This is a genomic window from Sphingomonas faeni (genome assembly GCF_040407495.1).
Taxonomy (GTDB): Bacteria; Pseudomonadota; Alphaproteobacteria; order Sphingomonadales; family Sphingomonadaceae; genus Sphingomonas; species Sphingomonas faeni_D.
This window is the reverse complement of record NZ_JAPZPP010000006.1, coordinates 285,526-328,493: the sequence shown is the minus strand read 5'-3', so window position 1 is coordinate 328,493 and position 42,968 is coordinate 285,526. Positions and strand designations below refer to the sequence as shown.

General features: G+C 64.0%; 39 protein-coding genes and 2 tRNA genes (1 of these 41 running past the window's edge). 23 read left to right on the top strand and 18 right to left on the bottom strand.

Annotated features, from left to right (window positions below):
• A tRNA-Arg gene (locus O6W96_RS18165) sits at positions 1–77 on the bottom strand.
• 94 nt (positions 78–171) lie between these two features.
• On the opposite strand from O6W96_RS18165, the gene O6W96_RS18160 reads away from it, so the two are divergent.
• Positions 172–681 (top strand): hypothetical protein, encoded by a 510-nt coding sequence (locus O6W96_RS18160; protein WP_353470815.1) that lies wholly within the window; start codon positions 172–174, stop codon positions 679–681.
• Between the two features lie 41 nt (positions 682–722).
• On the opposite strand, the gene O6W96_RS18155 is transcribed toward O6W96_RS18160, so the two are convergent.
• Genes O6W96_RS18155 through hemB form a run of 3 tightly spaced genes read right to left on the bottom strand, consistent with a single transcriptional unit; the run spans position 723 to position 4,484 of the window.
• Positions 723–2,963 (bottom strand): fused MFS/spermidine synthase, encoded by a 2,241-nt coding sequence (locus O6W96_RS18155; RefSeq protein ID WP_353470814.1) that lies wholly within the window; start codon positions 2,961–2,963, stop codon positions 723–725.
• Positions 2,956–3,495 (bottom strand): GNAT family N-acetyltransferase, encoded by a 540-nt coding sequence (locus O6W96_RS18150; protein ID WP_353470813.1) that lies wholly within the window; start codon positions 3,493–3,495, stop codon positions 2,956–2,958. The genes O6W96_RS18155 and O6W96_RS18150 overlap by 8 nt, the downstream gene beginning before the upstream one ends.
• Positions 3,492–4,484 carry a porphobilinogen synthase gene (gene hemB, locus O6W96_RS18145; protein WP_353470812.1) on the bottom strand — a complete coding sequence of 331 codons (993 nt, stop codon included), beginning with the start codon at positions 4,482–4,484 and terminating at the stop codon, positions 3,492–3,494. The genes O6W96_RS18150 and hemB overlap by 4 nt, the downstream gene beginning before the upstream one ends.
• Positions 4,485–4,575: 91 nt before the next feature.
• Between hemB and O6W96_RS18140 the strand changes: the two genes are divergently transcribed.
• Entirely contained in the window at positions 4,576–5,460 is an 885-nt protein-coding gene (locus O6W96_RS18140) for a diacylglycerol/lipid kinase family protein (protein WP_192974499.1), read from the top strand.
• A gap of 226 nt (positions 5,461–5,686) precedes the next feature.
• On the opposite strand, the gene O6W96_RS18135 is transcribed toward O6W96_RS18140, so the two are convergent.
• Positions 5,687–6,307 (bottom strand): peptidylprolyl isomerase, encoded by a 621-nt coding sequence (locus O6W96_RS18135; protein WP_353470811.1) that lies wholly within the window; start codon positions 6,305–6,307, stop codon positions 5,687–5,689.
• 114 nt (positions 6,308–6,421) lie between these two features.
• Here O6W96_RS18135 and O6W96_RS18130 point away from each other — a divergent pair, with 114 nt between their 5' ends.
• The 6 genes from O6W96_RS18130 to O6W96_RS18105 are packed head-to-tail and all read left to right on the top strand — an operon-like array spanning position 6,422 to position 11,543.
• Entirely contained in the window at positions 6,422–7,327 is a 906-nt protein-coding gene (locus tag O6W96_RS18130; protein WP_353470810.1) for an ATP-grasp domain-containing protein, read from the top strand.
• On the top strand, positions 7,327–8,343 hold the full coding sequence (locus O6W96_RS18125) for an LLM class flavin-dependent oxidoreductase (RefSeq protein ID WP_353470809.1): 1,017 nt from the start codon (positions 7,327–7,329) through the stop codon (positions 8,341–8,343). The genes O6W96_RS18130 and O6W96_RS18125 overlap by 1 nt, the downstream gene beginning before the upstream one ends.
• Positions 8,340–9,074, top strand: coding sequence for a methionine ABC transporter ATP-binding protein (locus O6W96_RS18120; protein WP_353470808.1), 735 nt, complete (start codon positions 8,340–8,342; stop codon positions 9,072–9,074). Before O6W96_RS18125 ends, O6W96_RS18120 begins: the two co-directional genes overlap by 4 nt.
• Positions 9,071–9,733 carry a methionine ABC transporter permease gene (locus O6W96_RS18115; protein ID WP_353470807.1) on the top strand — a complete coding sequence of 221 codons (663 nt, stop codon included), beginning with the start codon at positions 9,071–9,073 and terminating at the stop codon, positions 9,731–9,733. Before O6W96_RS18120 ends, O6W96_RS18115 begins: the two co-directional genes overlap by 4 nt.
• A gap of 8 nt (positions 9,734–9,741) precedes the next feature.
• Positions 9,742–10,536, top strand: a complete 795-nt coding sequence (locus tag O6W96_RS18110; protein ID WP_353470806.1) for a MetQ/NlpA family ABC transporter substrate-binding protein — start codon at positions 9,742–9,744, stop codon at positions 10,534–10,536.
• 38 nt (positions 10,537–10,574) lie between these two features.
• Positions 10,575–11,543 (top strand): magnesium and cobalt transport protein CorA, encoded by a 969-nt coding sequence (locus O6W96_RS18105; protein WP_353470805.1) that lies wholly within the window; start codon positions 10,575–10,577, stop codon positions 11,541–11,543.
• 277 nt (positions 11,544–11,820) lie between these two features.
• Here the strand turns inward: O6W96_RS18105 and O6W96_RS18100 are convergent, their stop codons facing one another.
• Positions 11,821–12,810, bottom strand: a complete 990-nt coding sequence (locus O6W96_RS18100) for an NADP-dependent oxidoreductase (protein ID WP_353470804.1) — start codon at positions 12,808–12,810, stop codon at positions 11,821–11,823.
• Positions 12,811–12,951: 141 nt separating this feature from the next.
• Entirely contained in the window at positions 12,952–14,271 is a 1,320-nt protein-coding gene (locus tag O6W96_RS18095; protein ID WP_353470803.1) for a DUF2171 domain-containing protein, read from the bottom strand.
• Between the two features lie 237 nt (positions 14,272–14,508).
• Here O6W96_RS18095 and O6W96_RS18090 point away from each other — a divergent pair.
• Positions 14,509–14,584 (top strand) — tRNA-Ala (locus O6W96_RS18090).
• Positions 14,585–15,400: 816 nt separating this feature from the next.
• Here O6W96_RS18090 and O6W96_RS18085 read toward each other — a convergent pair.
• Positions 15,401–15,940 (bottom strand): NAD-dependent epimerase/dehydratase family protein, encoded by a 540-nt coding sequence (locus O6W96_RS18085; protein ID WP_353470802.1) that lies wholly within the window; start codon positions 15,938–15,940, stop codon positions 15,401–15,403.
• Between the two features lie 367 nt (positions 15,941–16,307).
• Here O6W96_RS18085 and O6W96_RS18080 point away from each other — a divergent pair, with 367 nt between their 5' ends.
• A complete protein-coding gene (locus tag O6W96_RS18080; RefSeq protein WP_353470801.1) occupies positions 16,308–17,324 on the top strand; it encodes a class I SAM-dependent methyltransferase in 1,017 nt (338 codons plus the stop codon).
• 1,357 nt (positions 17,325–18,681) lie between these two features.
• Here the strand turns inward: O6W96_RS18080 and O6W96_RS18075 are convergent.
• Complete coding sequence (locus O6W96_RS18075) at positions 18,682–18,945, bottom strand: hypothetical protein (protein WP_353470800.1); 264 nt, start codon at positions 18,943–18,945, stop codon at positions 18,682–18,684.
• A gap of 188 nt (positions 18,946–19,133) precedes the next feature.
• Here O6W96_RS18075 and O6W96_RS18070 point away from each other — a divergent pair, with 188 nt between their 5' ends.
• On the top strand, positions 19,134–19,685 hold the full coding sequence (locus O6W96_RS18070) for a glycine zipper 2TM domain-containing protein (RefSeq protein WP_353470799.1): 552 nt from the start codon (positions 19,134–19,136) through the stop codon (positions 19,683–19,685).
• 141 nt (positions 19,686–19,826) lie between these two features.
• Here O6W96_RS18070 and O6W96_RS18065 read toward each other — a convergent pair whose 3' ends face one another.
• Positions 19,827–21,956, bottom strand: coding sequence for a prolyl oligopeptidase family serine peptidase (locus O6W96_RS18065; RefSeq protein ID WP_353470798.1), 2,130 nt, complete (start codon positions 21,954–21,956; stop codon positions 19,827–19,829).
• A 58-nt stretch (positions 21,957–22,014) separates the two neighbouring features.
• On the opposite strand from O6W96_RS18065, the gene O6W96_RS18060 reads away from it, so the two are divergent.
• Positions 22,015–23,430 (top strand): MFS transporter, encoded by a 1,416-nt coding sequence (locus O6W96_RS18060; RefSeq protein ID WP_353470797.1) that lies wholly within the window; start codon positions 22,015–22,017, stop codon positions 23,428–23,430.
• Between the two features lie 345 nt (positions 23,431–23,775).
• On the opposite strand, the gene O6W96_RS18055 is transcribed toward O6W96_RS18060, so the two are convergent.
• Positions 23,776–25,515 carry a DUF885 domain-containing protein gene (locus tag O6W96_RS18055; protein ID WP_353470796.1) on the bottom strand — a complete coding sequence of 580 codons (1,740 nt, stop codon included), beginning with the start codon at positions 25,513–25,515 and terminating at the stop codon, positions 23,776–23,778.
• Positions 25,516–25,640: 125 nt separating this feature from the next.
• On the opposite strand from O6W96_RS18055, the gene O6W96_RS18050 reads away from it, so the two are divergent.
• Complete coding sequence (locus tag O6W96_RS18050) at positions 25,641–26,465, top strand: alpha/beta fold hydrolase (RefSeq protein WP_353470795.1); 825 nt, start codon at positions 25,641–25,643, stop codon at positions 26,463–26,465.
• Between the two features lie 143 nt (positions 26,466–26,608).
• Here the strand turns inward: O6W96_RS18050 and O6W96_RS18045 are convergent, their stop codons facing one another.
• Together O6W96_RS18045 and eno are read right to left on the bottom strand one after the other, a co-directional pair.
• Positions 26,609–26,935 (bottom strand): FtsB family cell division protein, encoded by a 327-nt coding sequence (locus O6W96_RS18045; RefSeq protein ID WP_055878455.1) that lies wholly within the window; start codon positions 26,933–26,935, stop codon positions 26,609–26,611.
• 155 nt (positions 26,936–27,090) lie between these two features.
• Positions 27,091–28,371 (bottom strand): phosphopyruvate hydratase, encoded by a 1,281-nt coding sequence (gene eno, locus O6W96_RS18040; RefSeq protein ID WP_121884554.1) that lies wholly within the window; start codon positions 28,369–28,371, stop codon positions 27,091–27,093.
• 142 nt (positions 28,372–28,513) lie between these two features.
• Between eno and O6W96_RS18035 the strand changes: the two genes are divergently transcribed.
• The 5 genes from O6W96_RS18035 to O6W96_RS18015 all read left to right on the top strand — a co-directional run bounded on the left by O6W96_RS18035 (position 28,514) and on the right by O6W96_RS18015 (position 30,505).
• The gene (locus tag O6W96_RS18035; RefSeq protein ID WP_353470794.1) at positions 28,514–29,002 is read left to right on the top strand and encodes a hypothetical protein; all 489 of its coding nucleotides are present in this window, start codon (positions 28,514–28,516) and stop codon (positions 29,000–29,002) included.
• Positions 29,003–29,006: 4 nt separating this feature from the next.
• Positions 29,007–29,360, top strand: a complete 354-nt coding sequence (locus tag O6W96_RS18030) for a phage holin family protein (RefSeq protein ID WP_353470793.1) — start codon at positions 29,007–29,009, stop codon at positions 29,358–29,360.
• The gene (locus O6W96_RS18025) at positions 29,357–29,629 is read left to right on the top strand and encodes a hypothetical protein (RefSeq protein ID WP_056486297.1); all 273 of its coding nucleotides are present in this window, start codon (positions 29,357–29,359) and stop codon (positions 29,627–29,629) included. Before O6W96_RS18030 ends, O6W96_RS18025 begins: the two co-directional genes overlap by 4 nt.
• A gap of 104 nt (positions 29,630–29,733) precedes the next feature.
• Positions 29,734–30,213 (top strand): hypothetical protein, encoded by a 480-nt coding sequence (locus O6W96_RS18020; RefSeq protein ID WP_060526862.1) that lies wholly within the window; start codon positions 29,734–29,736, stop codon positions 30,211–30,213.
• Positions 30,214–30,277: 64 nt separating this feature from the next.
• Positions 30,278–30,505 carry a DUF4170 domain-containing protein gene (locus O6W96_RS18015; protein ID WP_056051043.1) on the top strand — a complete coding sequence of 76 codons (228 nt, stop codon included), beginning with the start codon at positions 30,278–30,280 and terminating at the stop codon, positions 30,503–30,505.
• 625 nt (positions 30,506–31,130) lie between these two features.
• On the opposite strand, the gene O6W96_RS18010 is transcribed toward O6W96_RS18015, so the two are convergent.
• The 5 genes from O6W96_RS18010 to O6W96_RS17990 all read right to left on the bottom strand — a co-directional run bounded on the left by O6W96_RS18010 (position 31,131) and on the right by O6W96_RS17990 (position 37,556).
• Entirely contained in the window at positions 31,131–31,781 is a 651-nt protein-coding gene (locus O6W96_RS18010; protein WP_093399389.1) for a rhomboid family intramembrane serine protease, read from the bottom strand.
• A gap of 5 nt (positions 31,782–31,786) precedes the next feature.
• Complete coding sequence (gene greA / locus O6W96_RS18005) at positions 31,787–32,263, bottom strand: transcription elongation factor GreA (protein WP_056052861.1); 477 nt, start codon at positions 32,261–32,263, stop codon at positions 31,787–31,789.
• A gap of 75 nt (positions 32,264–32,338) precedes the next feature.
• Complete coding sequence (gene carB / locus O6W96_RS18000) at positions 32,339–35,671, bottom strand: carbamoyl-phosphate synthase large subunit (protein ID WP_353470792.1); 3,333 nt, start codon at positions 35,669–35,671, stop codon at positions 32,339–32,341.
• Complete coding sequence (locus tag O6W96_RS17995; protein ID WP_353470791.1) at positions 35,671–36,252, bottom strand: hypothetical protein; 582 nt, start codon at positions 36,250–36,252, stop codon at positions 35,671–35,673. The genes carB and O6W96_RS17995 overlap by 1 nt, the downstream gene beginning before the upstream one ends.
• Positions 36,252–37,556, bottom strand: coding sequence for a carbamoyl phosphate synthase small subunit (locus O6W96_RS17990; RefSeq protein ID WP_353470790.1), 1,305 nt, complete (start codon positions 37,554–37,556; stop codon positions 36,252–36,254). Before O6W96_RS17990 ends, O6W96_RS17995 begins: the two co-directional genes overlap by 1 nt.
• A 140-nt stretch (positions 37,557–37,696) precedes the next feature.
• Here O6W96_RS17990 and O6W96_RS17985 point away from each other — a divergent pair, with 140 nt between their 5' ends.
• The 5 genes from O6W96_RS17985 to O6W96_RS17965 all read left to right on the top strand — a co-directional run.
• Positions 37,697–38,149 carry a GatB/YqeY domain-containing protein gene (locus tag O6W96_RS17985; RefSeq protein ID WP_353470789.1) on the top strand — a complete coding sequence of 151 codons (453 nt, stop codon included), beginning with the start codon at positions 37,697–37,699 and terminating at the stop codon, positions 38,147–38,149.
• Positions 38,150–38,632 (top strand): endonuclease domain-containing protein, encoded by a 483-nt coding sequence (locus tag O6W96_RS17980; RefSeq protein WP_353470788.1) that lies wholly within the window; start codon positions 38,150–38,152, stop codon positions 38,630–38,632. It begins immediately after the preceding gene.
• The gene (gene dnaG, locus O6W96_RS17975) at positions 38,632–40,506 is read left to right on the top strand and encodes a DNA primase (protein ID WP_353470787.1); all 1,875 of its coding nucleotides are present in this window, start codon (positions 38,632–38,634) and stop codon (positions 40,504–40,506) included. Before O6W96_RS17980 ends, dnaG begins: the two co-directional genes overlap by 1 nt.
• The gene (gene rpoD, locus O6W96_RS17970) at positions 40,506–42,533 is read left to right on the top strand and encodes an RNA polymerase sigma factor RpoD (RefSeq protein ID WP_332754356.1); all 2,028 of its coding nucleotides are present in this window, start codon (positions 40,506–40,508) and stop codon (positions 42,531–42,533) included. Before dnaG ends, rpoD begins: the two co-directional genes overlap by 1 nt.
• A 128-nt stretch (positions 42,534–42,661) precedes the next feature.
• On the top strand, positions 42,662–42,968 hold the beginning of the coding sequence (locus tag O6W96_RS17965; RefSeq protein ID WP_353470786.1) for a DUF5677 domain-containing protein. 596 nt of this gene lie beyond the right edge of the window; 307 of the gene's 903 nt are visible here — the first part of the coding sequence; its start codon is at positions 42,662–42,664; the stop codon falls past the right edge of the window.

Below are 42,968 nucleotides of genomic sequence, written 5' to 3'. Positions count from 1 at the left end.
TGGTGCACCCAGAGCGATTCGAACGCCCGACCCTCAGATTCGTAGTCTGATGCTCTATCCAGCTGAGCTATGGGTGCACTGGAGGGGCGCTGATAGCAGGCATTTTCGGGGGCGCAAGGGCGTAGCGCGATAAAGTTGTGTCGCGCGACGCGGACGCATAGAGCGGCGGGCATGAAACTCGCCGCTCCGCTCCGCTCGCTGTCGCTACTCGCCCTGCTCGCGGCGTCCGCATGCAGCAAGGATACCACCGCCTATCCGTCGCTCGGACTGCGCCCGGTCGAGAAGCTCGGATTCGCCGAACCCGAGGTGAAGACCGCGGTGGCCGCGCCCGATCCCGCGCTCGATGCAGATATCCGGACGATCTCGGGCAAGCTCGATGCGATCGCCACTGGCTTCACCCGCGACGCAGCCAAGACCGAGGCCCTCGCCCGGACCGCACGCGGCGGCGCCGTCGGCAGCGACGCGTGGCTCGCCGCGCAGACCGCACTTGCCGGACTCGACGACTGGCGCGCGCAATCGTCCGCACTGGTAACGGACATCGAGCAACGCGCCACCGATCGCGCTGCCAAGCTGCAAGCCGACTATCCCGCGCTCGCCGCGATCCGCGACAAGGCACAGGCGGAAAACGATCGCCAGGGCGTCACGATCACGCGCATCCAGGCGAGCCTCCCCGCCGCTTGATCCGTTGCTGATCCTCGCCCGTCAGGGGGAGGATCAGACGGCTAGAACCCCTTCAGCAACGGCAGGATCGTCGAATAATCGTCGGTCCACGCGGTGAAGCCCTTGCGCGCCGCCAGCGGCGCCCACTCCGGATCACCCGACTGCAGCGCGGCAATCGCACGCGGATCGCGTGACAACGCCACCCAGTCCGACGCCGACGCGCGATCGACTAGCAAGCTCGACGGACGGTATTTCAGCTCGACCGCAGTCCACCCGCCCTCGCGCGCCGCCGCCGCGATCACCGGTTCCAGATCGATGAACCGGTTCGAGATATGCACCAGCAATAGGCCGCGCGGCGACAGCACCCGGCCATAGGTGGCGAACGCCTCGCGCGTCATCAGGTGCATCGGCACCGAGTCCGATGAAAACGCATCGAGCGCGAGCAGGTCGAGGCTGTCGGGCTCGTCATGCGCCAACGCGATCCGCGCATCGCCCATCCGGATCTCCGACTCGGGCAGGCACCGCGACAGATAGGTGAACTGCCCGGTATCGCGCGCGATCCGCACCACCGCCGGGTCGATCTCGTAGAACCGCCAGTGCTGACCGGGCTTTGCGTAACAAGACAGTGTCCCCGTCCCCAGCCCGACGACACCTATTCTCGTCTGCGGGCCGTACAAGGCGGGTGTGGCTTGCATCGCCTGCCCTACGCCCGATCCAGCCGCGTAATAGGTCGTCGGCGTCCGCTCGCGCTCAGGCGAACCGCGCAACTGGATGCCGTGCACCGTCGTCCCGTGATCGAGCTCGCGAACGCCGCCATTCGGGCCCGGCGTATTGCGCACGGTATAAACCCCGAAATAGCTCCGCACCCGCGCGCCGGGATCGAGCGAGAACTCGAGCGACCGATATCCGCCGAACAGCACCAGCGCACCCGCCAGCACGACCATGTACGGCCGCCGCGCACCGATCGCGACGAACCCGATTGCGGCTATCACGAGGAAATCGAGACCCTGCCGGCTCTCGCCGAACGCGCCGTCGGGATGGGTGATCCGCAAGCCGGTCAGGACAACCAACGCGACGACGATCGCGAGCAGCGCGACATGTTTCGCCGGCCCCTTGCCCATCCACAGCGCGCGGAATCGCCCGAACAGATACATCTGCGGCACCAGCGCACCCGCCGCAAGGATCAGCAGCGGATACTCATACGTCCAGTCGAACACCACTGGCGCCACCAGCGCAGCGAACACCCCGCCAAGCGCGCCACCCGCCGACATCGCAAGATAGAAGCCGGTCAGACGATCGGGCGCCGGCCGCTTGCGGTACAGTGCCGTGTGCAGCGCCACCGAGATCATGAACAACAGCACCAGCGCGATCCCCGCGCTGAAGAACGGCCGTTCGTTGACCCCGCCCATGATGACCCCGCCGAACAGCAATATCGTGATCGGCGCGATCCGCGTGAGCAGGTCGGCAAGCCAGCGATCGTTCGCAAACGCCACGCTGAAGCTGAGCAGATACAGCCCGAGCGGGATCACCCACAGCAGCGGCATCGCGACGATATCGGTCGTGATGTACGTCGATGTCGCCAGCATCATCCCCGACGGCACGAGCGCCAGCGCGATCCAGTGCGCGATCCGCCGCGCGCCCGGCGGCGCGCTGGTCGCGGCAACGTGATCGACTGCCGCGGTCTTGGGAAGCCGCGTGGCGCAGACGAGCACCAGCATGATCAGCAGCAGATACCCGCCGCTCCACAACAGGCTCTGGCCGTGCACCGCCATCAGCGGCTCGACCAGCAACGGGTACGCGATCAGCCCCGCGAAACTGCCGAGATTGGACGCGGCATACAGCGCATACGGATCGCCGCCCCCGCTCGCCGCACTGAACCATCGCTGAATCAGCGGCGCCTGCGCGGAGACCGCGAAGAACAACGGCCCGATCGACAGCCCGAGCAGCCACGGCACCCAGAGCGCCGGCAGCGCGTCCGCCGGAAGGTCCATCGCGATCAGCCCGATCGGCAACCACAACGCCGCGACGATCAACACGCCAAGGTGGATCGCCGCCTGCGCGCGTGGCCTCACCCGCCCGAGCCAATGCGCATACGCATAGCCCGCGAGCAGCAACGCCTGGTACACCAGCATCGCCGAGTTCCACACAGCCGGCGCGCCCCCCAGCCGCGGCAACGCCATCCGCGCCACCATCGGCTGGACGAGGAACAACAGGAACGAGCCCGTCAGGATCGTCGCCACGAACATCGTCCGGCACCAGCGTGCCATCAACGGCCGCACTTCCATCGCATCGGTGTCAGACATAGGCGGGACGGTCGATCCGGTAGAGGATGTGGCGGCGAAGGCGGTCATCGTCGGCGAGCTTCGGGTGATCGAAATCGCCGTCGACCACGCGGGTCATCCCGAGCCGCTCCATGAGCGCACGGCTGGCCGTGTTTGCAGGGACGGTGATCGCCCAGACCGTCGACAGGTCCATCTCACGCCAAGCCCAGGCGAGAGAAGCCTCCGCCGCCTCCCGTGCGTATCCCTGCCCCCATTCGCTTTGGACGAGACTCCAGCCGATCTCGGGTTTCCCCTCGATCGGCGTACCGACCGGGCCGGGCTTGATCCCGCACCAGCCGATGAACGCGCCGGTATCCCGTCGTTCGAGCGCCCAGAAGCAAGCGCCATAGTCGGCGAGAGTCGCGTTCTGGCGCACAACCACAGCGGCGGAATCGGCCAGCGTCGGCGCCGGCCCGAGATACGCCATCACCGCCGGATCGGCGCACATCGCATGATGCAAGGCGGCATCGTTATCACGCCAGCCGCGCAAGATCAGCCGTTCGGTCTCGATCATCCGCCGAGCAATTTCGCCGCATGCGCCGCGTGATAGGTCAGCACGCCCGAACAGCCGGCGCGCTTGAACGACATCAGCGTCTCCAGCACCATGACGTCGCGCTCCGCCGCACCCGCCGCAACGGCGTGCTCGATCATCGCGTATTCGCCCGACACCTGGTACGCGAACACCGGCACCTCGAACGCCTGGCGAACGCGGACGATGATGTCGAGATACGGCAGGCCGGGCTTGACCATCACCGTGTCGGCGCCCTCCGCCAGGTCCATCGCGACCTCGCGCAGCGCTTCCTCGGCGTTGGCATTGTCCATCTGGTACGTCTTCTTGTCGCCCTTCAGCAGCCCGCGCGAGCCGACCGCATCGCGGAACGGCCCGTAGAACGCGCTCGCGTACTTGGCGGCGTAGGACATGATCTGGACGTTGTGGTGCGACTCCCCTTCGAGCGCGCTGCGGATCATGCCGATCCGGCCGTCCATCATGTCCGACGGCGCGATGATGTCCGCGCCAGCGTTCGCCTGGTTGAGCGCCTGCGCGACGAGCATCTCGGCGGTCGTGTCGTTGACGACGTAGCCAGCCGCGTCGACCAGACCGTCATGGCCGTGGCTCGTATACGGATCGAGCGCGACGTCGGTCAGCACGCCGACCTCGGGCACCGCGTCCTTCAGCGCGCGGATCGCCTGACACATCAGATTGTCGGGGTTGAGCGCCTCGCGACCGTCCTCGGTCCGGCGCTCGACCTGCGTGTACGGGAACAGCGCGATGCACGGGATGCCGAGGTCGCGCGCCTCGCGCCCCCGCGCGACGATCCCGTCGACCGACCAGCGCGACACGCCCGGCAGGCTGGCGATCGGTTGCTCGACACCCTCACCTTCGGCGACGAACAACGGCCAGATCAGGTCGGCGGGAGTCAGCACGGTCTCGGCGTGGAGGCGGCGGCTCCAGGCGGAGGCGCGGGTGCGACGGAGGCGAAGCGCGGGATAGCTTGCGGTCATGGCGGGGCTTTGCGGGATGCGCGGCGACGGATCAAGTTTTACGGGAGAAGCGTTACGGGTGCGAAACCGCATGCCGTGCGTTGGGGGCCTTATGTCGAACGATACGATCACGTCCGCCGCGCTCGTCGTCAACGCCAAGTCGCGCAAGGGCCAGAAGCTGTTCAAGCGCGCGTGTGCGGCGATGTCGGGGCTGCCTTATGAGGTCGACGCGCATGCAGTCGAGGACCCGAAAGACCTCGAAGCGACGGTTTTGCGAGCGCTCGCGAAGAAGCCGGACCTGCTGATCCTCGGCGGCGGCGACGGCACCGTCAGCGGGCTGGTGGACCTGATGGTCGGCCACGACGTAATCCTCGGCGTCCTGCCGCTCGGCACCGCCAACAGTTTTGCGCGCACGCTCGGCATTCCGCTGAATATCGAGGGCGCGGTGGAGGTGATCCGGACCGGCAAGCCCCGCCGGATCGATCTCGGCATGATCGACGGCGACTATTTCGCGAACTGCGCGGCAATGGGCATCAGTCCTAAGATCGCCGAGACGGTCCCGCACGGGTTGAAGAAGATATTCGGCAAGGTCGGCTATCTGGCGTGGGCGACGTATCAATATATGCGCTTCCGTCCGTTTACGTTGATCGTCGGCGAGGGCCCGACCGCGGTGAAGATCCGCGTCGTCGAGGTGCGGATTTCCAACGGGCCCTATCACGGCGGCACCGAACTGGTCGACGCGGCGGCGGTCGATTCTGGCGAGATCGTGGTGCAGGCGGTGATGGGGCACGTGAAGCGGCGACTGGTGCAGAACTGGTATGCGAGCGTGTTCCGGCTCGAGTCTCGACATGAGAAGGTGCGGGACTTTCGGGGGAAGAGCCTGAAGATCAACACGATCCCGCCGTTGCCGATTTCGATCGATGGCGAAGTGTTGGCGAAGACCCCGGTGACGGCGAAGGTCGCGGCGGGGATCATCCGGGTGATGGCGCCGGCCTGAGGCGGGGGGCGTTCCCTCCTCCTTGTTCTCCCGCGAAGGCGGGAGCCCAGTCTGGGTCCCCGCCTTCGCGGGGAAACAATTTAGTGGAGGGGTGAGCTATCCGCGCACCACCCCGGCGAAGGCCGGGGCCCAATTGGAAAGGTCAGAGTAACTGATCGCAGTCCTACGTTAGCAACGTTCCCCAATTGGGCCCCGGCCTCCGCCGGGGTGGAATTGAGTGGTGGCGTTACTTGACCCGACGAACGGTCAAAATTTTAACCGGCGCAGCAATCATCTGCCCCTTCATCACCCCAACCCCGGCAGTCGGCGACGTCGGCGCAGCAAGAATCCGCTTCACCACATCCATCCCCTCCACCACATGCCCGAACGCCGCGAACCCAGCCGTGTCCCCGCTCCCCGCCGGATTAGCATCCAGCGACAACACCGGCCCAACCGTGATGAAGAAGTCCGCCGTAGCGCTCCCCGGCGCAAACCGCGCCATCGAAATCGTCGCGTCGACGTGCGACAACCCGGTCTGGCTGGTCGGTTCATGCTTCACCGGCGGCAGCAGCCGCTTCGCATCACCTCGCGGCCCGCCCTGGATCAACCCAGCATCCGCCCCGAGCTTCATCGCCCGGTAGAACGTCACCCCATCAAGCCGCTTCTGGTCGACATACCGCAGGAAGTTCGCGGTCGTCAGCGGCGCGCGCTCCTTCTCCAGCGCCAGCGTGATCGGCCCCTCGCTCGTCGTCATCACGATCGAGACGGTCGCCGGAGCAACAGGCGAAGGCGCCGGCGGAGCCTCCTGCGCCGAGACGGAAACGGCGCCGACAACGGCAAGAGCGAGCGTGACGAATCTGGAGATCATCCGCCACGCTACCGCGTCGCCCCGCTCCTGTCAGCGGCCCCGCGACACGATATTGCGCGCGGCAAAGTTTTGCTTGGGTTTGCACGCCCGCACGCAATGCGTATCCGGGTCGCGATGACCGATCTCGCCATTCTCTACGAGCACCCGCTCTGGTTCGAACCGCTGTTCGCCGCCCTCGACCGCCGCGGCGTCGACTTCACCCGCGCGACGCCCGACGGCTTCTGGGACCCCGCCGACCAGATCGCCCCCGCCCCCGTCGTCTTCAACCGCATCGCGATGTCGAGCTTCCTGCGCGACGACGAGCATCCGATCTTCGACACGATGGCGATGCTCGATCACTGGCGCCGCGCAGGCGCACGCGTGATCAACGGCACCGACGTCCTCGCGATCGACGCCTCGAAGGCGCGGCAATTGTCGCTGATCGCCTCGCTCGGCCTCGCAATCCCCGAGACACGCGTCGTCCACCGCGCCGCCGACGTCGTCCCCGCCGCGCAGACGCTCCGCTTCCCGCTGGTCGTGAAGGCGAACATCGGCGGATCGGGGGCTGGCATCATCCGCTTCGACAGCCTCGAAGAATTGCGCACCGCCGTCGCCGACGCCGGCCTCCCGAGCAGCGTCGACGGCGTGCTGCTGGTCCAGGAATACGTCCCCGTCCGCGACGGCGCGATCACCCGGATCGAGACGCTCGACCGCAAACTCCTCTACGCAATCGAAGTCGCAGGCGGCGGCGCGTTCGATCTCTGCCCCGCAGACGCCTGCGTCGTCCCCGGCTCGGGCATCAAGATGGCCGCGGTCGAGCCCTCGCAGACCTTGAAGGACGCGGCTGAAGCGATCGCCCGCGCGGTCGATCTCGACGTCGGCGGCGTGGAAGTCATGATCGACGACCGCGACGGCGTCGCGCGCTTCTACGACATCAACGCACTGTCGAACTTCGTCGCCAAGCCATTGGATGTGCTCGGCTGGGATCCCCACGACCGCCTCGTCGATTACCTCGTCGAACAGATCGAGAAGGCCCGCTGATGCGCTATGGTTACTGGACTCCCGTTTTCGGCGGCTGGCTCCGCAATGTCCCCGACGAAGGGATGGAGGCGAGCTGGGCGTACACCAAGGCGCTGACGCAGAACGCCGAGCGCTGGGGCTACGACCTGACGCTGATCGCCGAGCTGAACCTCAACGATATCAAGGGCATCGAACAGCCCGCGCTCGACGCCTGGTCGACCGCGGCGGCGCTGGCGGCGGTGACCGACAGCATCGAGCTGATGGTCGCGGTCCGCCCGAACTTCCACCACCCCGCACTGTTCGCCAAGGCGGCGGCGAACATCGACCGCATCTCCGGCGGACGGCTCGCGCTCAACGTCGTGTCGTCCTGGTGGGCGGACGAGGCGAAGCAATACGGCCTCCAGTTCGACCAGCACGACGATCGCTACGCGCGCACCGCCGAGTGGCTGACCGTCGTCGACGGGCTGTGGACCAAGGAACGGTTCGACTTCGCCGGGCAGTTCTACACCACCGAACAGGCGATCTGCTCACCCAAGCCCGCCAAGCGCCCGACCGTCTATGCCGGCGGCGAAAGCGAGAAGGCGAAGGCGATGATCGCCGCGCAGTGCGACGCCTACGTCATGCACGGCGACCCCGCCGACGCGATCGCGCCGAAGATCGCCGATATGGCCGCGCGGCGGGAGGCGGCCGGCGGCGCGCCGATGCAATACGGCATGGCCGCCTATGCGATCGTCCGCGACAGCGAGGCGGAGGCCAAGCGCGAGCTGGAGCGCATCACCAGCGTCACCGAACTCCCCGCGGGCTATGCGAACTTCGACCAGTGGCTGTCCGGCACGCAGCTCGAACGCGAATTGAAGATCCAGGAATACTCCGTCTCCAACCGCGGCCTGCGCCCCAATCTGGTCGGCACGCCCGAGCAGTTGAAGGAGCGTGTCGCGGAATACGAGGCGGCCGGTCTCGACCTGCTGCTGCTCCAGATGAGTCCGCAGGCCGAAGAGATGGAGCGGTTCGCGGTGCAGGTGATGGGCTCCGCATGATCCGCCTGATCGACGTCGTTAAAACCTACCCGGCAAGCGAGGCGGCCGCTCTGGACGGCGTATCGCTCGAAATCCCCGCACGCGGCGTGTTCGGGGTCATCGGCCAGTCCGGCGCGGGTAAGTCGACGCTGATCCGCCTGATCAACGCACTCGAACGCCCGACTTCGGGCCGGGTCGAAGTCGATGGCGTCGACGTGGCGGCGTTGTCGGCGGCGGACCTGCGCGCGCTACGCCGCCGCATCGGCATGATCTTCCAGAACTTCGGCCTGCTGTCGTCGCGCACGGTCGCAGCGAACGTCGCGTTCCCGCTGGTGCTCGCGGGCGTATCCAAAGCCGAGCGCGAGACGAAAGTCGCCGCACTGCTCGACCGCGTAGGCCTCGCCGATCATGCCACCAAATACCCGGCCCAACTCTCCGGCGGGCAGAAACAACGCGTCGGCATCGCCCGCGCGCTCGCCACCGACCCCGACATCCTTCTCTGCGACGAAGCGACCAGCGCGCTCGACCCCGAAACTACCCGCTCGGTCCTGACCCTCCTCCGCGACCTCAACCGAGACCTTGGCCTGACGATCGTCCTCATCACCCACGAAATGGATGTCGTCCGCTACGTCTGCGATCGCGTCGCCGTGCTCGAACGCGGCCGCATCGTCGAGACCGGCGACGTCACCGATATATTCGCCAACGCCACTCACCCCGCGACGCAGCGCATGCTGGCGGCACTGGCGGCATGAGCTTCTTCGCCAACATCGACTTGTCGGACATCGGCCAGGCCTGCCTCGACACGCTGATCATGCTCGGCGGATCGCTGATCCTGACGATCGCGTTCGGCCTCCCGCTCGGCGTCCTGCTCTACCTCACCGACCGGGGTCGGCTGTCGCAGAACCGCGTAGCCAACGCCGTGCTCGGGATCATCGTCAACATCCTCCGCTCGGTGCCGTTCATCATCCTGCTGATCGTGATGATCCCGCTCACCGTGATGCTCGTCGGCACCTCGCTAGGCGTCGCCGGCGCCATCCCCCCGCTCGTCGTCGGCGCCGCGCCCTTCTACGCACGGCTCGTCGAAGGATCGCTCAAGGAAGTCGACCGCACCACGATCGAGGCGGTGCAGGCGATGGGCGCCACCACGCGCCAGATCGTCACCGGCGCGCTGATCCCCGAGGCGCTGCCCGGACTGATCGCCGGCGCCACCGTGACCGCGGTCGCGCTCGTCTCGTTTACCGCGATGGCGGGCGTGGTCGGCGCAGGGGGCCTCGGCGATCTCGCGATCCGCTTCGGCTATCAGCGCTTCCAGACCGACGTCATGGTCGTCACCGTCGTGCTGCTGGTCGTGCTCGTCCAGATCCTCCAATATGCCGGCGACGCGCTCGCCCGCCACTTCACCCGCCGCTAGGAATCGCCATGAACCGCCGCACCTTGCTCGCCTCGTTCTCGCTGCTCGCGCTCGCCGCCTGCGGTGGTGCAAAGACCAACGACGGCAAGACGCTGACCGTCGCCGCGACCGCAGTACCCCACGCGGAAATCCTAGAATCGATCAAACCGACGCTCGCCAAGGAAGGCGTCGACCTCCAGATCCGCGTCTTCAACGATTACGTCCAGCCCAACCTCCAGGTCGAGCAGAAGCAGATCGACGTCAGCTATTTCGAGACCAAGCCGTATCTCGACGAGTTCAACGCTTCGCGCGGCACGCATCTCGTGCCCTATGCCGGCGTCCACGTCGAACCGCTCGGCGCCTATTCGCGCAAGTGGAAGGCGATCGCGCAGATCCCGAACGGTGCGACCGTCGCGATCCCGAACGAGCCGAGCAACGGCGGCCGCGCGCTGCTGCTGCTGCAGAAGGCCGGGCTGATCACGCTCAAGAACCCGACCAATCCGCTGTCGAGCCTCAACGACATCGCCACCAACCCCAAAAACCTGCAGTTCAAGGAACTGGAGGGCGCCACCCTGCCGCGCACGCTCGGCGAGGTCGATCTCGCGCTGATCAACACCAATTACGCGCTCGACGCGAAGCTCAACCCGGTCCGCGATGCGCTCGCGATCGAGGACAAGAACAGCCCCTACGTCAATTTCGTCGTCGGCCTGCCCGGCGGCGAGAAGGACCCGCGGGTCGTGAAGCTGATCGCGGCATTGCGCAGCCCGGCCACCAAGACCTTCATCGAGCAGCATTATCGGGGTGCGGTCCTCCCGGCGTTCTGATACCGGCGCGGGCCTCGTTAGTGTAATTCTGAGGCTCCATGACGGTCGTCGCCGCGTATCTCTATCGCCATGGCAAGCGCGTCCGCGCGGTCTCGATCGATGAAAAGGTCGACTGTCCCGCGGACCGTTCGGAGTTCGTCTGGATCGGCATCTGCGACCCGACCGACGCCGAGATGCGGACGCTGAAGGACCAGTATAACCTCCACCCACTGGCGGTGGAGGACGCGATCAAGGCTGATCAGCTCCCCAAGATCGACGTCTATGGCGACCAGTTGTTCGCGGTCGCCCGCACCGCGCAACTCGAGGGCGACAAGATCGCGTACGGCGAAACCGCGATCTTCGTCGGCCACAGTCACATCATCAGCGTCCGCCACGGCTCGGCACGCTCGCACAAGGCACTCCGCGAACAACTCGAAGCCGCACCGACATTGCTTATCAACGGCGTCGACTACGTCCTCCACGCGATCCTGGATTACGTGGTCGACGGCTATCTGCCGATCGTCGAGAGCATCGAGGACGAAGTGCTGGCGATGGAACAACGCACGATCGACGCATTCCTGGGCCGAGACGAGATAGTCCGCATCTTCGGGCTCCGACGCGAAATGATCCGCTTCCAGCGTATCCTCGGGCCGATGGGCGAGGTCGCAGGCAAGATCGTCCGCCTCGACCTGCCCTGCATCGACACCGAGGCGAAACCGTATTTCAGCGACGTGCTCGACCATGTCCGCCGGGTGCAGACGATGGTCGAGGGGTTGCGCGAAGTGCTGACGTCGGTGTTCGAATTCAGCAACCTGCTCGAACAACAACGTACCGGCGCGATCACCCGCCAGCTCGCCGCCTGGGCTGCGATCCTCGCCGTCCCCACCGCGATCGCCGGGATCTACGGCATGAACTTTGAGAACATGCCCGAGCTGAAAACGGAATACGGGTATTTCGTCGTACTGGGCGTGATCGGTGTCGTCTGCGCCGCGCTATACGTGAAGTTCAAGCAGGCGAAGTGGTTGTAGCGGAACCGATCACCCACTCCGTCATGCCGGGCTCGTTCCGGCATCCACCGATCCGCATACTCGCCAGCCGTCGATACGCGGCACCGTGCCCCCCGGAACTAGTCCGGGGTGACGCGGGGATGCAGCCGTCCCTCTACTGCATCCTCCCCCGCCAGGGGGAGGTGGCTGGCCCTTGCCAGACGGAGGGGGAGGTAAGGGATAACTGTGGTTGCGCGTTCCTCCCCCTCCGTCACCTTCGGTGCCACCTCCCCCTGGCGGGGGAGGATCGAAGAGCAGCTCAAACCTTGACGAGCATCTTCCCCGTGTTCCCACCCGAGAACAGCCCCAGGAACGCATCCGGCATCGTCTCCAGCCCTTCGTGAACAGTCTCCTGCCGTTTCAGCGTCCCCGCCGTCAGCATCCCGCCCATGTCCTTGTAGAACTCCTCGGCGCGATTCATGTAGTCGCTGACGATAAACCCGCGGATCTGAACCCGGTTGCCGATCAGCCGCGCGAGGTACTTCAGCTGCGTCGCAGCCCCGCTGTTGTACACGTCGATCATCCCGCAAACCGCGAACCTGGCGTGCATCCGCGCATGCGCCAGCGCCGCGTCGAGATGCTCGCCGCCGACGTTATCGAAATACACGTCGATACCTTTCGGAGCGGCCTCGCCGAGCGCCTTCACCACCGGCACATCGCTCTTGTAGTCGATCACCGCATCCGCGCCGAGCGACTTCACCCACGCGCATTTCTCCGCACCGCCGGCCGAGCCGATCACCGTCATGCCCTTGGCCTTGGCGACCTGCACGACCGTCGATCCGACCGCCCCCGCCGCCGCCGACACGAACACCGTATCGCCCGCCTTCGCCTCGGCAACCTGAAGCAAGCCGAAATACCCCGTCATCCCCGGCATGCCGAGCTGACCGAGAAACGCCTGCGGTGGTACGTCGAGCGCGGGCAGCTTCTGCACCTGCGCCGCCGGCACCACCGCTTCGTCGCGCCACCCCGCCATGTGCAGCACCATGTCGCCGACCTTGATGCCGTCGTCGTTGCTCTCGACCACTTCGCCGACCGCGCCACCCTGCATCGCCTCGCCCAGCGCGAACGGCGGGACATAGCTCTTCACGTCGTTCATCCGCCCGCGCATGTACGGGTCGACCGACAGCCAACGATTGGCGATCCGCACCTCGCCGGCGCCAAGCGTCGACTGGTCGAGATCGATCATGGCGAAGTCGGTATGCTTCGGCATGCCTTGCGGACGTGCCTTCAGGCTCCATGCACGGGCCATAAACTTGCTCCTGTCTTGATTATTCGTGTTGCGGGTATGGCGAAACGCACACTCAACGCAACCTGCAAAAAGGCCCGGACGTTTCCGCCCGGGCCCCTTTCCGGCTGGCATCACGCCACGCCAGCCAACGCTTTCAACCAGTTAGTACGTGGTCGAACCCGACTTGCCGAGCGTGTCCGACGTCGTGCCAGTGGCGGTGCCGCCGGTCGTCGTGCCGGTGGTCGTGTCGGTGCCCGATGCCGTACCGGTCCCAGTGCTGCCCCTCTGCGTGCTGCCCGTCTGCGAGCTCGAAGCATAACCGCTGGTGCCGGCATCCTTCTTGTCGCCGCCCGTGCGATCGCCGTACTCGAACATCGCCGAGTTGCGCTCTTCTTCCTTCCACGCCGACTTGGCTTCGTCGGCCGACTTCGACAGCGTGACCTTGCCATCGACGGTCTTGATCCAGCGCGACGGGATCGAGTGATGCACGCCGCCCGCATCGCGGTCGTTCTTGGTCAGCAGGATCCGGTCGCCCTTCACCTTGTCGACCGTGCCGACATGGCTGCCGTCGGAGCCGACGACTTCCATATGCTCGGTAACCTGCGACAGCGAGCTACGCTGGCCCTGACGCTCATTGCGCCACGACGAGAACTCGTTCTCGAACTTAGAGCGGTTCTCGTTGCGATATTCGTCATAGTCGCGGTCGAGCGCCGCGATCTGCGTGCTGCGCCAGCTATGGTAGTGGTCGTCGTGCGTGTTCGACGCGCGATTGCCGAACGCACGATTGTCCGAGTTGCCATAGGACCGCTCGTCATAGCGTGCATCGGCTTCGCGGCGACGCTCGGCCTCGTCGTCACCGAACCACGAGCGAACTTCGTCGCCTGCGCGCGCAATGAACCCGCGATCGTCATAGTCATAGCCCTGTGGCTGGCGACCATAGTCACGCCCCTCGTTACGGCTGCCGCCGCGCGAAGAGTTGCGGTTGTCGTCATCGGCATCGCGGTTGCGACCTACGTCCTCGAAGCGACGGCCATCCGATGCGTAGCTACCGTGATATTCGGTATCGCCCGAACCCTGGCTGCGCTGGCCGTAGGACTGCTGACCATAGCCCTGGCCGGAGCGCTGCTGGCCATAGCCCTGCTGCCCGTAACCCTGGCCCGATCCCTGGCCGTAGCGCGACTGGCCATACCGGTCGCCGCCCGATGGCTGCGAGCGATCATTGTGGCCGCCATAATAATCACGACCGCCCTGCTCGCGACCATATTGATCGCCGCGTCCCTGGTCGTCACGCCCCTGATATCCCTGGCCGCGGCCGCCGCGGTTGTCGTCGCGGTCATATTCGCCGGCGGCTTCATATTCACGCGCGCTGGTACGACCATAGCCGCCACCGTCTGCGCGGAAATCGCGACCATAATCGTTCGAGTTCGGCCGACCGTAATAGTCGCCCGACTGGCGATCTCGGGTGTTGCGTTCGTAGACCATAGGAACCTCCTAATTGCTGTCCTGCGGCTGCCGGCCCCGTCGATCGCGGGGTCGTACATTCCGAGGACTACAAGCGCCAAACTGGCGTAATGTTCCTGCGATCGCGGTAACTCGACGGCGACCCGACGCTCCGTTGCGACGACGCGCCGAAGGTCAGTTGACGCGGTCGCACCAACCCGGTTGCAACGCCCAAATCGAGCCGCTAGATCATCGATCCTGGCCTATGGCCAACCGCGCGGGGCCGTAGCTCAGATGGGAGAGCGCCGCAATCGCACTGCGGAGGTCAAGGGTTCGATTCCCTTCGGCTCCACCACGCGCAAAGCCTCTTCTAACTCAGTATTATGCAACGCAGCGTACCTGCGATTCGGTCAGCGAAACCACCATGTTGGTATCGCAAGTGAGTTTCGGCGAACTCGTGCACAGCTTTCCATAACGCTACGGTCGAGGCGGTGAACTTGCGCAGGTACTCGCCACGTAGGTGGGAGTAGCTTGCGCCAGTGCCCTGCTCGCTATGTGGGCCAGCTTCATCGATCTGCGCTTCAGGGACGCCCCGGCACTTGTGAACGCGGTCTACTGGCAGCGCGATATGCCGCGACGACAGCGGAGTAACTCGCCGCGCTGAAGCAGGCCGAGGCCGCTTCGAGGTCTACCGGAGCTACGACGGCGTCGATCGCCGCGGTCAGGACGGCTCAGCCACTACCAGAATAGCGCGATGCGGGTCTTATGCAGTGCCATGACGATCGAGTAGCCTCGCTCGTCAGCTTGCTGCTGGCAAAGCCTGATTCTGCAAACGTGCCCATGCGACTATGTCGTCAAGCGTGTCTTCCCACCGTAAACGGGTCGGAACCCAACCTCTTCGATAAGCCTCGTGGCGTCAGCGCCGATATTTGACGGCTCTGCCGTGCCACGAGGTCTGCCACCGATATTTATCAGGTCACCGCCCCCGAGACGCTGCGTGAGTCCGTCCATCACTTCACGTTGTGGTCCCGCTTTTCCACCGCCAATGTTCACAAGTCCCTGCACGTCGCTGCGGAGCAGGCTCAGGCAGCGACGTCGGATACGTGCATGAAATCCTAAAACTGGGTGCCGTCCGTCAGGTCCATAGGACAGCGGTCGAGTAGCGATGCCATCATTTTGGCAGCATTCGTCCTCGCTTTTCCCCAAGGCCGACAGGAAAAAAGATGCGGCCCCAAGCGAATGGCAGGTTCATTTGCGGGGTGAAGCGATCCAGGAGTTCGAACAAGGACGCCTTGGCCTGACCATGGGGCGTTGCGGGTTCTATCAGGCTCACCCGCTCCTTCATGGTATGGTATCGCCAGCTATATTCGGCGCAGGTTCCCGCAAGGACGGCTCGCTCGCCCCCGTATTCGGCGAAGAGCCGAACCAGGTGAAGGGAGCCCGCAACCCAATCCAGATTAGTTGCGGAATTCCAGTATTTGCTGGGCGTCGTATCCCACGCGAAATGACGAAGATATGTTGCTTCAGCGCGTTGAATTACCCCTTGAACACCCACCTGAGCGGAAATGTCTACATGATAAAAGTTAGCGCCTTCAATTGATGGGTTATTTTGGGCCACAACATGGGCACCCCAACCGTCATGTATCAGACGGAAAACAGCACGCCTGCCAATGAATCCAGAACCTTCGGCAACGAGAACACGCATAGTCATTATTGACGCATGCGTCAGCGCTCGGTCGACCGTAGTTTACGTTCAAACAAACACGTTGGCGGCATTGAATGTTTTATAACAGAACCTCCATAATGTTGATGCCCTGACCTTAACAACGGGTTGCGGACCCATCCTATGCTCGTTACTCGATCACATATAAATCTCAGATGGGCGGTAAGCTTGTCGCGGGAGCATTCCAAGCAGTGAAAGCGCAACTATGCAGAGCCTATCATGTCTTATCTGCTCGGCTCCGGACCCGCTCATTCTCGACGAGCGATCACGGGTGCCGATTGCGCAGAACTTGATGTACCGTTCCGCTACCGCCGCGCAGAATTGCCCAACGGGCGCTCTTAAGATCGTCCGGTGCATGTCATGCGGCTTTGCATGGAACGCCGCTTTTGATCTTGCGTTACTCACTTACGACGAAGACTATGAAAACAACCAATCTTTTTCACCAGCGTTCGAGCGCCATCTTGAGCAGGTCGCGACTGTTATCAAGGATCGTGTAGGTCATGCCTCTGATCTAAACGTTGTGGAAATAGGCTGTGGTCAAGGCTATTTCCTACACAGGTTACAAGACCTCTTGGGTGACCGTATCGGGCAGCTTATCGGTTTCGATCCGGCCTATCGCTCAGATAGCGTGATCCCTTCCGGCGCGCGGGTCGAGCAGGCCTACTTCAATCTCGAGTCCAGCCATCGGGTAGATGCTAACGCTGACGTTCTCGTCACCCGGCACACGATCGAGCACATTGACGATCCCATGGCGTTTCTTCGTTCGATCAGGGCCGTCGCCAAGGAAGGCTGCCCCATTTTTGTCGAAACGCCGACGATCCAGTGGATACTCGACGGGGCGGTAGCGCACGATCTCTACTACGAGCATTGCAGCATCTTCGACGCGGAATGCTTGCGGCTTGCATTGGAGACGGCAGGCTTCGTCGTTCAGGACGTTCAACACGTACTCGACGGCCAGTATCTTTTAGCGACCGCCTACGCTGGAAATCCCACGCCGCAGCACCGTGCGACGCCCGTTCAAAACAGCGGGTATCCAGAGCGCCGCGCCGAGTATGTAGCGCATTGGGCAGATCGGATTGAAAAGGACGGGAAGGACGGTGAGCGCGTGGCGCTATGGGGCGGGGCATCGAAGGGTGTCACCTTGGCGCTGCTGCTCGGCGAGCACGCCAAAGCGATCGATGCGGCTATCGACATCAATCCGGCGCGTTCGGAGTCGTTCATGGCAATGAGTGGCATTCCGGTAATCCTGCCGGACAAGGCGCGGCAATCGGGCATCACAAAAGCCTATGTGATGAATCCTGCGTATTTCGCCGAGATCCAAGATAGCTGCACGGATGCTGAGTGGCCGTTGAAGCTTGTGCCGGTCAAATGACTGACCCGTTACTCGACCGAATAAATCGAGATAGATCGGAACGTGATCCGCTAGCAGGTGCGTTTACCTCGATTAGTGCGCCTCCGTCCTCGAAGAGACAGAATATAGACTCCAGGATGAAAGCATGTAGCCAGATTCTGGAGGCTAGAAATATTCCCACTGATCAGAGCGCACTGCTCATTTCGATTAGTATGCGGTTGACGGTCTTGTCCAATGTGCTTTCGCAGCGTCACGACCTGATCGAACCGGCGGTCAGACGAGTTATCGGTGCCTTTACCTAAGCGATACACTTCTGGAGCTGACAGCTGAGCAGCCCATCATCCTCACAAATGGCGTGCCGGCGTTCGATATCGAGACGTTAGCGGCGAGCATACTCTCAAGAACTGAGGTCCAGGGCCGAGGTTAGGGGGCATGCCAGAAGCTCACCTTCCTGCCTTAAGGCGGGCCATGGTTGCGTTGAGATCGATGTCCTGCTTCACCGCAATATCATGGCATATCCTATGTAGTTGAGTGCCCGCCCGCGCAATCGGCGTTGATATCAAACGACTTTAAGGCTCTACGGTTAAACGGACGCTCATCAGGTTAGCGCCGTCTGCTTGCGAAATAGACCGCCTCATTCAGGATCCTGTCCATGTATTGAACGCCAACCGGCGCCATCTTCCCTGATTTTGGCATTAGATCGATTATGCGTCATCGCCATCGATTTTTTCTGACAGCCGCCAACCGTGTTTCCCCCTGCTTCAAAATTTCTTTATTAATTTCCGCACCAGGCAGAACGTATGTGCATTGGTCCATCTGGCATCGCGCTGATCTCGCAAACTCCTTATACCAACCCGGCGATACTTCTCTTTCGCTCGACCATTCCTTCGGGCACATCATTGAACTGCAGCAATGGGAGCAATCAGACTGCAGAGGTAAAGGGTTCGATTTCCTTCTTCGGTTCCACCAGTGCGCTAACGGCGTTAGGCGCCCGTCTTACTTATACTCTTTGCGGAGAGTCTTTTGACCCGCCGGGGATTTCTGGCGGCAAAATTCAATGGAGAGCTTTCCAGTGTATTACGCGTAGCGCTCGGGAAAATCTGTGTCAGGAGCGCGATTCAGTGCGGCAACCAGGCAGCGCGGTCCAGCCGCCCACTATTTTTGTCTTCCAGACGCCGACAGGTTTCGCGGACCGGATCCGGTATGGTGGTGACGATTGGCGGCGGGTTCATCATCCTCGCGGTCTTTCTTGTCGATCACGACCGAACAGCATCCCCCTCTTCGGACGAAGATACCGCGTTGTGCGGGACAATCATCATCCCGTGTTTGGGCAACGAACCTGTACGGCAGCCGACAATTCCGTTCAGGAACGATGTCGCTAGATAGCCGTATCGACGGTGCATCCCGATTGTCGGGTTCGAGAGGACGTCTCATGAAGTTTACGCATCTGATCGCTGCCGGATTGGCTTTCGCGACGCTCGGCCTTGGCGTTGCCGCTCCGGCCGAGGCGCAGCGCGATCGAGGCTACAGTCAGCAGTATCGTGACCATGATCGCCGGGACGATCATCGCAGCGACCGCCGGGATTTCCGCCGCAACGATCACCGCGGCGATCGTCACGATGACCGGCGTTATCGCGGTCATGACAATGACCGTCGCAACTGGAACAATAGTCGCCGCTGCCGCACCGAATGGCGCAACCATCGTCGCGTGCAGATTTGCCGTTGATGTAAGGCGATCCGACGCGGAGTATAACGCGGCGGCAATAGACGGACGGCGGCATGATGCCACCGTCCGTCCCTGCATGTGAACCCCTGACGAGGATTTGGACCATGAAGCGTTTGTTCGGTGCTGCTGCAGTGATTGCGGCGACCTGCCTTTCCGTTGCAACGCCAGCGCTAGCGCAGTCGCAAGCTGACGATGCACGCTTTGCCGCCGCTCAGGCACGGCTCGACAGCGAATTGCAGATCTTCCGCACGGAATTCGATCGCTATCAGTCGGTCCGCGGCAACCGCGGCGGCTACGCGCCACAGGGCGGCTATCGCACCGCGCCGGATCGCAGTGGCGGCTATCAGGAAGCGTATCCGGACGAGCGCGACGAAGGTAACTACGACCCCTCACGCTACTATCGCGCCGGCCCGAACTATCAGGAGCGCACGCTGTCGACCAACGACCGCGTCTATGCCGGCCAGGACGGCAAATATTACTGCAAGCGAAACGACGGCACGACCGGGCTGATCATCGGCGCGGCCGGTGGCGGTATCCTCGGCAACGTCATCGACGGCGGCCGTTCGCGGATCGTCGGCTCGCTGCTCGGTGCAGCGGCGGGTGGTCTCGCCGGCCGTGCAGTGGACCAGAACAACAGCCAGGTTCGCTGCCGCTGATCGTCGGTCGATCCTCCCCCGCAAGGGGGAGGTGGCGCCGAAGGTGACGGAGGGGGAGGACACGGAACCGAGGTTTCCCCTTCCTCCCCCTCCGTCAGGCGAAGCCTGCCACCTCCCCCTGGCGGGGGAGGATCACAGGCTTTACTTCGCCACCCCGACCAGCTTCTGCGTGAAGTACGTCATCTGCAAAGCCTGCAACCGAGCCCCCTGCTCGATATCCGCATCGCCCGAATGGCCACCCGCCGTGTCCTCATAATACAGATACGGCAGCCCATATTCCTTCAACCGCGCCGCGAACTTCCGCGCATGCTGCGGCCCGACGCGGTCGTCCTTGGTGGTCGTCCAGATATACGGCTCCGGATACGCGACGCCTTTCCTGATGTTCTGATACGGCGAGATCGTCTCGAGGAACGCCTTCTCCGCCGGCACCGTCACCGAGCCAAATTCGTCGACCCAAGACGCCCCAGCCGCGATCCCCTCATACCGGATCATGTCGAGCAACGGCACCTGGATCGTCACCGCCTTCCAAAGATCCGGATGCTGGTTGAACTCGACCCCCATCAACAACCCGCCATTCGACCCGCCATAAATGCCCAGCTTGGCCGGACTCGTCAGCTTCCGCGCAAACAGGTCCTTCGCGACCGCAGCGAAATCGTCGTAGATCACCTGCCGCTTCGTCTTGCGCCCGGCGTCATGCCACTTAGGCCCGAACTCCCCGCCCCCGCGGATGTTGGCGAGCACATACGACCCGCCCCGCTCCAGCCAAAGCTTGCCGGTGCTCCCCGAATAGCTCGGCGTCATCGACACCTGGAAACCGCCATACGCCGTCATGATCGTCGGCGTGGTGCCGTCGAGCGTGATGCCCTTCTTGTGGACCACAAAATACGGCACCTTCGTCCCGTCCGTGGACGTCGCCTCGAACTGCTCGACGACATCCTTTGACGCATCGAACTTGGGCGGCAGAGTCTTGATCGGCTTCGGCGCAGCCCCCGTCGCAGCATCCAGCGAATAGAGCGAGGTCGGCGTCAGGAACCCCGTCACTGTCAGATACGCATCGTCGCTACGATCGGTCGTGCTCGCGACGTCGATCGAGGCATTGTCGGGCAGCGCGATCGGCTTGGCAGTCCAGCCCCCTGCCCCATGCGTATAGACCGACGCGCGCCCACGGGCATTGTCCGACACCACCAGCAACAGCTTCGACCTGGTCAGCCCCATCCCGTCGACCGACTGGCGCGGCCCCGGTGCGAACACGATCGTCGGGTTGATCCTGCCCTTCTCGACCTCGGCGAGCGGCGCCGACGCGACCGCTCCCTCGGGGATTTTCCCCCACGGGTCACTGGTCGAGAAGATCACCTGCCCGTCGATCATCCCGGCCGGAAACGTCCGGTCGGGCAGATCGAGCGGTCGCGTACCCGTCGGCGTCCACACCAGCTTGTCCGCGCCGAAAAAGGTCTTGCGCCGCTGGATCACGATCAGGCGGTTGCCCTTCTCGTCGGTCAGCACGTTGGTCGCGGTACTGCCCTGGTCGGTCGCCGCCCCACGATAGACTTCGGTCGCGGCGGTCAGCGGCTGGCCGCGCTTGAGCGTCTTCATCACGAACGCATAGCCCGACTGGGTCGTCGTCCCCGCCCCCCAGTCGCGCGCGACCAGCAGCGTATCCTTGTCGACCCACGCCGCATCCTGCTTCGACCTCGGCAGCAGAAAGCCGCCTTCGACGAAACGCCCGGTCGAGAGGTCGAACTCGCGGTACGTCACCGCGTCCTCGCCGCCCTCCGACAGCGCGACCAGACACAGCCGCTGCTCGGGCTCGAGGCAGGTTGAGCCCTTCCACACCCACTGCTTGCCCTCGGCCTTGCCCAGCGCATCGAGATCGAGCGCGGTCGTCCATTTTGGCGTGGCGCTCGCGTAATCCGCCGCGCTGGTCCAGCGCCACAACCCGTGCGGGTGATCGGCATCGCGCCAGAAATTATAGATCCGCCCGAACATCTGGTTCGGCATCGGAATACGATCCTTCGCCGACGCGATCGCCAGCGCCTCGGCATAGAAGGTCTTGTAGCGCGGATCGTTCTGGAGCCGCGGCAACGTCTTCGCATTCTCCGCCTCGACCCAGGCCAACGGCTTCGCGCCATCCTTGTCCTCGAGCCAGATATACGGGTCGGCGGCGGTGTTCGTTGTGGTCATCGGTGCGACTTGGGCAAGCGCGGCACCGCCCGCAAGTCCGGCGCCACCGCTCAATATCGTCGCCGCAAGCATCGAAGCCAGAACCCGCATCACCGTATCTCCCTGATTTGCTTGGCGGGATACATGACGAGGTCTATCGCGGTCCGCAATGCAACCGGACCAGATATCCGCCGCCGACGGCCTGCCCAAGCCCCGCCGCTTCGTCGCGATCGCCGCAATTTCGGCAGGCACCGCGCTGACGATCATCGACGGCGGCATCGCCACCGTCGCGCTCCCGACGATCGCGCGCGACCTGCACGTCGGCAACAGCGCGGTGGTAACCGTCGTCACGGTGTACCAGCTGATCCTGGCGATGGCGCTGCTCCCGTTCTCCGGGCTCGGCGACCGTATCGGCCTGAAACGCATGTACCAATACGGCCAGCTGATCTTCACCGTCGCGACGTTGCTCTGCTTCTTCGCCAAGAGCCTGCCGTTCCTGCTCGTCGTCCGCGCCGCGCAAGCCCTGGGTGCCGCGGCGGCGCTCAGCGTCTCGTCGGCACTGATCCGCTCGATCTATCCGACCAAGCAACTCGGTCGCGGGCTCGGCATCAACTCGGTCGTCGTCTCCAGTTCGGCGGCACTCGCCCCAACGATCGGCGGTCTAGTCCTCGCCATCGCTCCCTGGCCCTGGGTGTTCGCCAGCGCCGTCCCGTTCGCGATCGCGTCGCTGCTGCTCGGCCGCGCGCTACCCGAACCGCGGAAACACGACGAACCCTTCGACGTGCTCGGCGCAGTGATGTGCGCGGCGATGATCGGCCTCGTCATCGGCGGCGCGGAAAGCGCGGTCCACGGCGACAGCCCGATCGTCTCCGCGGCGATCGTGCTGACCGGCGCGGTGATCGGCTGGTTCTTCGTGAAGCGCGAGCAAGGCGAGACCAAGCCGATCCTCCCGATCGACCTGCTCGCGCGGCCCGTGCTCGCGCTGTCGGCGATCGGCGCCTACACCGCGTTCATCGCGCAGATGACGCTGCTGCTCTCGACCCCGTTCCGCCTGACGCACGCCTACGGTTTCAGCGCGGCGGAGGTCGGCGCGGCGATCGCGCCGTGGCCGCTCGCCAACATGTTCGTCGCGCCGTTGTCGGGCTGGTTGTCGGATCGCTACCCGGCGGGGTTGCTCGGCGGGATCGGCATGGGGGTGTCGATCTGCGCGCTGCTGCTCATCGCCTACATGCCCGCGGACCCCGGCTATTTCGACATCGCGTGGCGGATGGCGTTGTGCGGCTCGGGCTTCGGGATGTTCATGGCGCCGAACGCGCGGCTGATCATCGGCAGCGCCCCCCGCGAACGCGCTGCGGCGGCTGGCGGCCTGGTCTCGACGGTGCGGCTGGTAGGCCAGACCACCGGCGCCACCCTGGTCGCGGCGTTGCTAGCCATGGGCGTAGGCGCCGGCATGACCCCGCCGCTCGTGGCCGCCGGTCTGGCGCTAGTGGCGGGCCTATGTAGCCTGAGCCGCCTCCGCCCCTCGATCCGCAACCCACCAACCGAGGAAACCCAAGACGTGCAACCCGCGCAACAGACGCGGTAACTCCCTGCTCCCTCTCCCCTCCAGGGAGAGGGTGGGGGTGAGGGGCAGCCAAGCAGCGCTGCGCCTGGAACAGCCCCTCACCCCAGCCCTCTCCCCGCAGGGGAGAGGGAGCAGAAGGAAGAAAAATGTTCACCCGCGAAGGCGGGTGCCCAGTCTGGGTCCCCGCCTTCGCGGGGACACATGCTTTGGTTTGGGACACCCTAACACCGAGAGCTACCACCCCGGCGGAGGCCGGGGCCCAGTTGGCACGTCCGGAATAACGAAGGACAGTCCTTCATCATTACTGTTCACCCAACTGGGCCCCGGCCTTCGCCGGGGTGGCGGTGGGAGAACTACCGGTGCCCCTCAGAAAGCAGCCGTCGCCTTAGCCTCCCCCATCATCGCAGCCCGCACCAAGGGAATCGGCGGTCCCCCATAGCTCAAGAACTCGTCATGAAACGCCTTCCAGGCCTTCCGCCCACCCCGCGTCGCAGTCCAATCCGCCCGCAGTTTCCGGATCATCAACTTACCCATAGTATAATTCAAATAAGCAGGATCATACGTCCCCCGCGCCGCCTGCTGCTTCGCGTTCCCCTCGTCCTGATAACATTCGTCGACGAACATCCGGAACGACTGCTCCTGCGTCATCCCCTTCGCATGCATCCGGATCGCCGAAAGATACCGGCAATCCCGCAGCAACGCGTTCGAGATCTGGCCGACATGCGTCTCCGGATCGCCGTTATTGAGCCCGGCCTCCCACATCATCTCCTCGGCATAATGCGCCCACCCCTCGGCAAACGCATACCCCACGAACAGCCGCCCGAAGAGCGACGGAGACCGGTTCGCATGCAGGAACTGGACGAAATGCCCCGGCATCACCTCGTGCACCGAGGTGAACAGCAGGTCGTTCTTGCCCGGCACGAACGCGTCCTGCACCGCCTTGGTCCACGCGGGATCGGGCGGCGAGATATAGTAGATCGACGGCACGCCCTTATCGAACGGCCCCGGCGGATCGATATACGCCGAGTTCTGCCGGTTATACGGTGGCGATTCCTCGACCAGCGCCTGCTCGGTCCCCGGGATCGTCAGCAGGTCATGGTCCACGACGAATTTCCGCAAGGTCGGGATCTGCCGCCGCGCCTCCGCCACCGGGCCGCCCACCGGCTTGTTCGCGTTCATCTTGTCCATGCACGCGAGGATCGTCTGCCCCTTGGCGAACACGCCGCATGCCTGTGCCAGCGCCGCCTGGTTGCGCTTCAGGTCGGCGACACCCGCCGCCTCGAGCTGGTCGAGCGGCGTATCGACACCCTCGGTCATCGCCACCATCCGCGAGAACTTGTCCGCCCCGAGCGCAAAATCCTGCGTCGCGGTCGCGCGCTGGCCCTCGGTCCACGTCCCCAGATCGCGCATCGCCTTCGACGCCGCCTGCGCCGCGTCGGTCAGTTGCTTCTGCGCCGCCGCATCCTTCACGCCGGCAAACGCCTTCACCGCGTCGCCCGCATAATAGTCCGCAAAGCCGTTGAACGCCGCCGTCCCGTAGTTGACGTAGCTCAGCGGCATCGGCGTCTTGAGGTTCGCCTTGATGTTCCCCGCCGCCGCTGGAATCTTCTGCAGGAACGCCGTCAGCGCCTTCATCCGCGTCGTCGCATCGGCATAGTTGCGCGCGATATACGTGTTCGGATCGAGCCCCGCGCTCACATACCAGGCCGGATTATGGTGCGGCTGGTCGGCATCGTCCAACCAGAACAGCTTCCCCTTGGCGACCTGCACCAGATAGTCGCGCTCGAACGCCTCGTCGGGTTTCAGATTTTTGAACGCCCCCGCCTTGTCAATCGCGCCATGCAGGAAGTCCGCCTGCCGCTTGAGCCCCGCCGCGCTCCAGTCGCCCAAGCCGCCGTCATATTCGTGCTTGCCTTGATAGACCGCATTCGCCGGGTCGATCTTGAACCAGCCGTCGATGAAGCCATCGCGGAACCCCGCCCAGTCGCCCGTCGCAGCGGTCGTCGACGCGGCAGGAGCCTGCGTATTCGCGGTCGTCTGCGCAGGGCCGCACGCGCTCAAGGCGAGGACCGCGCCGAGCGCCGTCGTCAGAAGTCCGATCCGCATCCTGTCTCCAATTCCGATTCGTCTGGGACCATGCTGCCAGTCGAAGCCTCGGTACGCCAGCGTGCGGAACGGCGGGCGCGATGAGCCGTTGAACGCACACCTCCCTAGAGAGACTGGATAGCTTGATGCCCTACGTAAAAACCCGTGACGGTACCGATATTTACGTCAAGGACTGGGGCACGGGACGCCCGGTGATCCTGACGCATGGCTGGCCGCTCAACGCCGACAGCTGGGACGCGCAGGCGATGGCGCTCGCGCACGCCGGCTTCCGCGCGATCGCGTATGACCGCCGCGGGTTCGGTCGCTCGGGCCAGCCCTGGACCGGCTACAATTACGACACGCTGACCGACGATCTGGCCGACGTGATGGAAGCCACCGGCGCGAATACCGACGCGACGATCGTCGGCTTCTCGATGGGCGGCGGCGAGATCGCGCGCTACATGAGCCGCTACGACGGCAAGGGCGTGGTCGCCGCCGGGCTGATCTCGTCGGTCGTGCCGTACATGCTCAAGACCGACGACAATCCCGACGGCGTCGACGAGGAAACGCTGGCCAGCATCGGTGCGAACATCGAGGACGATCGCCCGGCGTTCTTCAAGACCTTCCTCCAGCAATTCCTCGGCGTCGGATTCATCACCTCGCCGGTCAGCGACGAGGTCGTCGACTGGGTGTGGAGCCTCGCGATGCAGGCGGGCCTTCACCCGACGCTGGAGTGCGCCAAGGCGTTCGGCCACACCGACTTCCGTCAGGATCTGGCGGCCTTCCGCGTCCCGACGCTGGTCGTGCACGGGACGAGCGACAAGACGGTCCCGATCGACGCCACCGGCCGCGCCGCCGCCAAGGGCATCGCGGACTCGCAGCTGGTCGAATATGACGGCGCCCCGCACGGCCTGACGATCACCGAAAGCGATCGCTTCACCAACGACCTGCTGACGTTCCTGGGTCGGTAACGCCAGCCTAAATCCTCCCCCGCCAGGGGGAGGTGTCGCGGAAGGTGACGGAGGGGGAGGACGGCGAAACAGAGGTTTCCCTTTCCTCCCCCTCCGTCAGGCTGGAGCCTGCCACCTCCCCCTGGCGGGGGAGGATTAGAAACTCAATTCCCCAGTGGGACGATTACCTCGTCCGGATGCGCGACGTTCAGTTCCTTGCGGACCATCTCGTCGACCATATCCGGGTTCGCATGATCCGGGTTCAGCAACGCCACCCGGTTCTTCAAAACCTCACGCTTGCGATCGAGCGCGGCATAGTCCTGCTCGCGCTTCGCAAGCTGGCGCTTGTAATCGCCATACGCGAACATCCCGTTGGGCCCGAGCACGGCATACGCGCCGAAGAACGCCATCAGCGTCAGCCCCAGCGCCGGCCACGCGGCCTTGCGCATCGTCTTCCGCAACTTGCTGGTCTTCGTCGTCACGCGTGCCATGTCGTCCTCCGGTACTCCAAACTCCGTCTACCACTCACCCCGTCACCCCAGACTGGTTCCGGGGTCCACCGTTCCGCAAACTCACGACTATCGAGATTTCGGGACCGTGGATGCCGGAACAAGCCCGGCATGACGGAGGGTATGGTTGGAACCTATCAGCCCCCGATCAGGATGTCGCGACCCGCATAGCGCGCCGCGTCGCCCAGCTCTTCCTCGATCCGGATCAGCTGGTTGTACTTCGCCAACCGGTCCGACCGAGCAAGGCTGCCCGTCTTGATCTGACCGCAGTTCGTGGCAACCGCCAGATCGGCAATCGTCGAATCCTCGGTCTCACCCGAACGATGCGACATCACCGCGGTGTACTTCGCGCGCTGTGCCATCGACACCGCCTCCAGCGTCTCGGTCAGCGTGCCGATCTGGTTGACCTTCACCAGCAGCGAATTCGCGATACCCTGGTCGATCCCACGCTTCAGACGCTTCGGGTTGGTCACGAACAGATCGTCGCCGACCAGCTGGACCTTGTCGCCGATCAGGTCGGTGAGCGTCTTCCAGCCCTCCCAATCGTCCTCGCCCATGCCGTCCTCGATCGAGAAGATCGGATAGCGCCGCGTCAGATCCGCGAGATACTCCGCCATCTCGGCGCTTTCGAGGATCCGGCCCTCGCCCGAGATGTCGTACTTGCCGTTCTTGTAGAACTCGGTCGCCGCGCAATCGAGCGCGAGCATCACGTCCTCGCCAGGCTTGTACCCAGCCTTCTCGATGCTCGACATGATGAAGTCGAGCGCCTCGGTCGTGCTGCCGATGTTCGGTGCGAAACCACCCTCGTCGCCGACGCTGGTCGACAGGCCCTTCTCGCTCAGGCCCTTCTTCAGCGTGTGGAAGATCTCCGAGCCGCAGCGGACCGCCTCGAGGATGTTCGACGCGCCGACCGGCACGACCATGAATTCCTGGAAATCGATCGGGTTGTCGGCATGCTCGCCACCGTTGATGATGTTCATCATCGGCACCGGCAGCAGATGCGCCTGCACGCCGCCGACATAACGGTACAGCGGCAGGCCACGCGCTTCGGCCGCAGCCTTGGCGACGGCGAGGCTGACCCCGAGGATCGCGTTCGCGCCCAGCCGGCCCTTGTTCTCGGTGCCGTCGAGCTCGATCATCGCGCGATCGAGGTCCGACTGGTCCTCCGCGTCCATGCCGAGCACGGTGTCGGTGATCTCGTCATTGACCGCGTCGACCGCGCCGTCGACGCCCTTGCCGCCCCAGCGGGTCTTGTCGCCGTCACGACGCTCGACCGCCTCGTGTGCGCCGGTCGAGGCGCCCGACGGCACGGCGGCGCGGCCGAAGCTGCCGTCTTCGAGCAGCACGTCGACCTCCACGGTCGGATTGCCGCGGCTGTCGAGGATCTGGCGTGCATGAAGGTCGATGATTGCGGTCACGTAACGATGCTCCTACAAATCCCGGTGCCGGGTCGTTCGCGCCGCCTCTACCGTCTCACGCCATATCGGGCAATCGCGCGCGCTTCGGGAACCGCGCTCCAACGACGGTGTTGAGGGCGTAACAATTCTGAAAGGGACCGTCATGGCCGACACCAGCGTAAACGACACCGTCAACGACCTGAAAACGATTGCGAACGAGGTCGGGACCGAGCTCAGCAAGACGATCGATAACGGCGATGTCTCGGCCAAGGCCGGCGACGCCAAGCAGGCGATCAAGGACGGTGCGAACAAGTACACCGCGCAGGCGACCGACAAGGTCCGCACCTTCGCCGAGGACGGCAAGGCACGCGCGAGCGGTGCCCTGGAGCAGGTCGCCCAGTTGCTGACCGATGCCGCCGGCCAGGTCGATGAGAAGCTCGGGTCTCAGTACGGCGGCTACGCCCGCAGCGCCGCCGACAGCGTCTCGGGTTTCGCCGACCAGGTGAAGGCGAAGGACATCGACGAGCTATTCGACGATGCGCGCGAACTCGTGCGCAAGTCGCCGGCCATCGCGGTGGGTGCAGCAGCGGCCATCGGCTTCGTTGTCGCGCGACTGGTGCAGTCGGGCGTCGATGCCAACTCGAAGGTCTGACGTCTTGGTCGATCCACTGACGTTCACGACCGGCGAAGACGAGAGCCTCGTGTCGATCGTCGGTCGCCTGGCGACCGAGACGAAGAGCCTCGCGACCGCGGAAGTCGCTGTCTACAAGGCGAAGTTCGGGGAGACCGCCAGCGCGTACAAGTCGGCCGCGATGTTCTTCGCGGTCGCCGGCGTGCTGGCTTTGGCCGCGCTGATCGCACTGCTGGTCGGTGCGATCTTGACGGTGGCGACGCTGGTGGGGCCAGGATGGGCGACCGCCATCGTCGTGGTGGCCGTCCTCGCAGTGGCGGCGATCCTGGCGATGATCGGCAAGTCGAAGCTTCAGACGAAGAGCGAGCCCGTATCATGACATCCGCCAAAGTCGCCGCCGCAGAGATCGAATCGGCTCTCGCCCGCCAGCGCGTCATGATGACGCTCGGGCAGTTGCAGGACCGGCTCAATCCGCGGAAGCTCGCGCTGAACGCCAGCCGCGACGTCGCCGATGCCGGCACCGCCGCGCTCAGCGCCAGCGTCGAGACCGTGAAGCGCAATCCGGGACCGACCGCGGGGTTTGCCGCAGTCGCCGGACTGTTCCTCGCGCGCCACCGGATCGTCGGACTCTTCCGCCGCGGGCGGTGACCGCCCTGACCACGGTCACAATATTGAAACCTTGAAGTCCCGGCTCGCGTTGAACCCTCATTGCATTGAACGGCGAGCAGCTTGCCACCAGAAGGACATTTTCCATGACCGACGCAAAGACCACTGCCAACGACGCCGCCCACGAGACCGAGAGCCGCCTGCGCGAAGGCCTCGACACGGTCCGCGAGACCGCATCGAAAGTCTATCACGACGCCGGCGACAAGGCTTCCGAGGTTCTCGAAGTCTCGCGCGAGAAGACCAAGCGCGTCGTCAACAACCTCGAATCGAACCCGCTCGGCATCCTAGTCGGCGGCCTCGCTGTCGGTGCCCTCGCCGGTGCGCTGCTTCCGCGGTCTGCACGCGAGAAGGAACTGCTCGCCCCCGTCGGCAAGCGCCTCAGCGAGACGCTCGTCGCGGCGACCGCGGCCGCCAAGGACGCCGGTCGTTCGGAACTCGGCGAGTTGGGCCTGACCAAGGACAATGCACGCGACCAGGCCAAGGGCTTGCTCGAGGGTATCGTCAAGGCGGTCACCACCGCTGGTACCGCAGGTGCGAAGGCGGTTTCGCAAAAGCCTGCCGTCTGAGGGTTCAAACCGCGGGTCGAACACGCTAGGGAGGCGGCAACCCCCTCCCTAGGAAAGCAAGCGCATGAGCAAGCTCCACCTCGTATTCGGCGGCCGCGTCAGCGACCCGCGCACCCTGGATTTCAACGATCTGAGCAAGATCGAGTTCGTCGGCGTATTCCCGGATTACGCTAGCGCCGAAAAGGCTTGGCGTGCGGCGGCGCAGCGTACGGTCGATGACGCCGAGATGAAGTTCGTGGTCGTGCACCTCCACCGGATGCTCGAGCCGAACCTGGGCGCCACTGTCGCCTGAACTACTCCTGAGCCGTCATTCCCGCGGAGGCGGGAACCCATACTGGCTGACGTAGCGATCTGATCGCGGCGATATAGGCTATGGATCCCCGCCTTCGCAGGGATGACGGTGATATGTGTGGCAGCACATCTGCATTCGCCAACGTAAGCTTGTGCTCATGACCTAGCGAAACTGGCATAGCGCAAAACAACTTGCCCTCACCCTTCCCACGGCCAAGCAGCCGCGGGCCCCTTCCCTCTCCCGTCGGGAGAGGGAGAGACGCCAAAGGCGGCGATGGGTGAGGGCACGCCAAGCAGTGCTCCCCGCACCCATCGCGTTGGCTCGTTGACTGACGCATTCCGCTCACCCGGCGCTCTCCCCAGATAGGGTAGACATTCGCCGGTACAGCCAACGAAGGCGTACAAACGCGCCCTTCCCCCCTTACCGTTCGTGCTGAGTAGAGACCGAGTAGGCTCAAAGAGCCGTATCGAGGGCGCGTATCGAAGCATGGGTTCCGAGCGCCAATATCCTTCGATACGCCGCTTCGACAAGCTCAGCAGCTACTCAGGACGAACGGTGGAGGTGTGGGCGTGGGTGTGGGTGTAGACTAGCGTGGGGCGGCGAGCGCTTGTCAGGGACAGGGCGCTCAAGCCGCGCGGTAGTGCCAGAGCAACAACGGCCGCGCCAGCACCAGCCCTGCCAAAAACCCGCCGATATGCGCGCCAATCGCAATCGGCCCACTCGCCCCGACCGAGGCGCCAAACCCGGCCAGCCCCATCAGCAACTGGATCCCGATCCAAGCCGCGGCCAGCCATACTACATGCACGACCCCAGCCGGCACCGGCCCGATCGCCTGCGCCCGCCGCTCGCCATACAAAAGCGCATAAGCCCCAACGACCGCCGAAATCGCGCCCGAAGCGCCAATCATGGGCGCGGTAGAGTCAGGCCCGAACGCCCAATGCCCCGCCGCCGCCGCATACGCGCCCAGCACATACAGAACGACCAACCCGACAGTCCCCAGCGCCTTCTCGACAAACTGCCCGCAATACACCAGCATCACGAGGTTCAGCGCGATGTGCGCCCAACCGCCATGAATCAACGTCGCGGTCAGCGGCGTCGCCCAGGACGGCACGACGAACATATGTTCGCTCGGAATACCGAGATCGGTCATCCGCAACGGGATGAACCCGGCATTCACCGCCCAGTACCCAAGCGACCCGCTCAGCACCAGGAATCCCGAGACGATGACCGTCACGATCGTGATGATCGCCGTCGCCCGCGTCTCGAAGAATTGCATGAGGCTCAGATGAACTCGATCTTGGAGACGACGTAATACCGCTCGCCGGCCGGCACCGTAACCTCGACCTCTTCGTCGAGTTTCCGCCCAATCAGCCCGCGACCCAGCGGCGAATTATACGAGATCCGCCCGGTCTTAGCGTTAGCCTCGGTCTGGCCGACGATCTGATACTTCACCGGCTTGTCGTTTTCGTCGAGCAACGTCACCGTCGCGCCGAACACGACCTTGTCGCCCGACAGGTCCTTCGGGTCGATGATCTGCGCGCGGCTCAGCTTGTCCTCGATGTCCGAGATCGATGCCTCGACCTGGCCCTGACGCTCCTTCGCGGCATGATATTCCGCGTTCTCGCTCAGATCGCCGTGCGCGCGCGCCTCTTCGATCGCGTCGACGATCGTCGGACGTTCGGCTTTCAGGCGCTTCAGATCCGCGCTCAGCGTCTCATAGCCTTCCTGCAGCATCGGCATCTTTTCGACGGTCGCCATCATCTCGTCCCCAAATCCATTTCCCCGCGCGAGGCCCTGTACCAGCCCCGCCCACACATCATTCTCATGTCGGGATCAGTCGTGCGACTGCGAATAATAGGATTGCAGCGGCCGTACTTCAAGGCTGTGCGTCGAAAGCTTGGCGATCGCCTTCGCCGCTTCGAGCGAAGCGGGCGCGGTCGTGAAGTACGGAATGCGTTGTCCCAGCGCGGAAGCCCGGATCGGCTGCGAGTCCTTCAGGCTCTGCCACCCCTCGGTAGTGTTGAAGATCAGCGCGATATCGCCGTCCTTGATCCGGTCGACGATATGCGGCCGACCCTGCGCGACCTTGTTGACCTTCTCGACCGGCAAGCCGGCGCGCGCCAGATGATCCGCGGTGCCGCCGGTCGCGACGATCGAGAAGCCCGTATCGATCAGCGCCTTCACAGCCTCGACGATCATTGCCTTGTCGCCGTCCTTCACGCTGACGAAGACATTGCCCTTGGTCGGCAGGATCGTCCCCGCGCCAAGCTGCGCCTTGGCGAATGCGATCGTGAAATCGGGATCGATTCCCATGACTTCGCCGGTCGACTTCATTTCCGGTGACAGCACCGGATCGACGCCGGGGAACTTGTTGAAGGGGAACACCGCCTCCTTCACCGCATAATAGTCGATATGCCGGTCGATCTTCGGCAAATTGACCAGCTTCTCGCCCGCCATCACGCGCGCGGCGATCTTGGCGATCGGCGCACCGATCGCCTTGGCGACGAACGGCACGGTGCGCGACGCGCGCGGGTTGACCTCGATGAGGTAGACCAGCCCATCCTTCACCGCGAACTGGATGTTCATCAGCCCGACCACCGACAAGGCATGCGCAAGCGCCACCGTCTGCCGCTCGATCTCGGCGATGATCTCCGCCGACAGCGAATATGGCGGGATCGAGCACGCCGAGTCGCCCGAATGGACACCCGCCTCCTCGATATGCTGCAACACGCCCGCGACCACCACGTCGGTCCCGTCGCAGATCGCGTCGACATCGACCTCGATCGCATCGCGGAGGTACTGGTCGATCAGCACCGGCGAGTCGCCCGACACCTGCACCGCGGTCGCGATGTAATGCTCGAGCTGCCCGATCGTATCGACGATCTCCATCGCCCGCCCGCCCAGCACATACGAAGGCCGCATCAGCACCGGATAGCCGATCCGCTCCGCCGCCGCGACCGCCTCGTCCCGACTCCGCGCGAGGCCATTGGCCGGCTGCAACAGCCCGAGCTTGGTGATCAACGCCGCGAACCGCTCACGGTCCTCCGCCAGATCGATAGCATCCGGCGTCGTCCCGAGGATCGGAATACCCGCAGCCTCGAGCGCCCGCGCCAAGTTCAACGGAGTCTGCCCACCGAACTGCACGATCACCCCCACAAGCGTGCCGTTCTGCTGCTCGACATGCAGGATCTCCAGCACGTCCTCCGCGGTCAGCGGCTCGAAATACAACCGGTCCGACGTATCGTAGTCGGTCGACACCGTCTCCGGGTTGCAGTTGACCATGATCGTCTCATAGCCCGCATCCGCGAGCGCGAAGCACGCATGGCAGCAGCAATAATCGAACTCGATCCCCTGCCCGATCCGGTTCGGCCCGCCGCCAAGGATCACGATCTTCTTCCGGTCGGTCGGCTCGGACTCGTTCTCGGGCTCGCCGAAGCTCGGCGCCTCGTACGTCGAATACATATACGGCGTCTTCGCATCGAATTCGGCCGCGCACGTATCGATCCGCTTGAACACCGGCCGCACGCCGAGCTTCAGGCGATGCTGGCGCACCTCCTCCTCGGTCACGCCGCCGGTCATCGCCTTGACGACCTCGTGGATCAGCCCCGAGCCGCGCGCGATCCCGCGGTTCATGCCCCGCAGATTGGCGGATTGCAGCGCCAGCCATGCGAGCCGCTTGTCGCTGAACCCCATGCTCTTCAGGCGGCGCATACCGGGCGCGTCGATCGGCAGGCCGTCCTTCATCACCTCGGCCTCGGCCGCGATGATCTCGGCGATCCGCTCCAGGAACCACGGATCATACTTCGCGATCGCGTGCACCTCGGCGACCGTGAAGCCCTCGCGCAGAGCCTGCGCCGCCACCAGCAACCGGTCCGGCGTCGCGACGGCCAGCGCCGCCTCGATCTCCGCACGCGGCGCACCGACCAGATGATCGACCTGATTGAACCCCGACAGACCCGTCTCGAGCCCACGCAACGCCTTCTGCATCGATTCGTGGATGTTGCGACCGATCGCCATCACTTCGCCGACCGACTTCATCGCGGTGCCCAACGTGTTCGACGCGCCCTTGAACTTCTCGAACGCGAACCGCGGAATCTTGGTCACGACGTAATCGATCGTCGGCTCGAACGCGGCAGGCGTTGCCCCCGTAATATCGTTCTCGATCTCGTCGAGCGTGTAGCCGACCGCCAGCTTCGCCGCGACCTTCGCGATCGGGAAACCGGTCGCCTTCGACGCCAGCGCGGACGAGCGCGAAACGCGCGGGTTCATCTCGATGACGACCAGCCGGCCGTCCTTCGGATTGACTGCGAACTGGACGTTCGAACCGCCTGTTTCGACACCGATTTCACGCAACACCGCGATCGATGCGTTGCGCATGATCTGGTATTCCTTGTCGGTCAGCGTCAGCGCCGGCGCGACCGTGATCGAGTCGCCGGTGTGGACACCCATCGGATCGACGTTCTCGATCGAGCAGATGATGATCGCGTTGTCGTTGCGATCGCGCACCACCTCCATCTCGTATTCTTTCCAGCCGAGCAGCGATTCCTCGATCAGCACCTCGGTGGTCGGCGACAGATCGAGTCCGTTGCGGACGATCGCAATGAACTCCTCGCGGTTGTACGCGATGCCGCCACCCGAGCCGCCCATCGTGAAGCTCGGCCGGATGATCGACGGAAGCCCCGTCTTCTCAAGGCCTTCGAGCGCTTCCTCGACAGTATGTGCGATCGCCGAGCGCGCGCTTTCCAGCCCGATCCGGTCCATCGCGTCGCGGAACTTCAGCCGGTCCTCCGCCATGTCGATCGCATCGGCATCCGCCCCGATCATCGTCACGCCGAACTTCTCGAGCGTACCGTCATGGAACAGCGCGAGCGCGGTATTCAGCGCGGTCTGCCCGCCCATCGTCGGCAGGATCGCGTCCGGGCGCTCCTTCTCGATGATCTTGGCGACGATCGCGGGCGTGATCGGCTCGACATAGGTCGCGTCGGCCAGCTCGGGATCGGTCATGATCGTGGCGGGGTTCGAATTGACGAGGACGATACGATAGCCCTCCTCCTTCAACGCCTTGATCGCCTGCGTGCCCGAATAATCGAACTCGCACGCCTGGCCGATGACGATGGGTCCTGCGCCGATGACGAGGATCGAGGAGATGTCGGTGCGTTTTGGCATTAGCTTGCCTGTACTATCTGGCCGACCAACGCCCCAAGAAGGGCATTAGCAAGCGCAACTATTGATGGGTTTTTATATTTTGCAATCAGTTCAGACAAAGCTTGAATCAACGTTACTTGCAAAAGATAAAGTCTGAATTCGCCAGCTCTAATTAATTCTAGACCGGCCTTAATTTGACCTATCAAACGCTCACGCAACCCTGGTGAGTCGGGATCGCCATTATCAGCCGTTAAAGCAACTAAAACATCATCAATCGGTTTTTCGATCGTCAAAATTTGATTATGATTCAAACTTACGGAGCGGTCCGATGCCGGAACCTTCCCACCCTCACCAAGAGCAATTTCGACTTCTAACAAACCATTATTTGAAATCGTGAATAACCAGTAATCAGGATCGCGAACTACAGTACCGTCCTCAACAAGGCTTTCTATAACTCTGGCGAGATACTTCTCGGTAATGCCATTAGAAAGCCCCTTCCTAATTTCTGATGGGGCAACGTGTGTTCTAGTACCTTCAGTATTTAGATGCTCATACAGATACAGAAGAACGCTTTCCTTCCATTCCACGAACATTTTCTGCATCATAGCAGCCTTACAAAACGATCGAACAGATACAGGCTATCCTGCGGACCCGGGCTTGCCTCGGGATGATACTGCACGCTGAACGCGTTTCGGTCGGTCAGTTCCAGCCCCGCGTTCGATCCGTCGAACAGCGACACATGCGTCTCGCGGACGTTCGCCGGCAGGCTGTCGCGCTCGACTGCGAAGCCGTGGTTCATGCTGGTGATCTCGACCGCGCCGTCGGATAGGCGCTTGACCGGGTGGTTGGCGCCGCGGTGGCCCTGGAACATCTTGGTCGTGGTCGCGCCGACCGCGAGGCCGAGCAACTGGTGGCCGAGGCATATGCCGAACAGCGGCTTGCCCGTCTCCAGCAACTGGCGGATCACCGGCACCGCGTATTCGGCGGTCGCAGCGGGATCGCCGGGGCCGTTCGACAGGAAGATGCCGTCGGGGGCGAGCGCCATCACGTCGTCGAAGCTGGCGGTGGCGCTTACGACGGAGACCTTCGCGCCTGCCTCGACGAGGTTGCGGAAGATATTGCGCTTGCTGCCATAATCGATCGCGACGACGTGGGGCTTCTGGCCTCCCCTCCCGCTTGCGGGAGGGGATTGAGGGGTGGGCTCGCGCTCACCTGCCGGGGGGACGGTCGAGGAGTTCTCAACCGCACCGCTGTCTGTCGAGGAGGCCGGGAGCCCACCCCCGGCCCCTCCCGCTTGCGGGAGGGGGGAAGAAGAATAGCCGAAGCCCAGCTTCCAGACACCGCCCGGAGCATCCTCACCCCAGCCATAATGCATGCTCGTGGACACGTCCTTGGCGAGGTCCATGCCCTCAAGCCCCGGCCACGCCCGCGCCATCGCCAGCAACGCAGCCACGTCGAACTCGCCGCTAGCCGAATGCGCGATCACCCCATTAGGCGCCCCCGCCACCCGGATCCGCCGCGTCAGCGCGCGCGTATCGACCCCCGAAAGGCCGATCCGCGCATGCCGCTTCATCCAGCCGTCGAGACCCTCGACCGCGCGAAAGCTCGACGGCTGCGTCACGTCTTCGCGGACGATGATGCCGAGCGCGTGCGGGTCGTCCGCCTCGACGTCGTCGGGGTTCGCGCCGACATTGCCGATATGTGGAAACGTGAAGCAGATCATCTGCCCCGCGAACGACGGGTCGGTCAGCACCTCCTGATAGCCGGTCATCGCGGTGTGGAAGCACACTTCGCCGACCGCACTGCCCTCTGCGCCGAACCCGCGACCCCAGATCACGTCGCCATTGGCGAGGACGAGGACGCCTGTAGCTCCAGCAGGCATGGCTATTGGATTGGTGTCGGCCATCAGGCTGGGCACTCTCTTTACGTTGACGATGTCGCTAAGTGGTGTCCGCTAAGGCCGGCGTGCCGCAGCGTCAATCTGTTAAACGGACGGCGGACGCGCTATCCCGTCGGGCTATCCCGAACCGCCTGAAAGACCAGTACATGATTCGCGACGACATCAAGGCTGCGCAGCTGACCGCCATGAAGGCCGGCGACAAGCAGAGCCGCAACGCTATCTCGTTGATCCAGGCCGCGATCAAGAACCGCGACATTGAGGCGCGCACTGGCAAGGCCCCCGAGAGCGACGACGCGCTGGTGGTCGAAGTGCTGCAGAAGATGGTCAAGCAGCGCCGCGAGTCGATCGAGATGTTCTCGAAGGGCGGCCGCCAGGAGCTCGCCGATGCGGAGACCGCCGAGGTCGCGGTGATCGAACGCTTCCTCCCCCAGCAGATGAGCGAGGCGGAAACGACCGCAGCGATCCTGGCGATCAAGGCGGAACTTGGCGCCACCGGCATGAAGGACATGGGCCGCGTGATGGCGGAGCTGAAGGCACGCCACGCAAGCGAACTGGACATGAGCAAGGCGAGCGGCCTGGTAAAGGCAGCGCTGTCTTAAATGGATAAGCGCGAACCCCTTCTTCCTCCCCTCCCGCAAGCGGGAGGGGACCGAGGGGTGGGCCCGCACCATCGTCTGGACCGACCAACCGAGAGGGCGCGAGACCTCCGCAACGAAGCGACGAATGCCGAGCAGATGTTATGGCGGCAACTTAAAAGCTCGAGGCTGCAGGACCTGAAGTTCAGCCGCCAAATGCCGATCGCAGGCTTCTTCGCGGACTTCGCATGCCGCTCGCACAAGCTGATCGTCGAGCTCGACGGCAGCCAGCACGTCGAAGCGGCAACCTATGACGTTAAGCGGACGCAAGCGCTCGAAGCCGCCGGCTACCGCGTCGTCCGCTTCTGGAACAACGATCTGACCTCGAACATGGCCAGCGTATTGGAGACCATTCTGACCGCTGCGATCGGAACCGAGCGCGTGCCCACCCCCCAGCCCCCTCCCGCAAGCGGGCGGGGGAGCTCTGTCGTGGGTGGGACAATCTAGTGGCCCTAACCCCACAATTCCTCGACGAACTCCGCGCCCGCACCTCGCTCTCGGCGCTCGTCGGCAGGACCACCAAGCTCACCAAGGCCGGGCGCGAGCACAAGGGCTGCTGCCCGTTCCACAACGAGAAGACCCCCTCCTTCTACGTCAACGACGACAAGGGCTTCTACCATTGCTTCGGCTGCTCCGCGCATGGCGACGCGATCAAGTGGATGACCGACCAGCGCGGCCTCCCCTTCATGGATGCGGTAAAGGAACTTGCCCAGGCCACCGGGATGGACATGCCCGCGATGGACCGCCAGTCCGCCGCCAAGGCCGAACGCGCCAAGGGCCTGCACGAGGTCATGTCCGACGCCGCCGACTGGTTCACGGAACAGCTGAACGGCCTCCCCGGCACCGAAGCCCGCGCCCTGCTCGACCGCCGCGGGATCAGGCCCGAGACGGCGCGCGCGTTCGGCATGGGATTCGCCCCCGACAGCCGCGGCAAGCTCAAGGCCGCGCTGAAGGACTATGGCGACCCGATGCTGGTCGAGTCCGGCATGCTCATCGAGCCCAAGGAATTTGGCTCGGGAAAGGACCCGTACGACCGGTTCCGCGGCCGGCTGATGATCCCGATCCGCGACCCCCGCGGCCGGACGATCGCGTTCGGCGGACGCGTGCTCGACGGCGGCGAGCCGAAATACCTCAACTCCCCCGACACCCCGCTCTTCGACAAGGGCCGCACGCTCTACAACCTCGACAAGGCCGCCCCCGCCTCGCGCAAGTCCGGCCGCGTACTGGTGGTCGAGGGCTATATGGACGTCATCGCGCTCGCCCAGGCCGGCTTCGGCGAAGCGGTCGCGCCGCTCGGCACGGCATTGACCGAAGCACAGCTCGAACGGCTGTGGCGGATGGTCGACGTGCCGCTGCTCTGCTTCGATGGCGACGGCGCCGGCCAGAAGGCGTCGCTCCGGGCCGCCCACCGCGCGCTCCCGCTCCTCGCGCCCGGCCGCAGCCTCGCCTTCGTCACGCTCCCGCAAGGCCAGGACCCCGACGACCTCGTTCGCGCCGGCGGCCCCGGTGCGTTCGAGGCCTTGCTGAAAACCCCCGAACAGCTCGTCGACCGGCTCTGGGCGTCCGAAGTCGCTGCCGAGGCGCTCGACACCCCCGAACAGCGCGCCGGCCTCAAGCGCCGCCTCCACGAACTCGCCGAAGGCATCGCCGACCCGTCGGTGAAGCAGCAATACCACGCCGAGTTCAAGAACCGCTTCTACGAGCATTTCAAACCGGTGCGCGCGCCCTTCGTGCCGCGCGGCGAGCGCCCCAAGGGCGGCTGGAAGCCCCCCGCAGCACCGGTGACCGAAGACGCGAAGGCCTTCCTCGCCACCGGCATCGACCGCGTCCTGGCCAAGGCGGTGCTCGCCGGCCTGATCCGCCACCCGGTCGAGATCGCGCGTCACATGGAGGTGCTCGGCTCGCTGCAAATGATCGACGGCGCGCTCGGGCGATTGTTCGAAGCGGTCGTAGATGTTGCACTTGAGGACCAGAAGCTTGATAGCGGGCGCTTGCTCACCATATTGGCGAGGTCCGGTTTCAATTCAGTCGCGAGTGACCTGTTGAGAGCCGATACGATGCCCTATTCGTTCACGCAGACCACGGCCGATCCAGCCCGCGTCCGTGCCGACCTCGACGAGGCGATCGCGATCATGGTCGCCCGCCCTGAGGTAGACGCGGCACTCAAGCAGGCGACCGCGGCGATGCAGACGCACTTCACCGAAGATGCGTTCGAACGACAAGTGGCTATGGTAAGAGAGAAACAGGCGTTGGAAGTCCGACTTGCAAATCTTGTACAGTCGAACGAAGACGCCCGAGCGTTGGGTACCGAGGGCGATTGATGGCTAAGGCGAACATGGCGGAACCCGCCGATACGAACGAAACCGGCGATGCGCCGCTGATCGACATGAACGATGCGTCGATCAAGAAGGTCATCGCGCGCGCCAAGAAGCGCGGCTACATCACCTATGAGCAGCTCAACGAAGCGCTGCCGCAGGGCGAGATGTCGTCCGACCAGATCGAGGACATCAGCGCCGCGCTGAGCGAGATGGGCATCAACATCGTCGAGAACGACGAAGCCGGCGAGGACGGCGAGACCGAGCCCGCCAAGGACGACGAGGACGAGCCGGAGGCCGCCGACGCGGATGCCGACACAGGCCCCGCGATCGAGAAGAAGAAAGAGACCATCGATCGCACCGACGATCCGGTCCGCATGTACCTGCGCGAGATGGGCGCGGTCGAGTTGCTCAGCCGCGAGGGCGAGATCGCGATCGCCAAGCGCATCGAGGCGGGTCGCGACACGATGATCCTCGGCCTGTGCGAATCGCCGATCACCTTCAACGCGATCATCGACTGGTCGACCGCGCTGAACGAGGGCACGATGCAGCTGCGCGAGATCATGGATCTCGACGCGATGCTGTCGAAGGACCCCGCGCCGGAAGCGATGGCCGAGGACGGCGAAGCCGACGACGGCGAGATCAGCGAGAAGAACGCCGGCCCTTCGTTCAAGGAAGAGGCCGAGCCCGAAGAGCCGTCCGCCGACGAGGACGAGGACGGCGAGCGCCGGGCCCCGCGCGCATCGGACGACGAGGAGGAGGACAACACCCTCAGCCTCGCGCAGATGGAGGAACAGCTCAAGCCGATCGCGCTCGAGCGGTTCGCCAGCATCACCGCGCTCTACAAGAAGTTCAGCAAGATCCAGCAGTCGCGCGTCGACGCGATGGGCATCGGCGGCGATTTCTCCGCGGCCGACGAGCGCAAGTATCAGAAGCTGCGCGAGGAACTCACCGCCGAGGTCGAGAGCGTCCAGTTCCACAACGCCAAGATCGAATATCTGGTCGATCAGCTCTATGCCTATAACCGTCGCCTGACCGCGCTGGGCGGCCAGATGCTGCGCCTCGCCGAGCGCCATAAGGTGCCGCGCAAGGACTTCCTCGATCGCTATATCGGTCACGAGATCGACGAGAACTGGCTGACGACGGTCAACAAGGTCGACAAGAAGTGGACCGCGTTCGTCGCGAACGAGGGCGAGGCGGTCGAGCGCATCCGTGCCGAGATCGCCGACATCACGCAGCAGACCGGCATGGCGCTCACCGAGTTCCGCCGGATCGTCAACATGGTCCAGAAGGGCGAGCGCGAGGCGCGGATCGCCAAGAAGGAGATGGTCGAGGCGAACCTGCGGCTGGTGATCTCGATCGCCAAGAAATACACCAACCGCGGCCTGCAGTTCCTGGATCTCATCCAGGAGGGCAATATCGGCCTGATGAAGGCGGTCGACAAGTTCGAGTATCGCCGCGGCTACAAGTTCAGCACCTATGCGACGTGGTGGATCCGCCAGGCGATCACCCGCTCGATCGCCGACCAGGCGCGGACGATCCGTATTCCTGTCCATATGATCGAGACGATCAACAAGCTGGTCCGCACCAGCCGCCAGTTCCTCCACGAGCAGGGCCGCGAACCGACCCCGGAGGAGATGGCCGAGCGCCTCTCTATGCCGCTGGAGAAGGTCCGCAAGGTGATGAAGATCGCCAAGGAGCCGATCAGCCTCGAAACGCCGATCGGCGACGAGGAGGATTCGCATCTCGGCGACTTCATCGAGGACAAGAACGCGATCATCCCGGTGGACGCCGCGATCCAGGCGAACCTCAAGGAGACGGTGACGCGGGTGCTGGCGTCGCTCACCCCGCGCGAGGAGCGCGTGCTGCGCATGCGCTTCGGTATCGGCATGAACACCGACCACACGCTCGAGGAAGTCGGCCAGCAGTTCTCGGTCACCCGCGAGCGCATCCGCCAGATCGAGGCGAAGGCGCTGCGGAAGCTGAAGCATCCGAGCCGGTCACGGAAGATGCGCAGCTTCCTCGACCAGTAAGGGTTGCGGATTTCTGATCGAACGAATGGGCCGCGGTGGAAACACCGCGGTCTTTTCTTTACAAGAAGACCGAGACGTCGGTTCAACGAACGATCGCGTTTTCGTGCATCTTATTTTAAACTAAAATCATGCATGTTCCAGAAGCCCCACAAACCGATACACTCAATTCGGACAATCAATACTCGTCTCTTTCTGATTTGGCCGCGCCAGATTTAACCGCATTATATCTCAAAGCCCGAAGCGAATTTCGAAAACTGATCAAACGAGCAGAGCGCATATCAAGAGGGTCAGGTGGTATACCATCAACCGGGAACCGAATGTTTTGGTCTTCCATTCTCTTCATGAGACTAAGTGTTACAGCGAAAAGTTTAGACATTTTACTCCCAGACCCAAAGCCACGAGAGCACTGGGATTTTGGCGCAGTCGCATCATTGG

Bases quoted from the DNA above. Each gene is read 5' to 3' on its own strand.
- O6W96_RS18160 (WP_353470815.1), top strand. From the start codon at position 172: ATGAAACTCGCCGCTCCGCTCCGCTCGCTGTCGCTACTCGCCCTGCTC.
- O6W96_RS18155 (WP_353470814.1), bottom strand. From the start codon at position 2,963: ATGTCTGACACCGATGCGATGGAAGTGCGGCCGTTGATGGCACGCTGG.
- O6W96_RS18150 (WP_353470813.1), bottom strand. From the start codon at position 3,495: ATGATCGAGACCGAACGGCTGATCTTGCGCGGCTGGCGTGATAACGAT.
- hemB (WP_353470812.1), bottom strand. From the start codon at position 4,484: ATGACCGCAAGCTATCCCGCGCTTCGCCTCCGTCGCACCCGCGCCTCC.
- O6W96_RS18140 (WP_192974499.1), top strand. From the start codon at position 4,576: ATGTCGAACGATACGATCACGTCCGCCGCGCTCGTCGTCAACGCCAAG.
- O6W96_RS18135 (WP_353470811.1), bottom strand. From the start codon at position 6,307: ATGATCTCCAGATTCGTCACGCTCGCTCTTGCCGTTGTCGGCGCCGTT.
- O6W96_RS18130 (WP_353470810.1), top strand. From the start codon at position 6,422: ATGACCGATCTCGCCATTCTCTACGAGCACCCGCTCTGGTTCGAACCG.
- O6W96_RS18125 (WP_353470809.1), top strand. From the start codon at position 7,327: ATGCGCTATGGTTACTGGACTCCCGTTTTCGGCGGCTGGCTCCGCAAT.
- O6W96_RS18120 (WP_353470808.1), top strand. From the start codon at position 8,340: ATGATCCGCCTGATCGACGTCGTTAAAACCTACCCGGCAAGCGAGGCG.
- O6W96_RS18115 (WP_353470807.1), top strand. From the start codon at position 9,071: ATGAGCTTCTTCGCCAACATCGACTTGTCGGACATCGGCCAGGCCTGC.
- O6W96_RS18110 (WP_353470806.1), top strand. From the start codon at position 9,742: ATGAACCGCCGCACCTTGCTCGCCTCGTTCTCGCTGCTCGCGCTCGCC.
- O6W96_RS18105 (WP_353470805.1), top strand. From the start codon at position 10,575: ATGACGGTCGTCGCCGCGTATCTCTATCGCCATGGCAAGCGCGTCCGC.
- O6W96_RS18100 (WP_353470804.1), bottom strand. From the start codon at position 12,810: ATGGCCCGTGCATGGAGCCTGAAGGCACGTCCGCAAGGCATGCCGAAG.
- O6W96_RS18095 (WP_353470803.1), bottom strand. From the start codon at position 14,271: ATGGTCTACGAACGCAACACCCGAGATCGCCAGTCGGGCGACTATTAC.
- O6W96_RS18085 (WP_353470802.1), bottom strand. From the start codon at position 15,940: ATGACTATGCGTGTTCTCGTTGCCGAAGGTTCTGGATTCATTGGCAGG.
- O6W96_RS18080 (WP_353470801.1), top strand. From the start codon at position 16,308: ATGTCATGCGGCTTTGCATGGAACGCCGCTTTTGATCTTGCGTTACTC.
- O6W96_RS18075 (WP_353470800.1), bottom strand. From the start codon at position 18,945: ATGACCGCGATAACGCCGGTCATCGTGACGATCGCCGCGGTGATCGTT.
- O6W96_RS18070 (WP_353470799.1), top strand. From the start codon at position 19,134: ATGAAGCGTTTGTTCGGTGCTGCTGCAGTGATTGCGGCGACCTGCCTT.
- O6W96_RS18065 (WP_353470798.1), bottom strand. From the start codon at position 21,956: ATGCGGGTTCTGGCTTCGATGCTTGCGGCGACGATATTGAGCGGTGGC.
- O6W96_RS18060 (WP_353470797.1), top strand. From the start codon at position 22,015: ATGCAACCGGACCAGATATCCGCCGCCGACGGCCTGCCCAAGCCCCGC.
- O6W96_RS18055 (WP_353470796.1), bottom strand. From the start codon at position 25,515: ATGCGGATCGGACTTCTGACGACGGCGCTCGGCGCGGTCCTCGCCTTG.
- O6W96_RS18050 (WP_353470795.1), top strand. From the start codon at position 25,641: ATGCCCTACGTAAAAACCCGTGACGGTACCGATATTTACGTCAAGGAC.
- O6W96_RS18045 (WP_055878455.1), bottom strand. From the start codon at position 26,935: ATGGCACGCGTGACGACGAAGACCAGCAAGTTGCGGAAGACGATGCGC.
- O6W96_RS18035 (WP_353470794.1), top strand. From the start codon at position 28,514: ATGGCCGACACCAGCGTAAACGACACCGTCAACGACCTGAAAACGATT.
- O6W96_RS18025 (WP_056486297.1), top strand. From the start codon at position 29,357: ATGACATCCGCCAAAGTCGCCGCCGCAGAGATCGAATCGGCTCTCGCC.
- O6W96_RS18020 (WP_060526862.1), top strand. From the start codon at position 29,734: ATGACCGACGCAAAGACCACTGCCAACGACGCCGCCCACGAGACCGAG.
- O6W96_RS18015 (WP_056051043.1), top strand. From the start codon at position 30,278: ATGAGCAAGCTCCACCTCGTATTCGGCGGCCGCGTCAGCGACCCGCGC.
- O6W96_RS18010 (WP_093399389.1), bottom strand. From the start codon at position 31,781: ATGCAATTCTTCGAGACGCGGGCGACGGCGATCATCACGATCGTGACG.
- greA (WP_056052861.1), bottom strand. From the start codon at position 32,263: ATGGCGACCGTCGAAAAGATGCCGATGCTGCAGGAAGGCTATGAGACG.
- carB (WP_353470792.1), bottom strand. From the start codon at position 35,671: ATGCCAAAACGCACCGACATCTCCTCGATCCTCGTCATCGGCGCAGGA.
- O6W96_RS17995 (WP_353470791.1), bottom strand. From the start codon at position 36,252: ATGCAGAAAATGTTCGTGGAATGGAAGGAAAGCGTTCTTCTGTATCTG.
- O6W96_RS17990 (WP_353470790.1), bottom strand. From the start codon at position 37,556: ATGGCCGACACCAATCCAATAGCCATGCCTGCTGGAGCTACAGGCGTC.
- O6W96_RS17985 (WP_353470789.1), top strand. From the start codon at position 37,697: ATGATTCGCGACGACATCAAGGCTGCGCAGCTGACCGCCATGAAGGCC.
- O6W96_RS17980 (WP_353470788.1), top strand. From the start codon at position 38,150: ATGGATAAGCGCGAACCCCTTCTTCCTCCCCTCCCGCAAGCGGGAGGG.
- rpoD (WP_332754356.1), top strand. From the start codon at position 40,506: ATGGCTAAGGCGAACATGGCGGAACCCGCCGATACGAACGAAACCGGC.